This window comes from Mesorhizobium norvegicum (assembly GCF_004919685.1).
Lineage (GTDB): Bacteria > Pseudomonadota > Alphaproteobacteria > Rhizobiales > Rhizobiaceae > Mesorhizobium > Mesorhizobium norvegicum.
The window spans coordinates 111,407-160,144 of the sequence record NZ_SMYZ01000001.1; the positions used below are offsets into that span (position 1 = coordinate 111,407).

At 63.8% G+C, this 48,738-nt stretch carries 55 protein-coding genes and 1 riboswitch (1 of these 56 running past the window's edge); of the genes, 32 read left to right on the forward strand and 23 right to left on the reverse strand.

Translation table 11 applies throughout. The features are described 5' to 3' along the window. Window positions 1-61 carry the end of an RNA degradosome polyphosphate kinase gene (locus FCU66_RS00590; RefSeq protein ID WP_136622705.1) on the forward strand. It extends 2,141 nt beyond the left edge of the window, so 61 of the gene's 2,202 nt are visible here — the last part of the coding sequence; its start codon lies off the left edge, out of view; the stop codon is at window positions 59-61. Beyond that, window positions 61-1,596: an exopolyphosphatase gene (gene ppx, locus FCU66_RS00595; RefSeq protein WP_136622704.1), complete on the forward strand. Its 1,536-nt coding sequence runs from the start codon at window positions 61-63 to the stop codon at window positions 1,594-1,596. The genes FCU66_RS00590 and ppx overlap by 1 nt, the downstream gene beginning before the upstream one ends. 288 nt (window positions 1,597-1,884) lie before the next feature. Here the strand turns inward: ppx and FCU66_RS00600 are convergent, their stop codons facing one another. The 4 genes from FCU66_RS00600 to FCU66_RS00615 form a co-directional block, all read right to left on the reverse strand. Continuing rightward, window positions 1,885-2,289 carry a DoxX family protein gene (locus FCU66_RS00600; protein ID WP_136622703.1) on the reverse strand — a complete coding sequence of 135 codons (405 nt, stop codon included), beginning with the start codon at window positions 2,287-2,289 and terminating at the stop codon, window positions 1,885-1,887. Window positions 2,290-2,434: 145 nt separating this feature from the next. Further along, the gene (locus FCU66_RS00605) at window positions 2,435-2,857 is read right to left on the reverse strand and encodes a DoxX family protein (protein WP_136622702.1); all 423 of its coding nucleotides are present in this window, start codon (window positions 2,855-2,857) and stop codon (window positions 2,435-2,437) included. Between the two features lie 177 nt (window positions 2,858-3,034). After that, the gene (gene fumC / locus FCU66_RS00610) at window positions 3,035-4,432 is read right to left on the reverse strand and encodes a class II fumarate hydratase (RefSeq protein ID WP_136622701.1); all 1,398 of its coding nucleotides are present in this window, start codon (window positions 4,430-4,432) and stop codon (window positions 3,035-3,037) included. Window positions 4,433-4,703: 271 nt separating this feature from the next. After that, window positions 4,704-5,183 carry a cupin domain-containing protein gene (locus FCU66_RS00615; protein ID WP_136620426.1) on the reverse strand — a complete coding sequence of 160 codons (480 nt, stop codon included), beginning with the start codon at window positions 5,181-5,183 and terminating at the stop codon, window positions 4,704-4,706. Between the two features lie 105 nt (window positions 5,184-5,288). Here FCU66_RS00615 and FCU66_RS00620 point away from each other — a divergent pair, with 105 nt between their 5' ends. After that, entirely contained in the window at window positions 5,289-6,254 is a 966-nt protein-coding gene (locus FCU66_RS00620; RefSeq protein WP_136620427.1) for a LysR family transcriptional regulator, read from the forward strand. A gap of 75 nt (window positions 6,255-6,329) precedes the next feature. On the opposite strand, the gene FCU66_RS00625 is transcribed toward FCU66_RS00620, so the two are convergent. Together FCU66_RS00625 and betI are read right to left on the reverse strand one after the other, a co-directional pair. After that, window positions 6,330-7,088, reverse strand: coding sequence for an SDR family NAD(P)-dependent oxidoreductase (locus tag FCU66_RS00625; protein WP_136620428.1), 759 nt, complete (start codon window positions 7,086-7,088; stop codon window positions 6,330-6,332). 125 nt (window positions 7,089-7,213) lie between these two features. Continuing rightward, on the reverse strand, window positions 7,214-7,852 hold the full coding sequence (gene betI / locus FCU66_RS00630; RefSeq protein WP_136620429.1) for a choline-binding transcriptional repressor BetI: 639 nt from the start codon (window positions 7,850-7,852) through the stop codon (window positions 7,214-7,216). Between the two features lie 83 nt (window positions 7,853-7,935). On the opposite strand from betI, the gene choX reads away from it, so the two are divergent. Together choX and FCU66_RS00640 are read left to right on the forward strand one after the other, a co-directional pair. Further along, window positions 7,936-8,874 (forward strand): choline ABC transporter substrate-binding protein, encoded by a 939-nt coding sequence (gene choX / locus FCU66_RS00635; protein WP_136620430.1) that lies wholly within the window; start codon window positions 7,936-7,938, stop codon window positions 8,872-8,874. Window positions 8,875-8,882: 8 nt separating this feature from the next. After that, window positions 8,883-9,695, forward strand: coding sequence for an alpha/beta fold hydrolase (locus FCU66_RS00640; protein WP_136620431.1), 813 nt, complete (start codon window positions 8,883-8,885; stop codon window positions 9,693-9,695). Here the strand turns inward: FCU66_RS00640 and FCU66_RS00645 are convergent. Beyond that, window positions 9,692-10,471 (reverse strand): NIPSNAP family protein, encoded by a 780-nt coding sequence (locus tag FCU66_RS00645; protein WP_136620432.1) that lies wholly within the window; start codon window positions 10,469-10,471, stop codon window positions 9,692-9,694. The genes FCU66_RS00640 and FCU66_RS00645 overlap by 4 nt on opposite strands. Before the next feature lie 243 nt (window positions 10,472-10,714). Here FCU66_RS00645 and FCU66_RS00650 point away from each other — a divergent pair, with 243 nt between their 5' ends. Beyond that, window positions 10,715-11,383, forward strand: coding sequence for a TetR/AcrR family transcriptional regulator (locus FCU66_RS00650; RefSeq protein WP_136620433.1), 669 nt, complete (start codon window positions 10,715-10,717; stop codon window positions 11,381-11,383). Window positions 11,384-11,432: 49 nt separating this feature from the next. On the opposite strand, the gene FCU66_RS00655 is transcribed toward FCU66_RS00650, so the two are convergent. Continuing rightward, window positions 11,433-12,020 carry a hypothetical protein gene (locus FCU66_RS00655; protein WP_136620434.1) on the reverse strand — a complete coding sequence of 196 codons (588 nt, stop codon included), beginning with the start codon at window positions 12,018-12,020 and terminating at the stop codon, window positions 11,433-11,435. Window positions 12,021-12,133: 113 nt separating this feature from the next. On the opposite strand from FCU66_RS00655, the gene FCU66_RS00660 reads away from it, so the two are divergent. After that, window positions 12,134-13,267, forward strand: coding sequence for a metallophosphoesterase (locus FCU66_RS00660; RefSeq protein ID WP_136620435.1), 1,134 nt, complete (start codon window positions 12,134-12,136; stop codon window positions 13,265-13,267). Between the two features lie 56 nt (window positions 13,268-13,323). Here the strand turns inward: FCU66_RS00660 and FCU66_RS00665 are convergent, their stop codons facing one another. Then, window positions 13,324-13,503, reverse strand: a complete 180-nt coding sequence (locus FCU66_RS00665) for a CsbD family protein (RefSeq protein ID WP_136620436.1) — start codon at window positions 13,501-13,503, stop codon at window positions 13,324-13,326. 196 nt (window positions 13,504-13,699) lie between these two features. Here FCU66_RS00665 and FCU66_RS00670 point away from each other — a divergent pair, with 196 nt between their 5' ends. From FCU66_RS00670 to FCU66_RS00705, 9 genes are all read left to right on the forward strand, one after another. Continuing rightward, the gene (locus tag FCU66_RS00670; protein ID WP_168992036.1) at window positions 13,700-14,353 is read left to right on the forward strand and encodes a glutathione S-transferase family protein; all 654 of its coding nucleotides are present in this window, start codon (window positions 13,700-13,702) and stop codon (window positions 14,351-14,353) included. Window positions 14,354-14,445: 92 nt separating this feature from the next. After that, a complete protein-coding gene (locus FCU66_RS00675) occupies window positions 14,446-14,766 on the forward strand; it encodes an ArsR/SmtB family transcription factor (RefSeq protein WP_136620437.1) in 321 nt (106 codons plus the stop codon). Then, the gene (locus FCU66_RS00680; protein ID WP_136620438.1) at window positions 14,766-15,545 is read left to right on the forward strand and encodes an SRPBCC domain-containing protein; all 780 of its coding nucleotides are present in this window, start codon (window positions 14,766-14,768) and stop codon (window positions 15,543-15,545) included. The genes FCU66_RS00675 and FCU66_RS00680 overlap by 1 nt, the downstream gene beginning before the upstream one ends. Window positions 15,546-15,972: 427 nt before the next feature. Beyond that, window positions 15,973-16,182 (forward strand): cold-shock protein, encoded by a 210-nt coding sequence (locus FCU66_RS00685; protein WP_010915421.1) that lies wholly within the window; start codon window positions 15,973-15,975, stop codon window positions 16,180-16,182. 393 nt (window positions 16,183-16,575) lie between these two features. After that, window positions 16,576-16,800: a hypothetical protein gene (locus FCU66_RS00690; RefSeq protein ID WP_136620439.1), complete on the forward strand. Its 225-nt coding sequence runs from the start codon at window positions 16,576-16,578 to the stop codon at window positions 16,798-16,800. Beyond that, complete coding sequence (locus tag FCU66_RS00695) at window positions 16,800-17,207, forward strand: hypothetical protein (protein ID WP_136620440.1); 408 nt, start codon at window positions 16,800-16,802, stop codon at window positions 17,205-17,207. Before FCU66_RS00690 ends, FCU66_RS00695 begins: the two co-directional genes overlap by 1 nt. 1 nt (window position 17,208) lies before the next feature. Continuing rightward, the gene (locus FCU66_RS40970) at window positions 17,209-17,376 is read left to right on the forward strand and encodes a hypothetical protein (protein WP_168992037.1); all 168 of its coding nucleotides are present in this window, start codon (window positions 17,209-17,211) and stop codon (window positions 17,374-17,376) included. 4 nt (window positions 17,377-17,380) lie between these two features. After that, window positions 17,381-17,764 (forward strand): YkgJ family cysteine cluster protein, encoded by a 384-nt coding sequence (locus FCU66_RS00700; protein WP_136620441.1) that lies wholly within the window; start codon window positions 17,381-17,383, stop codon window positions 17,762-17,764. 77 nt (window positions 17,765-17,841) lie between these two features. Continuing rightward, window positions 17,842-18,453: a LysE family translocator gene (locus FCU66_RS00705; protein ID WP_136620442.1), complete on the forward strand. Its 612-nt coding sequence runs from the start codon at window positions 17,842-17,844 to the stop codon at window positions 18,451-18,453. Between the two features lie 113 nt (window positions 18,454-18,566). On the opposite strand, the gene FCU66_RS00710 is transcribed toward FCU66_RS00705, so the two are convergent. The 4 genes from FCU66_RS00710 to FCU66_RS00725 all read right to left on the reverse strand — a co-directional run bounded on the left by FCU66_RS00710 (window position 18,567) and on the right by FCU66_RS00725 (window position 20,958). After that, window positions 18,567-18,842, reverse strand: a complete 276-nt coding sequence (locus FCU66_RS00710; protein WP_136620443.1) for a hypothetical protein — start codon at window positions 18,840-18,842, stop codon at window positions 18,567-18,569. Between the two features lie 222 nt (window positions 18,843-19,064). Then, window positions 19,065-19,451, reverse strand: coding sequence for a nuclear transport factor 2 family protein (locus FCU66_RS00715; protein WP_136620444.1), 387 nt, complete (start codon window positions 19,449-19,451; stop codon window positions 19,065-19,067). Window positions 19,452-19,467: 16 nt separating this feature from the next. Continuing rightward, window positions 19,468-19,914 (reverse strand): OsmC family protein, encoded by a 447-nt coding sequence (locus FCU66_RS00720; RefSeq protein WP_136620445.1) that lies wholly within the window; start codon window positions 19,912-19,914, stop codon window positions 19,468-19,470. Window positions 19,915-19,947: 33 nt separating this feature from the next. Beyond that, window positions 19,948-20,958, reverse strand: a complete 1,011-nt coding sequence (locus FCU66_RS00725; RefSeq protein WP_136620446.1) for a zinc-dependent alcohol dehydrogenase family protein — start codon at window positions 20,956-20,958, stop codon at window positions 19,948-19,950. Window positions 20,959-21,060: 102 nt separating this feature from the next. Here FCU66_RS00725 and FCU66_RS00730 point away from each other — a divergent pair, with 102 nt between their 5' ends. The 6 genes from FCU66_RS00730 (at window position 21,061) to alc (ending at window position 27,818) form a co-directional block, all read left to right on the forward strand. Then, window positions 21,061-21,660 carry a TetR/AcrR family transcriptional regulator gene (locus tag FCU66_RS00730; protein ID WP_136620447.1) on the forward strand — a complete coding sequence of 200 codons (600 nt, stop codon included), beginning with the start codon at window positions 21,061-21,063 and terminating at the stop codon, window positions 21,658-21,660. 56 nt (window positions 21,661-21,716) lie between these two features. Next, window positions 21,717-22,655: a LysR family transcriptional regulator gene (locus FCU66_RS00735; protein WP_136620448.1), complete on the forward strand. Its 939-nt coding sequence runs from the start codon at window positions 21,717-21,719 to the stop codon at window positions 22,653-22,655. 192 nt (window positions 22,656-22,847) lie between these two features. Next, on the forward strand, window positions 22,848-24,302 hold the full coding sequence (locus FCU66_RS00740) for a purine-cytosine permease family protein (protein WP_136620449.1): 1,455 nt from the start codon (window positions 22,848-22,850) through the stop codon (window positions 24,300-24,302). Window positions 24,303-24,419: 117 nt separating this feature from the next. Continuing rightward, window positions 24,420-25,796: an allantoinase AllB gene (allB, locus tag FCU66_RS00745; protein ID WP_136620450.1), complete on the forward strand. Its 1,377-nt coding sequence runs from the start codon at window positions 24,420-24,422 to the stop codon at window positions 25,794-25,796. Between the two features lies 1 nt (window position 25,797). Continuing rightward, window positions 25,798-26,577 (forward strand): aspartate/glutamate racemase family protein, encoded by a 780-nt coding sequence (locus FCU66_RS00750; RefSeq protein WP_136620451.1) that lies wholly within the window; start codon window positions 25,798-25,800, stop codon window positions 26,575-26,577. Beyond that, a complete protein-coding gene (gene alc / locus FCU66_RS00755) occupies window positions 26,574-27,818 on the forward strand; it encodes an allantoicase (RefSeq protein WP_206077168.1) in 1,245 nt (414 codons plus the stop codon). Before FCU66_RS00750 ends, alc begins: the two co-directional genes overlap by 4 nt. Window positions 27,819-27,993: 175 nt before the next feature. On the opposite strand, the gene groL is transcribed toward alc, so the two are convergent. The 3 genes from groL to FCU66_RS00770 form a co-directional block, all read right to left on the reverse strand. Continuing rightward, window positions 27,994-29,649, reverse strand: coding sequence for a chaperonin GroEL (gene groL, locus FCU66_RS00760; RefSeq protein ID WP_136620452.1), 1,656 nt, complete (start codon window positions 29,647-29,649; stop codon window positions 27,994-27,996). Between the two features lie 62 nt (window positions 29,650-29,711). Beyond that, window positions 29,712-30,008 (reverse strand): co-chaperone GroES, encoded by a 297-nt coding sequence (gene groES / locus FCU66_RS00765; protein ID WP_006203049.1) that lies wholly within the window; start codon window positions 30,006-30,008, stop codon window positions 29,712-29,714. Between the two features lie 176 nt (window positions 30,009-30,184). Further along, complete coding sequence (locus FCU66_RS00770) at window positions 30,185-30,811, reverse strand: TetR/AcrR family transcriptional regulator (RefSeq protein WP_168992038.1); 627 nt, start codon at window positions 30,809-30,811, stop codon at window positions 30,185-30,187. A 123-nt stretch (window positions 30,812-30,934) separates the two neighbouring features. Here FCU66_RS00770 and FCU66_RS00775 point away from each other — a divergent pair, with 123 nt between their 5' ends. Genes FCU66_RS00775 through FCU66_RS00785 form a run of 3 tightly spaced genes read left to right on the forward strand, consistent with a single transcriptional unit; the run spans window position 30,935 to window position 34,557 of the window. Beyond that, window positions 30,935-32,122, forward strand: coding sequence for an MFS transporter (locus tag FCU66_RS00775; protein WP_136620453.1), 1,188 nt, complete (start codon window positions 30,935-30,937; stop codon window positions 32,120-32,122). A 12-nt stretch (window positions 32,123-32,134) separates the two neighbouring features. Then, window positions 32,135-33,415 carry a D-arabinono-1,4-lactone oxidase gene (locus tag FCU66_RS00780; protein ID WP_136620454.1) on the forward strand — a complete coding sequence of 427 codons (1,281 nt, stop codon included), beginning with the start codon at window positions 32,135-32,137 and terminating at the stop codon, window positions 33,413-33,415. Next, window positions 33,412-34,557 carry a DSD1 family PLP-dependent enzyme gene (locus FCU66_RS00785; RefSeq protein WP_136620455.1) on the forward strand — a complete coding sequence of 382 codons (1,146 nt, stop codon included), beginning with the start codon at window positions 33,412-33,414 and terminating at the stop codon, window positions 34,555-34,557. The genes FCU66_RS00780 and FCU66_RS00785 overlap by 4 nt, the downstream gene beginning before the upstream one ends. Window positions 34,558-34,561: 4 nt before the next feature. On the opposite strand, the gene FCU66_RS00790 is transcribed toward FCU66_RS00785, so the two are convergent. Beyond that, window positions 34,562-35,395 carry an AraC family transcriptional regulator gene (locus FCU66_RS00790; RefSeq protein ID WP_136620456.1) on the reverse strand — a complete coding sequence of 278 codons (834 nt, stop codon included), beginning with the start codon at window positions 35,393-35,395 and terminating at the stop codon, window positions 34,562-34,564. Between the two features lie 266 nt (window positions 35,396-35,661). Further along, window positions 35,662-35,868: riboswitch (cobalamin riboswitch) on the forward strand. A 120-nt stretch (window positions 35,869-35,988) separates the two neighbouring features. On the opposite strand from FCU66_RS00790, the gene FCU66_RS00795 reads away from it, so the two are divergent. The 4 genes from FCU66_RS00795 to FCU66_RS00810 are packed head-to-tail and all read left to right on the forward strand — an operon-like array spanning window position 35,989 to window position 39,157. Continuing rightward, on the forward strand, window positions 35,989-36,357 hold the full coding sequence (locus tag FCU66_RS00795) for a DUF1636 family protein (RefSeq protein WP_281285488.1): 369 nt from the start codon (window positions 35,989-35,991) through the stop codon (window positions 36,355-36,357). After that, window positions 36,354-37,142, forward strand: a complete 789-nt coding sequence (locus FCU66_RS00800) for an ABC transporter ATP-binding protein (RefSeq protein WP_136620458.1) — start codon at window positions 36,354-36,356, stop codon at window positions 37,140-37,142. The genes FCU66_RS00795 and FCU66_RS00800 overlap by 4 nt, the downstream gene beginning before the upstream one ends. Window positions 37,143-37,193: 51 nt before the next feature. Further along, on the forward strand, window positions 37,194-38,141 hold the full coding sequence (locus FCU66_RS00805) for an ABC transporter substrate-binding protein (protein ID WP_136620459.1): 948 nt from the start codon (window positions 37,194-37,196) through the stop codon (window positions 38,139-38,141). A gap of 29 nt (window positions 38,142-38,170) precedes the next feature. Further along, window positions 38,171-39,157 carry a FecCD family ABC transporter permease gene (locus FCU66_RS00810; protein ID WP_136620471.1) on the forward strand — a complete coding sequence of 329 codons (987 nt, stop codon included), beginning with the start codon at window positions 38,171-38,173 and terminating at the stop codon, window positions 39,155-39,157. Between the two features lie 65 nt (window positions 39,158-39,222). On the opposite strand, the gene FCU66_RS00815 is transcribed toward FCU66_RS00810, so the two are convergent. Genes FCU66_RS00815 through FCU66_RS00840 form a run of 6 tightly spaced genes read right to left on the reverse strand, consistent with a single transcriptional unit; the run spans window position 39,223 to window position 45,012 of the window. Continuing rightward, on the reverse strand, window positions 39,223-40,158 hold the full coding sequence (locus FCU66_RS00815; protein ID WP_126068674.1) for a phosphatidate cytidylyltransferase: 936 nt from the start codon (window positions 40,156-40,158) through the stop codon (window positions 39,223-39,225). Then, the gene (locus FCU66_RS00820) at window positions 40,158-40,820 is read right to left on the reverse strand and encodes a lysophospholipid acyltransferase family protein (protein WP_136620460.1); all 663 of its coding nucleotides are present in this window, start codon (window positions 40,818-40,820) and stop codon (window positions 40,158-40,160) included. The genes FCU66_RS00815 and FCU66_RS00820 overlap by 1 nt, the downstream gene beginning before the upstream one ends. Continuing rightward, window positions 40,817-41,260: a hypothetical protein gene (locus tag FCU66_RS00825; protein ID WP_136620461.1), complete on the reverse strand. Its 444-nt coding sequence runs from the start codon at window positions 41,258-41,260 to the stop codon at window positions 40,817-40,819. Before FCU66_RS00825 ends, FCU66_RS00820 begins: the two co-directional genes overlap by 4 nt. Beyond that, window positions 41,257-42,573 carry a phosphatase PAP2/dual specificity phosphatase family protein gene (locus tag FCU66_RS00830; protein ID WP_136620462.1) on the reverse strand — a complete coding sequence of 439 codons (1,317 nt, stop codon included), beginning with the start codon at window positions 42,571-42,573 and terminating at the stop codon, window positions 41,257-41,259. Before FCU66_RS00830 ends, FCU66_RS00825 begins: the two co-directional genes overlap by 4 nt. A 5-nt stretch (window positions 42,574-42,578) precedes the next feature. Next, on the reverse strand, window positions 42,579-44,363 hold the full coding sequence (locus tag FCU66_RS00835; protein ID WP_168992043.1) for a bifunctional alpha/beta hydrolase/class I SAM-dependent methyltransferase: 1,785 nt from the start codon (window positions 44,361-44,363) through the stop codon (window positions 42,579-42,581). Window positions 44,364-44,403: 40 nt separating this feature from the next. After that, window positions 44,404-45,012 carry a CDP-alcohol phosphatidyltransferase family protein gene (locus FCU66_RS00840; protein ID WP_136620464.1) on the reverse strand — a complete coding sequence of 203 codons (609 nt, stop codon included), beginning with the start codon at window positions 45,010-45,012 and terminating at the stop codon, window positions 44,404-44,406. Between the two features lie 218 nt (window positions 45,013-45,230). Between FCU66_RS00840 and FCU66_RS00845 the strand changes: the two genes are divergently transcribed. The 3 genes from FCU66_RS00845 (at window position 45,231) to FCU66_RS00855 (ending at window position 48,723) form a co-directional block, all read left to right on the forward strand. Beyond that, window positions 45,231-45,710: a MarR family winged helix-turn-helix transcriptional regulator gene (locus FCU66_RS00845; RefSeq protein ID WP_136620465.1), complete on the forward strand. Its 480-nt coding sequence runs from the start codon at window positions 45,231-45,233 to the stop codon at window positions 45,708-45,710. Then, complete coding sequence (locus tag FCU66_RS00850; RefSeq protein ID WP_136620466.1) at window positions 45,707-46,888, forward strand: HlyD family secretion protein; 1,182 nt, start codon at window positions 45,707-45,709, stop codon at window positions 46,886-46,888. The genes FCU66_RS00845 and FCU66_RS00850 overlap by 4 nt, the downstream gene beginning before the upstream one ends. 302 nt (window positions 46,889-47,190) lie before the next feature. Beyond that, window positions 47,191-48,723 carry a DHA2 family efflux MFS transporter permease subunit gene (locus tag FCU66_RS00855; protein WP_136620467.1) on the forward strand — a complete coding sequence of 511 codons (1,533 nt, stop codon included), beginning with the start codon at window positions 47,191-47,193 and terminating at the stop codon, window positions 48,721-48,723. Window positions 48,724-48,738 lie beyond the last annotated feature (15 nt).

The following is a 48,738-nucleotide window of genomic DNA, read 5'->3' on the forward strand; positions in this document are numbered from 1 at the left end:
TGCGCCCAAGCGCATTGCGCAGTTCAAGCGTCGCAAGAAGAACGCCGCAGCGTCCAGCTGATGCTGTCTGATTCCCAGGGCCGGTTGCAGGACCGCCGACCGCTATCCATCATCGACATCGGGTCGAATTCGATCCGTCTCGTCGTCTATGAGGGGCTGGCGCGCTCGCCGACCATGCTGTTCAACGAAAAGATGCTGGCCGGTCTCGGCCGAGGCATCGTTTCGACCGGCAAACTCGACCCCGAGGCGGTGACCCGCTCGATGGAAGAGTTCCGCCGCTTTCGCGCGCTTTCCGACCAGGCCGGCGCCGAGCATATGTATGTGCTGGCGACCGCTGCCGCCCGCGAGGCGGTCAACGGTCCCGATTTCATCCACCGCGCCGAGGATGTGCTCAAGACCGAGATTCGCGTCATCAGCGGCCGCCAGGAAGCCTATTATTCGGCGCTCGGCGTCATTTCGGGCTTCCACCCGGCGAACGGCATCGCCGGCGATCTGGGCGGCGGCAGTCTCGAACTGGTCGACGTCAACGGCGAAGCGATCGGCGACGGCATAACGCTGCCGCTGGGTGGCCTGCGCCTGCAGGACATGGCGAAGAACTCGTTGACCCAGGCGGCAAAGATCGCGCGTGACGAACTGGCGAAGGCGAAGCTGTTGAAGGGCGGGCAGGGCAGGCCCTTCTACGCCGTCGGCGGCACCTGGCGAAATCTCGCCCGGCTGCACATGGAAATGACCAACTATCCGCTCGGCGTCATGCACCACTACGAAATATCAGCCGAAAGCGCGACGAATTTCCTCAAGCAGGTGGCCAAAGCCGAGATCGAGAAGGTCAAGGGGATCGAAGGCGTTTCCAAGAACCGCCGTTCGCTGCTGCCTTATGGCGCCATAGTGCTGCAGGAGATCATGGCGGCGATGCAGCCGTCGAAGATCATCGTTTCGGCGCTCGGCGTGCGCGAAGGCTTTCTCTATTCGCTGCTCGACGAGGCCGAGCAGAAGGCCGATCCGCTGATTTCGGCCTCGGAAGAACTCGCCCGCCTGCGCTCACGCTCCGTCACCCATGCGCATGAACTTGTCGACTGGACCGCCAAGACCTTTGCCGCCTTCGGCATCGACGAGACCGAGGACGAGGCACGCTATCGTCATGCGGCCGCATTACTGGCCGACATCGGCTGGCGCGCGCATCCCGAATATCGCGGCAAGCAATCGCTCAACATCATCGCGCATGCGTCCTTCTTCGGCGTCGACCATCCCGGCCGCGCTTTCCTGGCGCTGGCCAATGCCTATCGTCATGACGGCATCTTCAACGAATCCATCGCCCCCGAGATCAAGGCGCTGGCGACGCCACGCTATCTGGAGCGGGCACGGGTGCTGGCGGCGATGATGCGCGTCGTCTATCTGCTGACGGCGTCGATGCCCGGCATCATGCCCAGGCTGAAATGGGAACAGCGCAGCAACGGCGTGCTGGCGCTGGTCTTGCCGGCATCGCTGGCCGATCTCTATGGCGAACGGCCGGCCGGGCGCCTGGCGCAGCTGGCCAGGATAACCAACCGCCGGCTGGTGCTGGCGGTCGAGGGCGGTCCGAGCGTGTCGGTGAAATGAACACGGCCTACCAGAGCGTGATTTATCGGGCACTTCCCGATATCGGACCAGCTCGCCCGTGCTCACTTATCAGCGGCTTCGCGCTTAAGGACCGGCTTCCCCCAATCCGTCGCTGCTTCGCAGCGCCACCTTTCCACCCTCCGGAGGGAAAGGAAGGGAGCCTCGTTGGAAAAGCGTTGGCGGCAATAGGCTCGCGCCCTTCCTCTACCCCGTCGATCGGGGGAGAGGTGGCTCGGCGAAGCCGAGACGGAGTGGGGGTCGACCAGCTCAGGCGCGTTTAAGCATAGATCAAACCGAGCTGCGCCCGTCGACCGACCATGCGCCGGCGCCGGCCATCGCCAATGCCAGGAAGCCGCCCGATATGGCGATGTCCTTCATCAGCATCTGCTGGTGCAGGAAGGCGAGCATCGCGTCGCCGCCACCCTGGCCGTAATGGCCGATGAAACCGGCGGCGATGCAGAAGGCGGCAAGCAGCAGCGCTGTGATCCGGGTCTGGAAACCGACCAGGATGAGCAGCCCGGCGATCAGTTCGAACAGTCCTGTGCCCCAGGCGGCAAGCGTCGGCAGCGGCAGGCCGAGGCCGGCGAAATAGCCTGTCGTGCCGGCAATATCGCTCAACGCTTGGAAACCGGAGGGCACGAACAGGGCGGCGAACAGCAGCCGGGAAAGCAGGAGCAGCGCGTTGCGGGGCATGGTCACCTCCGTTGTCGGCCGCCGGTGGCCTCGTCCCCGATCCTAGCAGAAATTCCGGCCGGCGGATCGGCGGGCATACACGGACAACGAAAAAGCGGCGCGGAAAATTCCGCGCCGCTTTCATCTCAAGTCCGGGGAGGGAAACTTAGCCGCGCTTGGCGTCGACCGAGTAGGCGCCGGCGCCGAGCACTGCCAAGAGCAGGAAGCCGCCGGTGAGGCCGAGATTCTTCTGCAGCATCAGAAGCTGCATCTGGTCAGCGAAGTTGAGGTGCGCGACAGCCGTGGCGGCCAGCGTGAAGATGGCGAGCGCGATCGCCACAATGCGGGTCTGGAAGCCGACGAGTATGGCGAGGCCGCCGAAGAATTCGAGCAGGCCCGAACCGACCGCGGCGACCGTCGGCAGCGGCAGGCCGATGCTGCCGAACCACTGCGCGGTGGCGGAAATCGCGGTTAGCTTGGCAAAGCCTGACAGGATGAACAGGATCGACAACAGGATGCGGCCGACGAGGATCGCGGTTGATGCGTTGGATGTCGTGCCGGTGCCGGCGACGGAAGTGTTGGTGGACATGGCTGGTCTCCGAATGGGTTGAATGGCCATCAGATAGACGATACCGACTGTTCACCAAAGCCACCGATCCGGCAACACATTGTTCACAGATAATACATTTCCGTGATCGGACAAACTGCGCAAAATTCGCGTCGGGTCAGATCGCGACCGGAGTAAATCTTCCCGTCGCGAAATGTCTTACCCAGGATGCGTCATATCCTCCGGTCGCACCAGCCGGTCATAATCGGCTTCGCTGACCAGCCCGGTGGCGAGCGCTTCCTCGCGCAGCGTGGTGCCCTTCTTGTGTGCGGTCTTGGCGATCTTGGCGGCATTGTCGTAGCCGATGGTCGGCGCCAGCGCGGTCACCAGCATCAGCGAACGGTCGAGCGCCGCCTTGATGTTGTCTTCCCGCGCTTCGATGCCGACGACGCAATTGTCGGTGAAGGAGACCGAGGCGTCGGAGAGCAACTGCACCGACTGCAGGAAGTTGTAAGCCATCAGCGGGTTGTAGACGTTGAGCTCGAAATGGCCCTGGCTGCCGGCGAAGGTGAGGGCAGCATTGTTGCCGAACACCTGCACGCAGACTTGGGTCATCGCCTCGCACTGGGTCGGATTGACCTTGCCCGGCATGATCGACGAGCCCGGCTCGTTTTCCGGCAACGAGAGTTCGCCGAGGCCCGAACGCGGGCCGGAACCGAGGAAGCGGATGTCGTTGGCGATCTTGAACAGTGCGGCGGCCGCCGCGTTGATGGCGCCGTGCGAAAACACCATGGAATCATGAGCTGCCAGCGCCTCGAACTTGTTCGGAGCGGTGACGAAGGCGATGCCGGTGATGGCGGCGATGCGATCCGCCACCCTTTCGGCAAAGCCGACCGGCGCGTTGAGGCCGGTGCCGACGGCGGTGCCGCCCTGCGCCAGCTCCTGCAGGCCGGGCAACGTCAGCTCGATGCGCTTGATCGACGAGGCGACCTGTGCGGCATAGCCCGAAAATTCCTGGCCAAGCGTGAGGGGGGTGGCATCCTGCGTGTGCGTGCGGCCGATCTTGATGATGTGCGCGAAGGCCTTGGTCTTGGCTTCAAGTGCCTTGTGCAGGTGTTTCAGCGCCGGCAAGAGGTCGTGCACGATGCGCTCGGCGCAGGCGATGTGCATGGCCGTCGGATAGGTGTCGTTCGACGACTGGCTCATATTGACGTGGTCGTTGGGATGCACCGGCTTCTTGGAGCCCATGACGCCGCCCATCATCTCGATCGCCCGGTTGGAGATCACCTCATTGGCGTTCATGTTGGACTGCGTGCCCGAGCCGGTCTGCCAGACCACCAGCGGGAAATGCTCGTTGAGCTTGCCGTCGATGACCTCTTGCGCCGCCTCGACAATCGTCTTGCCGATCGCCGGATCAAGCCGCTTCAATTCCATATTGGCTTCGGCCGCCGCGCGCTTGACGATGCCCAGCGCGCGCACGATCGATGCCGGCTGCTTTTCCCAACCGATCTTGAAATTGCCAAGGGAACGCTGCGCCTGCGCACCCCAATAGCGATCGGCGGCAACTTCGATCGGGCCGAACGTGTCGGTTTCGGTTCTGGTCTTTGCAGCGGTCACGGGTCTCTCCCTGTCGAAGTCGGCAACGGCGTATCGCGTTGCACAAACGGCTTCAAGCGGAGATTGCGGGCGGCAAGGATGCAAATCGGTTGAAGGCACTGGTGATCTCCCCCCTCGAGGGGGAGATGTCGCCGAAGGCGACAGAGGGGGTCGGTTCGACCGGGCGCGACCTCCTATCGCCGCCGGAAGAGGCTGGCGCTTCACGCGAGGCGACCCCCTCTGGCCTGCCGGCCATCTCCCCCACGAGGGGGGAGATCGGCAGATCCACCAATCACCCTAGCGGCGGACCGACAATATCGATGCCGTTTTTTGCGCAGAGCTGCACCAGTGCCGCGATGATTTCCGGTGTCGGTTCCATCTGCGGCGGCAGCTCCGGCTGTTCGGCGGGACGGCTCGCCTGACGCAGCATCGTCTCGAAATCCGAACCGCGCGTAATGGTGAGGGTGCGCGCGCCTTCCGGGGATTCGACCCGGTAGGTGTGCGGCAGGCCTTTCGGCGCAATGACGGTCTCGCCGGCGTCCGCAATGCGTTCGTGGCCGTCGATCTGAAAGCGCAATCTCCCTTCCAGGATGTGAAATACTTCGTCTTCCCTGCGATGCACATGCAGCGGCGGAGAGTCGCCATAGGGCATGCGATGCTCGACGACGCAGATGCCGTCCTCTCCTGCCGCCGACGAGACGTGGATCGCGACAAGCGTGTTGTTGAACCAGAAGAGTTCCTTGCCTGTGATCGTGCCGGGGGTCATTGTCATGGCTGTCTGATCCTTCTGTTGCCTGTGCCTGCTGTGCCGATGACGACCTAACCAAGGACATGCCGACAACGGAAATCGAATGATCGTATGGGGCGAATTGATGCGATGAATTTGAATGCGCTCGACCTCAATCTCGTCAGGGTGTTCGACGCCCTTCTGCGGGAGAGAAGCGTTACGCGTGCCGGCGAGCAGATCGGCCTCAGCCAGCCTGCCGTCAGCGCTGCGCTCAATCGCTTGCGGTATCTCCTCAACGACCAGCTGTTCGTGCGGCGGGGCAATGACATGATGCCGACGCCGCGCGCCGAGAGCATGGCCGAGCCGTTGCGCGTGGCGCTTCGCGAGATCGAACGCGTCTTCCATTCGGCCAAGGCGTTCGATCCGGCGGAGCTGGAGCGAACCTTCACGTTCATGGGTGCGGATTTCTTTTCCATGATGCTGATGCCAACCCTGGCGGCACGTATCGCGGGTGCCGCGCCGCGCGCGTCGCTCAGGTTTCTCGACAGCGCCCGTGGCGACGTTTCGCGGCTGCTCCAGGACGATGAAATCGACGTAGCGCTCGAGCGTCCGCTGGAGGTCTCCGACTGGGTCTCAAGCACGCCTCTGTTCCATTCACCATTCGCCATCATCGCCGCGCACGACAACGCTGCGATCAGGCAGGCAGGGATCGTGGAAGGCAAGACTCTGCCGATCGAGCTCTTCTGCGAATTGCCCCATGTTCTTCGTTCTATCGATGGCTCGATGTCGGGCTCCACCGACGAGGCGCTCCGCAAGATCGGACGAACGCGTCGTGTAAGCCTGGCACTGCCGCACTTTCAGGCTGTCGCATTGGCAGTGGCAAATGGAAACCACCTGGCTGCGGTTCCCAGGCAGTTCGCGGTTTGGGCAGCCAAGACCCTGCCGCTCGTCATCTTCGAACCGCCACTTCCCATTGCCGTTCCTGAAATCAGGATGTACTGGCACGCGCGCCACGACGACGAGCCACCCCATCGCTGGGTTCGCGATCAGGTCCTGAAGGCGATAGGCGCACTCGGATTTGTGGAAAGCGGTGCCGCGGAAAATGCCGGCGCCTAACTCTTTGTTTTGACGCAATTCCGGACGGAAAAGCGTTTCACACTTTTCCTGGAATTGCTCTGGCGCCCGGACGGATCAGCCCGCGGTATAGCCACCGTCGACGGAGAAGATGCCGCCGCTGGTCCAGGCGGCCTCTTCGCTGGCCAGATAGACCGCGATACCGGCCAGATCGGCTGGGCGGCCGATTCTGCCAAGCGGATAGCTGCGCTCGACATAGGCCTTCAGCTCCGCTTTTGCCTCGGCCGGCAAATTGTCGACGGTCTTGCGTCGCATGGCGGTGTCGACCGTGCCGGGCGCGATGGCGTTGACGCGGATGCCGCGCGGGCCGAGTTCGAAGGCCAGCGATTTGGTCAGCGAGTTCAACGCGCCCTTCGACAGCGAATAGAGGCTCGACGGCCGCTTCGGGATCATCTTGTTGGCGAAGTAGGACGAGATGTTGATCACCGATGCGCCGGTTGCCAAATGCGGCAGCAGGCCCTGGGTGAGGAAGAACACCGCCGTCACATTGAGCGCGAAGGATTGCTGGAACTGCTCCTGGCTGACACTCTCGAACGGCACCAGGAAGGCCACGCCGGCATTGTTGACGAGGATATCGAGCGACCTGCCGGATTTTTTCACCTGCTCGACGACGGCCGCGATGCCGGCCGATGTGGCAAGATCGGCTGACAGCGTCTCGATAGTGCCGCCGAGGTGCTTGTGGGCGGCGTCGAGCTTTTTGGTGTCGCGGCCGACGATCAGGATGTCCGCGCCCTCGCGCGAAAAGGCCTCGGCGATCGCCAGGCCGATGCCGTCCGACCCGCCAGTGACCAGCGCGCGCTTGTTGTGAAGTCTCATTCGACGCTCCGAGGGATTTCTGCCTCGTCGAGAGCACCGTATAGTGGCGGCCGTGGTCAAGCCGTCGGCCTATCCCCGGGTATGAACTTCGACCGCTGCCGGCCGGCAGGTCAGGCGAGGCCGGTTTACGCGCCGGCGGTCGCAAGCTCCCGCAGCGCCAGCCGGCCCGCGACATAATTCTTGACCTGGCGGACCGCCTGTTCGCGCGAGACGCTGCCCGGCTGCAGGCCGAGCCGCAGCCAAAGCCCGTCGATCAGCGCGGTGACCCCAAGCGCGATGTCGTCGGCATCCGCCGGCGAGGCGAGGCCGCGCAGGCCCGACAACAGGTTCGAGCGCATGCGCGCATGGATCACCCTCTGGATACGGGCCATCTTCTCGTCGCGCGGCACCTCGGCGCAGAGCGAAAGCCAGGCGTGGCACAGAGGCGGCTGGAACAGATGCTCCTCGAAATTGCCCTCGATCACCGCATCCATGCGCTCCATCGGGGTATGCGCCCGGCGAAGCCGCGCGATCACCGCCTGGCACAGGACGGCGTTGGCCTCGCGCATCGCGTGCTCGAACAATTCCTGCTTGTTGCGGAAATAGTGCAGCACGATGCCCTTGGAGGCGCCGGCCTGAGCGGCCACCTTTTCCAGTGTCGCGCCGGCAATGCCTTCGCGTTCCAGCACAGCGAAGGCCGCCTGCCGCAGCTCCTTGCGGCGTATCTCGCTGAGACGCTTGAGTTTCACGGGATCGGTCCATGCATGACGAATCCACGTTGACATTTTCGCCCGCTCAGATCAAGAATTGACCCATGGGACAATAAAAAGACCAATTGGTCAATTTTATGACAATGAGGAGAACCGAAATGTTCCGCATCCTTGCAAATGGCGTCTGTCTTGCCGCCCTCATGTTGGCCTCTCATGCGGCCCAGGCGGCCGAGGCCGAGCAGTGCAGGGCTGTGCGCATGGCTGAACCCGGCTGGAACGACCTTGCTTTCACCACGGGGGTCGCCAACGTCCTGCTGGAGGCGCTCGGCTATCAGCCGCAAAGCCAGGTGCTTGGCATCAACGTCATCTACGAGGGCATGAAGAACAGGGATCTCGACCTGTTCCTGGGCTACTGGGACCCGGCCATGGTCACCTATTACGAACCCTACAAGAAGGACGGCTCGGTCGAGAATGTGCACCTCAATCTCGAAGGCGCCAAATACACCTTCGCCGTGCCGACCTATGTCTGGGCGGCCGGCGTCAAGGACATCTCCGACCTGCACAAGTTCGCCGACAAGTTCGGCAAGAAAATGTACGGCATCGAGCCCGGCTCCAACCAATTGATGATGGACGCCATCGCCGATCCCGCCTTTGGCCTGGACGGCTGGCAGGTGGTCGAGTCCAGCGAAGCCGGCATGCTCTCCGAGGTCGGCTACGAGATCAAGGAGAAGCAGTTCATCGTGTTCCAGGGTTGGGCGCCGCATCCGATGAACACAATGTACGACTTCAAGTACCTGACCGGTGGCGACAAGTTCTTCGGCCCGAACTTCGGCGCCGCGACGGTGACGACGCAGGTGCGCAAGGGCTATCTGCAGCAATGCCCGAACGTCGCGCAGTTCCTCGAGAATCTCGCCTTCGACATCGATTTCGAGAATGTCGGCATGGGCTATCTGATCAATGACGGCATGAAGCCGGAGGACGGGGCGCTGAAGGCAATCACGCTGAACAAGAACCGCCTCGACGTCTGGCTCGCCGGCGTCACCACCTTCGACGGCCAGCCGGGCCTCGCCGCCGTCAAGGAAAAACTCGGCCTGTGAGAGCGGCGGTGTTGAATGCCTGCGCGGACCAGGACGCCTGGGCCGGCCGCAAGCAGTTCGTCACTGTCGGCGATCTCGACATCGCCTATGTCGAGATATCAGGCGCCGAGCCGGCGCTGCTGTTGGTGCACGGCTTCACCGACACCAGCCGCAGCTTTTCGCTTCTGGCGCCGCATCTGGCCGGCCGCCGGCTGATCATGCCGGATTTGCGCGGCCACGGCGCCTCGCAAGCGGGCAAGGACTGCGGCATCGCCGATTTCGCCGACGATATTGCCGGGCTGATCCTGCGCTTGCGGCTCGACCGGCCGGTCGTCGTCGGCCATTCGCTGGGCGCCATGGTGGCTATCGCATTTGCGGGGCGCCACAAGGAGCTGATCGGCGGCCTGGTGGTCCTGGCCGGCACGTTGAAGCCCGATTTCGCGCCGGATCATCCGCTGATCGCCGGCGTCCAGGCCCTGCGCGACCCGATATCGCCGGCCGATCCGTTCTACGCCTGGTGGCATGCCTGCCGGCCCGGTGTGCTCCCAGCCTTTCTCGCCGGCCTGGCGAATGACGCCTCGGCGATGCCGGCGCCGCGCTGGCGCGCGATCCTGGAGGAAATCCGCCGCGCCGATCTGACCGATGCGGCACGAGCCGTACAGGCCCGGACGCTGATCATCGCCGGCGCGTGCGACCCGCTGTTCGGCGAGGCGCACCAGCAAGCGTTGCAGTTCGCTCTGCCCGAAGCCGTCTTCGTCCGCGCCGAGGCCTGTGGCCACAACCCGCATTGGGAAGATCCGGCCCTTGTCGCAAAGGCCATCACCAAGGCATTTGAAGTTTAACGCCCGACCAGCGATTGCAATGTGGGCGACAGCCGCAAAGTCTCCGTTGGTTTGGTCAGGCCGAGCCGCGCGGCCCGCCAAAAGGCCTGCCATGCCGGTGAGGCGGCGAGGGCGGCCTTGTGGCGGGCATGTGCCTCTGCGCTGTCGAAGCCGGTGACGGATAGGAAGACGTTTTCATCAGCCCGTACCGGCAGGCGCGGAAAACTGTTTTCGGCATGCTCCGTAACGAAAGCGGCGAGCAGGCGTGCGTCGGCCGTCATCAGCGCCGCCGTCTCAGTCTCGAAGCGGCTGGCGAAATCAGCCTCTGTGCCGGATTGCACATGATGAATCTGGATGACAACGATGCCAGTCAGCGGCTTATTTTGAAGGGGCTTTTCCTCAGTGTCCAGGCTTGGTCGTTGCGCGCCCGCGAGGTCGAAGCCGGCGCCCGGCCATGCGGGCTTGAGCAGCAGCACGTCGTCGGAATCGATCATTGTCGCATTGGCCGCATCGCGGTGCGCCGCCCAGACCGGCCCGCCATAGAAATCGGTGAGAGCATTTTTCCGCGCGGCCATGCCGTCGAAGCCGCGCATCCAGACGAACATGTCCGGGCGGTCGAGGTCCCGGAACTGGCCGATGATGGTCATGCCGGCGTCCTCCTGGCCCTCGATCAGCCTGCCGTCGAAGATGTCGATGAGCGTGTCGCGCCGGCCGGGCTTCAATGTGTATTGCCGAAGCTCGACGACAGGCGAGGCGCGCACGGCGGGTTTCAGCGCGGCATTCAAGGGCATGTTCATCCGTCTCTCCTCAAAACAGGGTAATCATCCTGTTTTATAAACAGACCGGTTGTCCTGTTTTGTCAATATGCTATCTTCTTTTGCCTTCTCCCCTTGTGGGAGAAGGTGGATTGGCGCGCAGCGCCAAGACGGATGAGGGGTGCTCGACGGTGCGCCGTTGGTGTCAAGCTGGAGCACTCCTCATCCGCCTTCACTTCGTTCAGGCACCTTCTCCTCCCACAAGGGGAGAAGGGGGAGATCCGCATGGCACGCCTTGCACGCAAACGCATCAACGACCCTGAAGGCATGCGCAAGAAAGTGCTCGATGTCGCTGAGGTTGCGTTCCAGGCGCGCGGCTATCATGCCTCCAGCTTCGGCGACCTGATGACGGCGGCGGGTGTCAGCGGCGGCGCGCTGCATCACCATTTCCCGACCAAGAAGGCGCTGGCGCTGGCGGTGATCGACGAGCGTGTCGCCGCAGCGGTCGAAGAGACATGGATCGCGCCGGTGCTGGCGGCCAGCACTGCACGCGAAGGCGTGCGCGCGGTGTTCGAGGCCGTGGCGGCGGAACTGGAGCAGCAGGGTTTCGTGCGCGGCTGCCCGCTCAACAATCTGGCGCACGAGCTGTCGCTCGCCGATCCGGATTTCCGGGTTGCCCTCGCCGGTATTTTTGCCGGGTGGCGGCGGGCGATTTCCGACAAGCTGCGAGCCGACCAGCAGGCGGGCAGGGATGGGGGCACGGATCCCGAGCGCTTTGCCGCACTGGCGGTCGCCGCCTATTCCGGGGCGATGTCGATGGCCAAGACGGCGCAGGATGCAAGCGTGCTGCGGGATTGTCTGGCGGGACTGGAGCTGAGCGCGCTATCGCCCTCTCAGGGCGGATTGGCAGCCAAGCGACGCCGCAGGGTGCTGCTACGACCAAGAACCCTTTGATGTCGGAGCGACAAGTGGATCTCAACGCGGCCACTTTGACTTTGCGGCGCTATTGCGCCAGCGGCTTGATCGTCTCATAGCCGATGACGCTTTCGGACTTTGTACCCTCGTCGTAGCGCCGCGCCAGGGCTGCTCCGAGGTCCGGCGCATAGAGCGCGGTGAACGTGTCCAGCGTCTCGCCAGCCTGGTTCCTGATCGTCTCCTTGACCGCCAGCACATTGTATTTGCAGCTACCCAGGCTGAAAATTTCCTTGCCCTTCACCGCAAGTTCCAGCGTCTTTGTGCCCTTCGGCTGTTTCTTCGGCGACAGCTCGACGAACTGCATCGTGCTCTTCGCGCCCGATTTCAGCGGGAACAGCTTTTTCAGGTCGCCAAGCGGGATCATGGCCAGATGGCCCGTGTCGCTATCGCGAAAAACTTCAATCAGCCCGGCAAACAGGAACTGCGTCTGCGGCGACTCGGACTCATAGGTGTTGGCAACCGAAACCATGCCGCCCGCCGCTGGCCGGAACTCGCTGCGGATGCCCGGCCTTTCCAGCAAGAAGCCGGTCTTGGCGGTTTTCGCGTCGACGCATTCGGCGCCATGCGCGGCGCTCGCCGTGGCGAGCAGGGCCATGCCGATTGTTGCGGCTCTCATTGCGTCGTCCTCTCCCCCCGCGCCGCGTCAAAGACTGCCAGAGCCGAGCGGCGGTGTCGATGCGTGGTGACGGCAACTGGACGGCAGGGGGCCGCCTGTGCTGAATTTCGCGCATGATGACTCGCTTGCCGATCCGCTCGATTTCCCGGCGCAGCCTGCTGAAGCAGGCCGCAGGATTTGCCGCGGCCGGCGCCTTGTCGCGCCCGGCATTCAGCCAGACCGGCCAGCGCGTCCAGTCCATCGACGCCACCTTCCTGTTCATCGCCGATGTCCATGCCTGCCGCTTGGCGAGCGGGTTGAGCCCCAACTGCCTGCAGGAAGGCAAGACCGACGCCGCGCTGCTGCGCAACGTGGCAGTGCTCAACGGTCTCGGCGACAAGGACTGGCCGATCGAGATCAACGGCATCGCCACCGACTTGCGCTCGGCGGGCAGCCGCATCGGCACGCCGCTCGGCCTCGTCGTCGGCGGTGACATGACCGACGATGGCGGCGGCCAGATCACCCAGCCGAGCGAGGGCACCCAACTGCTCCAGTTCAGCCAGCGCTACAGCCAAGGCGTTGGCCCCGATCGCGTGCACATGCCGGTCTATGTCGGGCTCGGCAACCATGATCTCGACCAGAACGGACCGCCGCACCATGTCGACTGGTACCGGCGCGAACTGCGCGACTATGTCGAGGTCAACCATCGCGCCGGCGTGTTCTTCAAGCCGCCGGTGCCGGCCACCGACTATGATGTCGACACCGACTGCTATTCCTGGGACTGGGGCGGCCTGCATCTGGTCCAGACGCATCGTTTCGCCGGCGATACCGGCCACGGCGCCGAGAGCAGCCTGCCATGGCTGAAGCAGGATCTGGCGACCTATGCGGCGGATGGCCGCCCGGTCATTCTGTTCCAGCACTATGGTTGGGACACCTTCTCGATAGAACGCTGGGATGCCGCCAAAAGGCACTACGACGATGACGGCACTGGTCCGCCGCATTGGTGGAGCGAGGCCGACCGGCAGGCGCTGCTGGCGGCGCTCAAGGGCTACAATGTCGTCGCCATCTTCCACGGCCACCAGCACGAAACGCCGATGGTCTATCGCAGGGATGGACTCGACCTGTTCAAGCCGAAGGCCGCCTATATGGGCGGTTTCGCGCTCGCCAGGGTGACCAGCGACGGCATGGACGTGGTGCTGGGCGAGGCGACCGGTGATCATGGCGAGGTCGCCTTCACCAATGCTTTCAGCAAGGGCTGGAGCACATGAAAAAGGCGGCCCTCGCGACCGCCTTTCCCCAATAAAAGAGCGTTCTCGATGTCGGATCAGAGCGCCTTCTTGACCTTGTCCTTCACGTCGCCATAGGCCTTCTGCACCTTGCCGGCGATCTTGTCGGCCGTGCCTTCAGCCTGGGTCTGCCTGTTGCCGGTTGCCTTGCCGGCGGCTTCCTTGACCGAGCCCTTGACCTGCTTGGCCAGGCCCGCGATCTGATCCTTGTTCACCATTTTCGCATCTCCTGGGAGTTTTGAATTCGAGGGAATTCATCCGCGAAAGCAAACGAGCCGGCGTCGTTTAGGTTCCACGCGTTCCCGGTCGACAGATGAGCTCGGGCAGCCGCTTCCTGTGGCAAGGCGGGCAGGCTATAGGCTGGTGACACGCGCCGACCAAAGGATTTGGGTGATCGTGCGTGCGGGGAGACAAATGGCTGAATTCACGCTCTTCATCGGCAACAAGTGCTTTTCCTCATGGTCACTCCGGCCATGGGTGGCGATGAAGCATCTGGAGATCCCGTTCGAGGAAGGTTTCGTGCGGCTGCGCACGCCTGAGACCTTTGCCAATCTGGCGAAAGTGTCGCCGACCGGCCAGGTGCCCGTCTTGAATCACAATGGCAAGATCATCTGGGAAACCCTTGCCATTCTTGAATATCTGGCTGACCTGTTTCCGGACAAAAATCTCTGGCCGGCCGACATCGACGCCCGCGCACTGGCGCGCTCGGCCGCGACCGAGATGCATTCCGGTTTCCGCGAAGTTCGCTATGGCTGGCCGATGAATTTGCGCAGGCCAAAAGGCCACAAGCCGCTCGACGCCGAAGGCGAGGCGCAACGCGAGCGCATCGAGGCGTTGTGGCGCGAGTGCCGGGAAAAATACGGCAAGGGCGGCCCGTTCCTGTTCGGCCATTTCACCGCCGCCGACGCCATGTATGCGCCTGTTGTCACCCGCTTCGACACCTATGGCGGCACGCTTGCGTCAGACACCCGGGCTTATGTCGATGCCGTGCTGGCAACGCCGGCGATGCGGCACTGGTATGCCGAGGCGGGCAAGGAGACGTGGCCGGAACCGGGCCCCGACGAATAGGATCTGTGATCACCCCAAGGGTAACTCCAACTCGTCCCGAAGTTGACGAAAGTCAGGGATCGGCATAATACGTAACCAAGTGGATACGTATTATGCCGCAGGCTGACCTCGACCGTTCCGTTTTCCGCGCCATCGCCGATCCGACGCGCCGCGCCATCCTCGACCGCTTGCGGCAAGGGCCGGCGCCGGTCAACGAACTCGCCGCGGCGTTTTCGCAGAGCCGGCCAGCGATCTCCAAGCATCTCAGGGTTCTGCGCGAGCTGCGCGTCGTCTCCGAACAGAAGCATGGCCGCGAGCGGCTCTACCGGCTGGAGCCGGCGGAATTGAAGAACGTGGCCGACTGGATCTTGCCCTATCGTGATTTTTGGCAGGCGAGCCTCGGCAATCTGAAATCCTACCTGGAGAATGAATGATGGCCAGCAACGATAGACCACGCGCCATCGCTGACGTGTCGGCGGGCACAATTCTCGCCACGGTGACGATCGCGGTGCCGCCCGAGCGGGTGTTTCGAGCGTTGACGGCGGATGACCAGATACCGCTCTGGTGGGGGGCGGACGAACTTTACCGGACGACGAGACACACTGCCGACGTGCGGCCGGGTGGCGCGTGGCGATCGGAAGGCAAGGGCGCCGATGGCCGGGAGTTTCATGTCCAGGGCGAGTATCTCAAGGTCGAGCCGCCACACCTTCTGGTGCTGACATGGAAAGCGCCATGGGATGGCGACAATGTCACCACCGTGACCTATACGCTTGAGGCGGTCGATTCCGGAACGCAGCTGACTTTACGCCATGAAGGGTTCGGCGTTCGCCAGGGCGCCTGCCGCGATCACGGCTTCGGCTGGGAGCGCGTGCTCGGTTGGCTGGCCACCTTCCTCACCGATGAGGCCGGCAACAAGCCACAAGGCGTGTTCCACTGCAGGCTGATCCCGCCTCGGCCCGACTTTGCCTTCACCATGACCGATGCGGAAAAAGCACTGATGAAACAGCACTCGGACTATCTGCGCGGCAAGCTGGGCCAGGGTGGTGTCATCCTGTTCGGGCCGGTCGCCGATCCTGCCGGCCCCTGGGGGCTCGGCATCGTGCGTGCCGACGATGAGGCCGCAGTCAGGGCGCTGACTGATGGCGACCCGACCGTGCGTTCTGGGCTGGGTTTTCGTTATGAAATCCTGCCGATGATGATCGCGGTGATGTGAGACTTGCCAAACGAAAACGCCCCTCGCACCTTTTATCGCGCGGGGGGCGTCTTTGCCATCAACCTTTCTTTCGATTGCTCTCATGAACTGCTGATGACACGGACTAAATGCGCGTTTGCGCAGATGGTTCCCGGATGCCGCGAATTTTTTTTCGAGCTGGCGCAAGCGGCTGTTTGGCGTCCGGTTTGCCGTCATGCCAAGTGTTTTGGCTAGGTGTTTTGGGAGAATTCCGCAGGTGTGGGGGATACAGATTTGACAGCGCGCCAAAAGAAGCCTACAAGCATTTCGTCGATATTTGTTTGACTGACTTTTGTTATCCGCGCTTTCGAGCGCGCCTTTGACGAACTTCCCACATCAAAAATCGGGACAAACGACGTTGTGCATCCGCATGGCGTCGAACGAATATTTGCCATGGAAAGGGTTCGTCATGAGCACCGGCACAGTTAAATGGTTCAACGCCACCAAAGGTTTTGGTTTTATTCAGCCTGACGACGGCTCGGCCGACGTTTTTGTCCACATCTCGGCCGTAGAGCGCGCCGGTATGCGCGACATCGTCGAGGGCCAGAAGCTCGGCTACGAGATGGTCCGCGACAACAAGTCGGGCAAGATGTCCGCCGACCAGTTGAAGGCGGCCTGAAAAAAGAATTCAGCTCTCCCGGTGACCACGGATGTACTGGCACCGGTGAGTGGCGAATTCGGGCGCATGGCCGCGGAGACCTGAGTTTCCACGACATGTCATGCGCATGAGAGGAGCGTGCCTTGTGCATCCATCTGGATGCACGGCGTTCTAACGCAATTCCGGACGGAAAACTGTTTCGCACTTTTCGTGGAATTGCTCTTGGGAAGGTCAGGCGGTGCCTGGCCTTTTTCATTTTGCGCGTCTTGCCGCCGAAAGTGCGCTGCGCGTCGGCCTGGACGTGCTAAGGGACGCTCCAGCAATTTGAATCCGCTGCCGTATTGCTTTGTGCGTGGTCCTGACCGAAGACCCGGTTTCGCCCCATCGGCACAGGCTCCTGACAGGAGAAAGATTTTGACCGCTCATTCGAAGACAGTCGAACAGGCCGCGTCCTTGTTCAGCAAGACGCAAACCCAGTCGATGTCACTCAACCGCATCAATTCCGAACGCGATGCCGTCAGCGAGGCGCGGGAAGCCAAGACCGCGCGCCTGCGCGAACAGCGTCTGGAGAAGGAGGCCGACGAGTTGGCCGCCGCCGCGGCGCTAGCCGCTTTGCCGAAGCGAGCCGGAAGACGCTGATGGCTACCAAGCGCGTGCCTCCGAAACTGATCGCCGCCGACTCGACCATCGCCGACGTGGTCGAAGGCCTCAACAAGCCGGTCGAATATGTGCGCCGGGTGCTGGAAAAACTTGAGCGCTGCAAACGCGCTCATGGCGATGCCCAGGTGCGGCTCGGTGTGCGCGGTCGCGCCGAATGCCCGAACTACCTGATCGAATATGTCCGCGAAGACGCCAAGACCCATGAGCGCGTCACCCATCAGGACGCCGCCTACAGCGGCAGCACGCATCGTGAGCTGGCAGTCCATCATATCGCGGAAATCAGAAACTGGTCGCCCGAGGAAATGAACATCACGGCGGTTTCGGCGCTGATCGGCCGCCTGCGCAATCCGCGCGCACCATCATCGCGCTTCGTCGACGAGGACTGACATGGCCATAAAATTCTCCGCCAAGGACCAGCCGGCAGCCCCGGCCGCCGCCGCAAAGCCGGCCAAGCCGGTTGCCGCGCCGAAAGGCGATGGGCCCGCCGAGACTGCGACCGATCTGTTCAAGTCGCCGGCCGAAGCCTCGTCGCGCAAGACAGGCAAGAAGAAATAGCGCCTTGCCGCAAGACGCCGATCGCAATCCTGCCGCGCCGGGGCTGTCTGCCCTGGTGGCTGCCGCAAGCCTTTTGTCGTCGCAACGCAGCACCGCTGCTCTGTTCGACTGCCAGAGCTGCGGCGCCTGCTGTTCCTATTCGGCCGAGTGGCCACGCTTTTCCACCGAGGATGATGCGCAGCTCGACCGCATCCCGGAAAAATATGTGGCGGCCAATCTGTCCGGCATGCGCTGCGAGGGCGTGCGTTGCTCGGCGCTTACCGGTGAGATCGGCAAGTCGACCGCTTGCGGCATCTATGACGTCCGCCCGGATGTCTGCCGCGCCTGCATGCCTGGTGACGATGATTGCCTGATGGCACGCCGGGCGCACGGATTGCCGACAGCTTAGTAAAGTTTCCGGCGCTTGTGCGCATCCTCCTTGCTGGCTACGCTGCGACAGGGCAGGGCTCGCCGGAGGAAACCATCGTGAGCATCGAATTTCTGTTGACGTCGCTGATTGTCGTGGCTTCACCCGGCACCGGCGTTCTCTACACGCTGAGCGCCGGCCTCTCGCGCGGCGCGCGCGCCAGCGTCATCGCCGCCTTCGGCTGCACGCTCGGCATCATCCCGCATATGGCCGCCGCCATCACCGGCCTTGCGGCGCTGCTGCACACCAGCGCGGTCGCCTTCGAGACGCTGAAATATCTCGGCGTCGCCTATCTGCTCTACATGGCCTGGAACACGCTGAAGGAAAAGGGTGGCCTGAGCGTCGAGCAGGATGTGACGCCGCGCTCGGCCGGCAAGGTGATCGCCACCGGTGTGCTCGTCAACGTACTCAATCCGAAACTGTCGATCTTCTTCTTCGCCTTCCTGCCGCAATTCGTCAGCACCACCGAGCCCAATGCGCTGTCGAAGATGCTGGAGCTCAGCTCCGTCTTCATGCTTTTGACCTTCGTGGTTTTCGTCGGCTACGGCATCTTCGCCGCTTCGATCCGCAGCCATGTCGTGTCGCGGCCAATGGTGCTGACCTGGATGCGCCGGACCTTCGCCGGTGCCTTCGTCATGCTCGGCGCCAAACTGGCGCTGGCGGATCGGTAGAAACCGGTTCGCGGATCCTGTCGTCTCTGCGCAAAATCCCTGCCCAGATAGTCAGAAGGCGAGCCCAGGGCTCGCCTTCATCTGCATTCTTCAACTCCGGGCGAAGGCAATCATTAGTTTGCGCCGCCGAGAGCCTTCAATTTTTCGCAGAACGGCGCGTATGGTTTGCTCATCGCAGCGTCCTGGCATTCCTTCGTCATCATGGCCTGATCGTCCTTGGACATCGCTGCCCAAGCGGCCTTCATTTCATCGTCGGATTTCATCGTCTTCATGCCCGAATCGGTGAAGAACGGTTCCATCATCTTGGGCGAGTCGAGCGCCCCGGCAAGCGCCGTGCCGCTGAAGACAGCCAATGCGAGTGCTCCAAAGCAGGCGGTTCTGATGTTCATCACACGAGTCCTCCCTAATGGTCTTTCTCGATCGTCGAATGGCGGTCGTGCTGAATTCTAGCACAGATTGAATTGTATTAGGAGTAACTCATATGGCTGCAGTCGGGCGTCCACTTGCGTCAATTTGGATTAGCGGAAGGCCCGCCGACCCATGGCGCTGACTTGGTTCGCCGCACCTTCGGCGCCAGGCTGGCACTGGCGGATCGGTAGCGCCGGCCGGCGCTACCCCTTGACGTAGCCCATTGCTTCGACGATCCGCCCGTCGGCCACGCGCATGAGGTTGACGCCACGCAGCGAATTGCCGTCGGCCATGAAATAGCGCCAGCGGATCGTTGCCCGGTCGCCGGCGACGAAGGTCTCCTCGATATCGAAGTGCGTGCCGGCCTGGGTCGCGATCGCCGTCCAAAGCCCGACGCACGCTGCCTTGCCGGCATGGCGTGCCCCGTCCGGCGCCGGCACGGTGTTCTCGATCACGCAATCCTCAGCCACCAGCTCGGCGAGTGCCGAGGGATCGTGGCGTTGGAATACGTCGTTGTAGCGCCGCATGATCTCGGCCGTTTGCCGTGACAGATCGCTCGCGGTTGCGTCCATGACAAGCTCCTGTGTCATCTTCTTTCTCCTGGCTTCATTGGTCTTTGATGGCTTCGACGAGCGTCGCCTTGAGGGTGATCTGAGATACGCCGGCAAGGGCCCGTGAGACGAGGCAGCCTGCCTTGGCGGACTGTGCAAGGCGCTCGAATTCATCTTCGGCGAGTCCCGCGACCTCTACCTCGGTTTCGAGCTCGATGCGGGTGATTGTCGGTCCCGCAGCGGTTGCGCCAAGATGCACCTTGGCGACGGTGCTGATGCTTGTCGGGACATGATTGGCGTTGCCCAGTATGGCGCTCAGCGCCATCGAGAAGCAGCCCGCATGCGCGGCGGCGATCAGTTCCTCCGGATTGGTGCCCGGACCGTTTTCGAAACGCGACGGGAAGGAATAGGCGCCTTCGAACACGCCGCTGCCGAGCCGCAATCGGCCCGAGCCTTCCTTCAGCGTGCCTTGCCACTCGGCCGAGGCTTCACGAATTGTCATTGTCGTTCTCCCTTGGTTTGAGGAATCGATGGGTCAGGCGCCGTCGATGACCACCTTCCCGAAGACATCGCCCTGCTGGAAATAGCGGTAGGCGTCGCCGGCCTCGGTGAAGGCGAAGACCTTGTCGATGACGGGCCGCAGGCGGTGCTGCGAGACGGCGCGCAGCATGGCTTCGAGATTGGTCCGGTTGCCGACGAAGAGGCGGCTGATGGTGGCGAGGCTGCGCTGGTAGAGTGCCGCCGGCAGCTGGATCGATCCGCCTTTGGCATCCTGCAGCGTCAGCAGCACGATGTGCCCGTAAAGCGTGCTGGCGATCAGCGATTGCGCGAAGGTCGCCGGGCCACCGGTCTCGACGACGAGATCGATGCCGCCGGTCTGGTCGCGGACGGTCGCACCCCATTGCGGCATATCCGATGTCGAAATCACAAGGTCGGCGCCCAGCGCCCGCAGCTCGTCGGCTTTCTCGGCGCGCGAGGTGACGGCGACGACACGGCAGCCGAGCAGCTTGGCGAACTGCAGTGCAAAGAGCGAGACGCCGCCCGAGCCGATGACCAGAACCCATTGGCCGGGCTTCGGAATTCCGGCGCCCGTCACCGCATTCCATGCGGTCAAGCCAGCGCAGGTCAGCGTCGCCGCCTCATGCCAGTCGAGATGATCGGGCAGCCGCACCGCCCATTGTTCGTCGAGAACGGCGTATTCGGTCAGCATGCCGTCCAGCGTGCAGCCGAGCTGGTCGATGAGCCCGGCATTGATGCGGCCGTCGATCCAGCGTGCGAAATAGCTGCCGGTCACGCGATCGCCGACGGCAAAGCGGGTGACGGCATCGCCGATGGCGACAATGTCACCAGCCCCGTCGCTCAGCGGAACGACGTCCTGGCGCGGCGGCAGCGGATAGGTGCCGTTGAGGATCATCGTGTCGCGCCGGTTGAGCGAGGTGGCGCGAACGCGCACCACGATCTCGTGCGGCTTCGGCTCCGGCTGCGCCTCATCGCGCACCACCAGGCGTTCGGTCCCGCCGGACCCTTCGAGACGGTAGCTGCGCATGTCGATCTCCTCCAGAAATATATAGACTGATCTACATATTATGTAGACCGATTGTCATATTCTGCGCAAGGCCTATAATGATTGCTGCTGACAGAGGTTGACATGGCCAACGACACCCGCACCCGCATACTCGAGACGACTGGGCTGCTGCTCAGGCAGCGCGGCTATCACGGCACCTCGCTCAACGACATATTGAGCGCCAGCGGCGCGCCGCGAGGCTCGCTCTATTTCCATTTTCCCGGCGGCAAGGACCAATTGGTCATCGAGGTGACGCGCGCCAGCGTTGCCGACGTGACGGAGAGGCTGGGCGAAGCGCTGGCTGCCGAAAAGGATCCGGCGGTGGCCGTCCATCATATCTACCAGTCGGTTGGGCGCATGCTGGAGGACAACCAGTTTTCGCTTGGCTGTCCGATTGCGCCTGTCGTGCTGGACTCGCCGACCGACGTGCCGGAACTGGCGGAGTTGTGCCGCTCGGCCTTCGAACAGTGGATAGGTTTGCTGCGGGACGCCTTCGTCGGGGCAGGGGTGCCCGAGCGCCGTGCGCATGCATTGGCGCTGCTGGTCGAATCGTCGCTGGAAGGGCTGATGGTGATCGCCCGCGCCACCCGCGACCGCGCCCCGCTACAGGCCGTGGCCGACGAGGTCGCGGCGCTGATCGAAGCCGCGGTGCTGGCTAGGCAGGCCGTTGCCGCCGCGCATTGACGTTTTCACGGCATCGTCGCATCGATGACCGCGCGAATATCTCGGGAGGTCGGTCGATGGGGCGCAAGCAAGCTGATGCGACGATACGTGACCTGCAGTTTGCCAGGAACCTCGACTGGAACCTGCTGAAATTCTTCCATGAGATCGCCAACGCCCGCAGCGTCACCAAAGCGGCGCAGGAGCTCAACCGCAAGCAGCCGGCGCTGAGCCTCGCACTGCGGCGGCTGGAGGAGCGGCTGGGCGTGACGCTGTGCCAGCGCGGCCCGACCGGCTTCGAACTGACCGAGGAAGGGCGCATCCTGGCCGAGCGCTGCCGAGACTTCACCGGCGCCATCCGCGAAATCCCGGCGCGTCTGTTCGACTTGAAGGCCGAGATACGCGGGCACCTGCGGGTCATGCTGGTTAGCAATCTCGTCGCGCCGGCGCTCGATGACGCCATCGCGGCGTTCCATGCGAAATATCCCGCCGTCGAACTGATCGTCGAGGTGGCGGCGTGGACCGAGGTGGTCAATTCGCTGATCCAGCACAAGATCGATGTCGGCATCTCGCCGTCGCGGGTCAAGCGGGCCGAGCTTGCCTATCTGCATCTGTTTACCGAGATCCACCGGCCTTATTGCGGGCGCCCGCATCCGCTGTTCGGCAAGGCCGTCACCGAGCCTGCGGACCTTGCCGTGGAAGCCTTCGTGCTGACCGGCGCCGACGAGGGAGACGAGTTGACCCAGTTCCGGCTCGAGCACGGGCTCGGCCGCAACATCGCCGGCATGTCCGATCATCTGGAGGAGGCCAAGCGGCTTGCCGTGCTTGGCGTCGGCCTGTGCTTCCTGCCCGAAGGCTATGCGCAGCCCGATGTCGATGCCGGCCGACTGTGGCCGCTGCTGTCGGGAAGCAACGTGCCGCGCAACAACATGTTCGTGGTGACGGATCCGCAAAGCCCCGGCCATACGGCGCGCGACCTGTTCATTGCCGAGATCGTCGAACCGTCGCGGGCAGGGTAAGCCGGGGCAGGCGCGCAAAAAATGCATTAATCTGGTCAATGCATCGCGTTCGATCTTTGGACGTTGATGGCGAATGGAGGCCCTTTCTATGGTTGAACATGGCGACATTGCATCGGTCTCGTTGATGCTGCCCTAGAGGCAAGGCGAGCAGCGTGTCGACCAGGGGAACAACCTCGCAAAGGGGAATCTGAAATGACCGTGCAAACTCCCATATCACCCAGGCAGGCGCTGCCGAACGAAACGCCGACGGCCATCGCCGACGGTGTCGAGACCATCCTGTCCGTCACCGAGGCGGACATTGCCGATTACACCGAATCCGTCGTGCCGCAATCCAAGCGGCGTTCGAACTTCCGCATGCTGGCGCAATTCCTGTCGATGCAGGCGGTATTCGGCACCGTGCTCGTCGGCTATGGCGCGCGCTTCCAGGGCCTGACCCTGTCAGAACTGACGGTGGCGATGCTGATCGCCGCCGCCGTCATGAGCCTTTACTGCATCGGCTCGGCCAATGCCGGCGCCGTCACCGGCCAGACCCACTCGGTCATGGCGCGCAGCATCTTCGGCACCCTCGGCAGCGGCCTGGTGTCGCTGCTTCTCATCGTCAACGGCATGGCCTTCTACCTGTTCACGGTGAAGTTCATCGTCGACATCGCTGGTGGGCTGATGACCCTGCCGGCGGTCGGCGCCATCACCGCGCTGCTGGCGATCGTCATGATCGTCAACACCTATTTCGGCTTCGAGGGCGTGCAGCGCTTCGCCCAGTTCGTCGCCGTGCCGGTAATCCTTGTGTGGGGCATCTTCGCCACCATCCTGGCCTTCACCACCGTGTCCAGCAGCGTGCTCGCGGCGGTGCCGCATGTCGATAGCAAGACCGGCATGATCATGGTCATCGGCAGCATGGTCGGCCTGTCGACCTGGGGCAACGAGCCGGACTTCTTCCGCTATGCCAAAGCCGGCCGCGCCGCGTGGTGGAACATCCCGACCATCGTCATCTCCTATCTGGTCGGCGCACTGCTGTTCCCGGTCATGGGCTACATGATCGCAGCCCTCTCCAACCAGCCGGATTTCGGCCCGAGCATCAGCTACTTCGTCAACTTCACCATGTTCGGCAGCGCGCTGCTCGGCATCATCGTCATCGTTATCAACCAGTGGGCGGTGCAGGACGGCAATCTCTACATCGCCGTCAACGGCGCGCAGAACGTGCTGTCCGGCATTCGCGGCTGGAAGCGGCAGTACACGGTCGTCGGCCTCGGCCTGATCGCCGCCGTGCTGACCTTCTACTTGCCGAACCTGCAAGACACGTTCAACCTCGTAACCAGCATCGGCTCGACCACCGTGCCGGTCGCCAGCACCATCATGGCGATCGACCTGTTCCTGCTGCCCTGGCTGTTCGGCATCAAGCGCCCGATGTACCGGGTTGCCAACTGGAGCGAGCTCGGCATCGCCAACTGGCCGGGCGTCGTTGCGCTCGCTGCCGGAACGCTGGTCGGCGTTTACACGGCGGGCCTGATCCCGATGCTCAGCAGCGACTATATCGGCTTCCCGGCCCTGCAGGCCTGGCTGACCGGCGCGGTCGTCTACCTGATCGGCGTGACGCTCGTCCGCAAGAGCGCCAATGTGAAGGCTCTGCTCGGCTTCGCCAGCATCTGACGGCCAACCAAGATAACTCCGGGAGCCATCATCGGCTCCCGGGCCCAGTCAAGGCAACTCTGCTTCGTTCAATGCTTCTGTCGCGGCATCGCTGCCGCATGCCCGGGAGGAACCGCTATGACATCTTTCGATCTGCTCATCAGGGCGCCGCGCGCCATTATGCCGGAAGGCGAGCGGGCCGTGTCGATCGGCGTTGCCGGCGGCAGGATCGCCTGGATCGGCGCATTCGATGCACCAGCGAGCACCCGGGAAACCGTCGCGCTCGACAGCGAGGCCGTGCTTCTCCCGGCCCTGGTCGACAGCCACGTCCATATATGTGAACCGGGCAATACCGACTGGGAAGGGTTTTTGACCGCGACTCGCGCAGCCGCGGCCGGTGGTATCACCACGCTGGTCGACATGCCGCTGGACAGCGTGCCGACCACGGTGACGCTGCAGGCGCTCGCCGCCAAGCGCGCTGCCGCCGACGGCCAGTGCCATGTCGATGTCGGCTTCTGGGGCGGCGCCATTCCGTCGAACCTCGCCGAGTTGCCGAAGCTGCACGCGGCCGGCGTGCTCGGCTTCAAGTCGTTCCTGTGCGACACCGGCACCGACGATTTTCCGGGGATTTCGCCCGAACACATGGAAAGCGTGATGCGGGTGGTGGCCGGGCTCGGCTCGACCTTCATCGTCCATGCCGAGAGCGCCGAGGCGTCGGGGCGGATGCCCGCCGTCAGCACGCGGCGCTATGCCGACTATCTGGCGTCGCGGCCCAAGGGCATTGAGAACCTGTCGATAGCCCAGGTGATCGAGGCGGCGCGCGCCACCGGCGCCCGCGCGCATATCCTGCATCTGTCGAGCGCCGACGCGCTGGCGATGATCGCCTCGGCCATCGCCGATGGCGTGCGGCTCGGCGTCGAGACCTGCCCGCATTATCTGACCCTGTCGGCCGACGAGATCGGCGATGGCGAGACAGCCGCCAAGGTTGGCCCGCCGATCCGCGAGGCAGCCAACCGTGAGAGGCTGTGGGCCGGTATCGCCGACGGTACGCTCGCCATGATCGTCTCCGACCATTCACCCTGCACGCCTGACATGAAGGCGCTGGACACTGGCGATTTCGGCGCCGCCTGGGGCGGTATCTCCTCGCTGCAGCTCGGCCTGCCGGTGATGTGGAGCGCAGCGCGGCGGCGCGGCTATTCGCTGGCCGACATCGTGCGCTGGATGGCCGAACGCCCGGCGGCACTGGCTGGCTTGGGGCACAAGGGCAAGCTCGCCGTCGGCGGCGACGCCGACTTCGCGGTCTTTGCCCCCGACGAGGAATTCACCGTCGACCCCGCCCGGCTGCATCACCGTCATCCGGTGACGCCCTATGCCGGCAAGCGGCTTACCGGCGTCGTCAGGGAGACCTTCCTGCGCGGTCGCCGCATCGAACCATTCGGCCGCCCGCGCGGTGCATTGATTGTTCGCGACGGCGTTCCCGCCGGCGAGACCCAAGACTTGAAAAGGAGTGCCTGAGATGAAGATCCTGGTCGTCAACGTCAACACCAGCCAGTCGATGTCGGATGTCATCGACGAGGCTGCAAAACGCGCCGCATCGCCGGGCACGGAGATCGTCACGCTGACGCCGTTCTTCGGCGCCGAAGCGGTGGATTGCAATTTCGAGAGCTATATCTCCGCCGTCGCCGTCATGGACCGCGTGCTTGCTTATGACGAGCCCTTCGATGCGGTGGTGATGGCCGGTTTCGGCGAGCATGGCCGCGACGGCTTGCAGGAACTGATCGAGCAGCCCGTGATCGAGATCTGCGAGGCTTCCGCCCATATGGCGATGATGATCGGCCGCAGCTATTCGGTCGTCACCACGTTGCAGCGCTCGGTGCCGCCGATCGAGGATCGGCTACGGCTCTCCGGCCTGTCGGACCGCTGCGCCTCGGTGCGCGCCAACGGCATGAGCACGCTGGAGGTCGACCAGGATCCGGCCGGCGCCATGCGCTCGATCGTCGAGGAGGCACGCAAGGCGGTCGAGCAGGACCATGCCGAAGTGATCTGCCTTGGCTGCGCCGGCATGGCCGGGCTGGAAGACGCCATCACCTCGGAACTCGGCGTGCCCGTCATTGACGGCGTCGCCGCCGCCGTGCGGTTCGCCGAGGCCGTGGTTGGCTTGGGACTGAAAACCAGCAAGGTCTCTACCTATGCCAGGCCCGACGCCAAGCGCATCATCGGCTGGCCGCTGTCGGAAGCGCTGGGGCTGAGGCCGCGCTCCGTCGGTCCGGCGCTGCGCGTGGGAGGCCGTCGATGAACATGATCGGCAAGACCAGGGCCGGCGATGTGGCGGAGGCCTATGCGATGCCCGGGCTACAGGAGAGTTTCGCTGCCGAGGTCGATCTCGCCTCGCGCTGGCTGGGCGGCAGTGTGCTGGCGGCCAGTGACGAATCCTTCGGCGAGAAGGAAAGCCTGCTGACGCCGACGCCATCAGCCTTCGTGCCCGGCAATTACGGGCCACGCGGCGAGATCGTCGACGGCTGGGAAACCAGGCGCCGGCGCGAGCCCGGCCATGACTGGGCGCTGATCCGGCTAGGGGCGGCGGGCATCATCACCGCTGTCGATGTCGACACCAGCTTCTTCACCGGCAATTTCCCGACCACCTGCCGGATCGAGGCCTGCGGCGTCGAGGGCTATCCAAGCCCGAAGACGCTGCAATCCGGTGACACCGAATGGATCGAGATCGTGCCACGCTCGCCGCTCAAGGGCGATACCCACAATCGTTTCGAGGTCTCCGACCAGCGCCGCTTCACCCACATCCGCCTGTCGGCGTTTCCGGATGGCGGCATCGCGCGGCTGCGCGTCTTCGGCCATGTCGTTGTGGACCCGCGCCTGTTCGACGGGCTGGTCATTGACCTTGCCAGTCAAGATCATGGCGGCCAGGTGGTGACCAGCAGCGATGGCTTCTACACCTCCGCTTCTATGCTCAATCGTCCAGACAAGGCGCGCAACATGGGCGACGGCTGGGAAACGCGACGGCGCCGCGACAACGGCAACGACCATGCCCTGTTCAGGATGGCGCTTCCGGGCAGGCTGCGGCTGGTCGAGATCGACACGGCGCATTTTAAATACAACGCCTCTGCCGAGATCGCGCTTTACGGCGCGATCGGGGAGGGAATGCCGCAAGCGGATTCGGACGCGTGGCGGCCGCTGCTGTCGCGCCGACCGCTCCAGCCGGACACGCGACATGTCTTCCCGCTGCCGGCCGGCGCTTCGGCGATCTCCTTCGTGCGGCTCGACGCCTTTCCCGACGGCGGCATTTCCCGTGTCAGGCTGTGGGGCGCGGTCGACCCCGCCGCGCGGCGCAAAGCAGCTTATCGCTGGTTCAATGTGCTGCCGGCCGGGCAAGCCATACAGATGCTGCTTCAGCAAGGTGTTTCGGCCGATCTGGCCGAGAAGGTGACGGCGGCGCGGCCCCTGACCTTACAAACCGTCGGTTCGTTCGGCGATTCGGCCGTGCTGAAGACGATGCTGGATGGAACGGCAGATGCGGCTTGAGGCGGCACTTTCCCCAATCTGGATCAGGCTGAAGGTGCTCCGGCACCTTGTGTTTGTGGCGATGAGATTTCGTTTTGGATCGTTCGAGGGCAGGCACTAACGGTCACGCCTTCATAGGACAAACAAAAAGGGCGCCTTTCGGCGCCCTTTCCGTAAGCTAGCCAGATTGGCTGGATTAGAAATCCATGCCACCCATGCCGCCCATGCCGCCGCCGCCCATGCCGCCAGGCATGCCGCCGCCAGCCGACTCCTTCTTCGGAGCCTCCGCGATCATGGCTTCGGTGGTGACGAGCAGGCCGGCGACCGAGGCCGCGTCCTGGAGAGCGGTGCGAACGACCTTGACCGGATCGACGATACCCATGGCGATCATGTCGCCATATTCGCCGGTCTGGGCGTTGTAGCCGAAGGTCGCGCCCTTGTTCTCAAGGATCTTGCCGGCAACGATCGATGCTTCCGCACCGGCGTTGGCCGCGATCTGGCGGGCCGGAGCCTGCAGCGCACGACGAACGATGTTGATGCCGGCAGCCTGGTCGGCATTGACGCCGGTGACCTTGATGTTGGCCGAAGCGCGCAGCAGCGCGACGCCGCCGCCTGCAACGATGCCTTCTTCGACGGCCGCGCGGGTCGCGTTGAGGGCGTCATCGACGCGATCCTTCTTTTCCTTGACTTCGACTTCCGTCGCACCGCCGACGCGGATCACCGCAACGCCGCCCGCCAGCTTGGCGAGACGTTCCTGCAGCTTCTCCTTGTCGTAGTCCGAGGTGGTCTCTTCGATCTGCTGCTTGATCTGGGCAACGCGGCCCTGGATCTCGGCCTTCTTGCCGGCGCCGTCGACGATGGTGGTGTTCTCCTTGGAGATCGACACCTTCTTGGCGCGGCCGAGCATGTTGAGGCCGACGTTCTCGAGCTTGATGCCGAGGTCTTCCGAGATGACCTGGCCACCGGTGAGGATGGCGATGTCTTCCAGCATGGCCTTGCGGCGATCACCGAAGCCCGGCGCCTTGACGGCGGCGATCTTCAGGCCGCCACGCAGCTTGTTGACGACCAGCGTGGCCAGAGCCTCGCCTTCGACGTCTTCCGAGATGATGAGCAGCGGCTTCGAGGTCTGCACGACGGCTTCGAGAACCGGCAGCATGGCCTGGAGGTTGGAGAGCTTCTTCTCGTGCAGCAGGATGTAGACGTCCTCGAGCTCGGCAACCATCTTGTCGGCGTTGGTGACGAAGTAGGGCGAGAGGTAGCCGCGGTCGAACTGCATGCCCTCGACGACTTCCAGTTCGGTCTCGGCGGTCTTGGCTTCTTCAACCGTGATGACGCCTTCGTTGCCGACCTTCTGCATCGCTTCCGCGATCATCTTGCCGACCGACTCGTCGCCATTGGCCGAGATCGTGCCGACCTGGGCAACTTCCTCGGAGGTCTTGATCTTCTTGGCAGCCTTGCCGAGCGCTGCGACGACTTCGGTCACGGCCAGATCGATGCCGCGCTTCAGGTCCATCGGGTTCATGCCGGCGGCAACCGCCTTGTGGCCTTCCTGGACGATCGACTGCGCCAGAACGGTCGCGGTCGTGGTGCCGTCGCCGGCGATGTCGTTGGTCTTCGAAGCAACTTCGCGGACCATCTGCGCGCCCATGTTTTCGAACTTGTCCTCAAGCTCGATTTCCTTGGCGACGGTGACGCCGTCCTTGGTGATGCGCGGGGCGCCGAACGACTTGTCGATGACGACGTTGCGGCCCTTGGGGCCGAGCGTGACCTTCACCGCGTCGGCGAGGATGTTGACGCCGCGCAGCATGCGCTCGCGGGCATCACGGGAAAATTTTACGTCTTTGGCAGCCATTTTTAGCTCCTGGCAAGGGCTTGGAGTAAGCCCGGGAATTCAGTTGACGGTGAGGCCGATAATCAGCCGATGATGCCCATGATGTCGGATTCCTTCATGATCAGAAGGTCTTCGCCATTGAGCTTGACTTCGGTGCCCGACCACTTGCCGAACAGGATGCGGTCGCCAGCCTTGACGTCCAGCGGGACCAGCTTGCCAGCTTCGTCACGAGCGCCGGAGCCGACAGCGATGATCTCGCCTTCCTGCGGCTTTTCCTTTGCCGTGTCCGGGATGATGATCCCGCCGGCGGTCTTGGATTCGGATTCGACCCGGCGAACGACCACGCGGTCATGAAGCGGGCGGAACTTCGACTTTGCCATTTTTTCTTCCTCGATGAGAACGGTGAGAAACAGTTCCTCCATCCGGCGGCGCCGGACATGTGGTTAGCACTCACCAATGGAGAGTGCTAACGTGGCGCTGAAATAGGCCGCCGACCCGCCAGAGTCAAGGCGCGCAGCACCGACCGGGAGCGTGAAATTTTTCTACGGATCGAGGCTTACAGAAACAGCCGCAACTGGGTGTGAATGATCGAACGATAATCTTCGATCGTGCGGCGGCTCTCCGCTTCGCCCTCGGCAAGCGCCAGGCGCACCACGCCGCCGGCGAGCTGGAAGATCAGGAGAACCATGCGTTCGAACTGTTCGCGCTTCTCGGGCTCCAGCAGGGCGATGACATGGTCGCAGAACATTTTGGCTTGATGTCGGGTTTCGGCGATGTCGAGATTCTTGAGCGCCTTGTCGGCCTGGATGGCGTTCTGCAGATCCTGGATGGCCGGATCGCCGGCGACACGGCTGCGATAGTCGTCAAGCAGCCGGTCGGCGGCCACGATCACGTCCTTGGCCTCGCGGACATCGGCGATGATCGTCGTCAGCCGTGCGCGGCTGACCTCTGAAAACCGCTCGTAGAGCATTGCCAGGATCGCCGATTTGTTGGGAAAATAATGGTAGACGGTGGCGATCGGCCCGCCTGCCAGCATGCCGACCTCCTTCATGGTGACGGCGTCGATGCCCTTTTCACCGATCAGCCGCATGGTCGTCGACAGGATCGCGTCGATGCGTTCGCGGCTGCGTTCCTGCTTGGGCCTGCGCCTGGGCTCGGTCGCCATTCTCTTCACGTCCGTCATGCACCGATCTTTCGCACGGTTTCCAAATTCCGGTTGACAAAAAATATGATCAAGTATCAGTTTCTCAAATGCTGACAGGTTGTCAGCTTTTTTGCCGCACGGCAAGGACGTTGGGAGGCGCCTTTGACTTCGACAGATACCGGGCACGCAGGCAATGGCGACTGGCTGGTCGGCAATCCGACCGGCTGGCAGCTTGCCGCGGCCCTGTGGATCGGTTCGGTCGGCCTGCTCATTCTAGGCCTGCAGCCTGTGCTGCTCGGGGCGCTTTACACCGAGGGCCATGTCAGCGGCGATGAACTGGCGCTGGTCGCCACCGCCGAGATGATCGCCATTGCCATCGGTTCGGCCGTGGTGGCGATGCTGCTTTCGGCGCACAACATGCGCTGGAAAAGTGCCGTCCTGCTGCTGCTGCTGGCGCTGGCCAATGTGTGGACGGCCTATGCCGCAAGCGCCGGCACGCTGATTGCGGCCCGCGCCCTGGCCGGGCTCGCCGAGGGCGGTCTGGTCGCGGTCGCCACCGAACTGATCGCCCGTTCGCGGCGCGCCGAGCGCATCGGCGGCTATTTCGTCACCATGCAGACGCTGGCCCAATGCGCGCTTGCCCTGTTGCTGGCGCTCTATGTCATCCCGGGCGCCGGGTCGGCGGGCGGCTTCATCGTTCTTGCCGTCGTCTGCGTCGCGTCGACGGCGGTCGCCTTCACCGTACCCGGTGACTATGCCGACCTGCCCAAGGAGGAGAACCTGGCCAATGTGCTGACGGTTCCTTCACTCACCGCGCTGCTGTCGGTCTTCTGCTACTTCATGTTCTTCGGCGCGGTCTGGGCCTTTCTGGAGCCGCTTGGCGCCCAATACGGCATCGATGGCCGCACCGTCGGCCTGATCGTCTCGGCCAGCCTCGCGGTGCAGGTCCTGGGCGCGATGACGGCGACCGTGTTCGAGGCGCGCATCGATTATCGCGCTGCCATCGCCACGATCGGTGTCGTGGCGCTGGTCAGCTCCCTGGTTCTCGCCAGTGGACCTGGCCTCACCACATTCTGGATCGCAGCCCTGGTCATGGGCTTCATCCTCTTGTTCATCGTGCCCTATCAGATCCGGCTGGCGATCACCGCCGACGAGACGCGCACCGCCGTGCTGCTGGTGCCGGCAGCCCAGATGTTCGGCCTGGCGATCGGGCCGATCGCCGCGTCGCTGCTGATCGACGGCAAGGATTTCCGGCCGGTGCCGGAATTCGCCGCCGCCAGCGCCGTTGCCAGCGTCGCGCTGCTCGGTCTGTTCATCCTCGTGTCGCGGCGCCGCCGCGCCGTTGCCTGAGCCGGGGGCGCCATGTCGAACGGCTGGAGCAACTGGTCGGGCTTTGTTCGCGCCGAGCCGAAACTGATCGCCAGCCCCGCCGATGCGGGCGAACTGGGTGATCTCATTCGGACCGCACCTGGCCCGGTGCGCGTTGTCGGCGCCGGTCATTCCTTCACCCCGCTGGTGAAATCCGAGGGCACGATCCTGTCCCTGGAGAGGCTGGAAGGGCTGGTCTCGCATGACGCGCAAAAACATCAGGCGCGGGTGCGGGCAGGGACTCGGCTCGGCCCGCTGATGCACATCCTGCAAGGCATTGGCCAGGGCCTGCCCAATATGGGCGACATCGACCGCCAGGCGATCGGCGGCGCGCTGGGCACCGCCACGCATGGCTCGGGACCGACGCTCGGCGCCTATCACACGCAGCTGGAGACGGTGCAGATCGTCGACGGGCTTGGCAAGGTCCGCGACTTCAAGCGGGCAGGGGATCAGGACATGATCCATGCCATCGGCGTCGCGCTCGGCGCCTTCGGCGTGCTCAGCGAAGTGACGCTGAACAACATTGCGACCTACCGGTTGCGCCGCCGCAAATGGGTGCTGCCGATCGCCGACATGTTGCGCGATTTCGAGACGATGATGGCAGCGCATCGCTCGGCCGAATTCTACTACATTCCGTTTTCCGGCTATGCGCAGTTCATCGCCAGCGACCACAGCGACGCAGCACCGACCCCGCGACCGCCGGAAGCGGATGAGGCCGGGTTAAGGACGCTGCGCCGGCTGCGCACCGGGCTTGCCTGGCTGCCATCGCTGCGCCGTCGATTGATCCTGGGCGCCATCGCCAAATTGCCGGCCGAGGACTATGTGCAGGACTGGCTCAACGTCTATGCCAGCGACCGGCAGACCAAGTTCAACGAGATGGAATATCATCTGCCGTTCGAGGAGGGGCCGAAGGCGCTGGCCGAGATCATCGAACTGACCGAAAAGCGTTTTCCAGAGGTCTATTTCCCGATGGAGGTGCGCACCGTCGCGCCTGACCAATTCTGGCTCTCGCCCTTCTACAACAGGCTCACCTGCTCGATTGCCATCCACCATGACGCGGCGAATGATCCGCTGCCGTTCATGCGGGCGGCCGAGCCGATCTTCCGCAGATATGGCGGCAGGCCGCATTGGGGCAAGATGCACAACCTGAAAGCGGCGGACCTGAAAAAGCTCTACCCGCGCTGGGACGACGCCATGGCGGTGCGCCGCGACATCGATCCGGAAAACCGCTTCGTCTCGCCCTACATTGCCGGCCTGTTCGGCATCGAGAAATGAGCGCCTATTTTTCCACCCTGTCGGATGCGCTGAAGGAAGCCGGCATCTTCCAGCCCTGCCTGCTGCTCGATCGCGACCGGCTGGACAGCAACATTGCCCTGGTAAAGGGAAGACTGGATCCTAGCCTTGCCGTGCGATTGGTCGACAAATCGCTCGCCTGCCTGCCGCTGCTTGCGCATATCGGCAAGGCGCTCGGCACCAATCACGTCATGACCTTCCATCCGCCGATCAGCGAGGCGGTGCTGAAGGCGTTTCCGGATGCCGATCTCCTGTATGGCAAGCCAATGCCGGTCGACGCGGCTAGGGCTGTGCTTTCGAAGGGCGAAGTGGCCTGGTCGCGTGTCTGCTGGTTGATCGATACGCAGGAGAGATTGGCGGAATATGGTGCGCTCGCTGACGAACTCGACATCGAACTGCGCATCGCTTGCGAGATCGATGTCGGGCTGCATCGCGGCGGCTTTGCTGATCCTGAAGCCTTGTCGAAGGCGTTGAGCGCGTTGCCATCCCACAAACGGCTGCATTGCGACGGTGTCATGGCCTACGAGGCGCATGCGCCGCTCATTCCGGGTCTGTTCGGCGGGCCGGCGAAAGCCTTGGCAAAGGCGTCGGCGCAGGCCACGGCGTTCGTCGCTTGTCTCGGCGCCGACCAGCGCCGCATCCTGAACATCGGCGGCAGCAAGACCGCGCTGCTTCATCATGGCGGCGTCGCCAATGAAGTGTCGATGGGCTCGGCTTTCGTGCTGCCCAGCGACTTCGATACATCAGGTCTCGACGGCTTCCAGCCGGCGGCCTTTATCGCGACGCCGATGCTGAAAGTGGTCGAGCCGATGCTCCCCGGGCCGCCGGCCGTCACTCGCCTGCTACAGGCGCTCGGCCGGTTTCCCCGCAAGGGCTGCTACCTCTATGGCGGCAAATGGATGGCCGAGCCGGTGTTCCCCGAAGGCATGAAGACGAACGGCCTGCTCGGCCTGTCCTCCAACCAGCAATTCATGGGCCTGCAGGCCGATGCGACAGCAAGGCCTGGCGACTACGCCTTCCTGCGACCGACGCAGAGCGAGGCCGTGCTGCAGCAGTTCGGGTCGATCGCTGTGTTTTCCGGCGGCAGGATCACCGATCGCTGGCCGGCACTGCCGATGGCGTGATCACCTATCCCTTCACCGGTATCCAGATCTCCAGCCCGCCATTGCCGCTGCGCGGGTCGAATTCGGGGCCGTAGCGTTCGAATTCCGGCGCATCTGAAATCTCGTGGCCGGAGGCCGGCAGCCATTTGTTCCAGATGGTGTTGACCGTGCGGCGGATGGTCGAGATGTGTTCGCGGTGGGCAAAGACCGCATATTTCTGTGCCGGCACGCGCACCCGGCTGAATTCCCTGGGCAGGTCGGAAAAGTCCGACACTTCGACGCCGGCGATGTAGTCGAAATTGCCGGCATCGTCGCCGTTGACGCAGACGCCATAGGCGAAATTGCCGGTCTCGCCCGGAATGTTGCCGATATAGGGGCCAAAGCGCTGCCACTGCATCGGAATGGCGGCGCTGGTTTCGCAGCTGTAGCGTTCGCCGAGGCCGGCGATGAGGAACGGCCGGCTGGTCTCGAAACGCGGCGGTTCAAGGTTGGCAAGAAAGGACTGGTCCATCAGGATCGGCTCCACGAGGTCGAGCTTGTCGAGTGTGCCTTGCGCGCGCACCAGTTCCGGCGTGGTGCCGAACTGATCGCGGAAGGCACGGGTGAACGCCTCATGCGAGTTGTAGCCGGCATCGAGCGCGACGCTGAGGATGTCGGGCGCTCCGCCGGCCAGCTTGCGCGCCGCCTCGGTCAGCCGGCGTGAGCGCATGTAGCCCATCACCGAGCGGCCGGTGGCAGCCCCGAAAGCCCGCGTCACATGAAAACGCGACACGCCGCTGCTTTGGGCGACATCGTCGAGCGAGACCGCTTCCGGCAGATGGCTCTCGACGAACCACAGCGCTTTCTCGGTCGGGTTCATTTTTCTCCTCGCATTGGCCAGATCATGATGCCGTTCCCTGGCGCGGCCAGTTTGATCGAAATTGCGCATCCGGCGCAATCCGCGCCGATCCCGTCGCAGTTTCGCGCACCGATATGGCCCAAGACGTCAAGCGCTTCGCTTGACAGCGCCAGGCGACACCTTCTAGAACGTTATATTATTACAAACTGCGAGCGTGCAATGTCTGCCTCCCTCACGTGGCCTACCCCTCCGTCCGAGAAATCCGTTGCGATGCGATCGGCGCAAAACTACGCTGAGGCGGTGATGGTCCCCGAGTCGAAAGGCGAGGGGTGAAAAGGGAACGCGGTGAGATCCCCAGGGATCGAGGCCGTGGCTGCCCCCGCAACTGTAAGCGGCGAGCAAAATCCGTGAATGCCACTGGCCGGCAAGGCTGGGAAGGCAGGATGGCGCAACGACCCGCGAGCCAGGAGACCTGCCATCAGCATGGGTTGACCGGACGGGGTGTGCCGGGAGGAAACGCGAGTCTCGGTCTTGTCGGCCGGTTCGCCAGCTTCCTTCCGTCGCCAGTTTTGGAAAGTGACGGAAAGTTGGACGGCTCCATCCATCGCATCATCGTGTGCACGCTTTGCCGTGACCTTGTGACCGGGGTCAGGTCCGGGGAAGACCTTTGCACCGATTTGCGCTCCCGACTTTCGGCCGAGCACGAGCCGGCCGTGGCGCAGGGCCTTGCGGTCGAGGGCGTGGCCTGCATGGCAGGCTGCTCGCGGCCGCTGACGGTCGCCTTCCAGGCGCAAGGCAAGACTGCCTATCTCTTCGGCTCCATCGACGCACGAGCCGATGTCGGTGACCTCGTGCGATTCGCCAGACTTTACGCCTCGCTCGCCGATGGCTGGTGCAGTTCCGGTCAGCGTCCGGCGGGATTGGCCGGCAAGACGCTGGCCCGCATCCCCGGTCCGGGCAATCCGGCGGGCAGCAGCAGATGACCGTGGCGCTTCTTGAAGCACGTGACCTCTGCGCCATGGCGAATGGGCGGGATCTGGTCCAGGCGGTCAGCCTGTCGGTGGCCGCCGGCGACCGCCTTGCCATCATTGGTCCCAACGGCGCCGGCAAGACGACGCTGCTGCGCATGCTGTCGGGCATGCTGCGGCCGAGTTCAGGCGAGGTGAAGCTCGCGGGGCGCCGGCTGGACAGGATTTCGGCCGCTGAGCGGGCCCTTTATATCGCCGTCGTCGGCCAGACCGACCAGCCCGATCCGCGGCTGGCGGTGATCGACTATGTCGAGCTTGGCCGGGTCCCGCATGCCGGGCTGCGGCGCAGGAGCGAGGAACGCGATATTGTCGTCGACGCGCTGCGCCGGACCGGCCTGCTGCCGCTGCTTGGCCGCAGCATCGGCTCGCTGTCGGGCGGGGAGCGCCAGCGCGCCCAACTGGCCCGCGCCATCGCCCAGCAGCCACAGATCCTGTTCCTCGACGAGCCGACCAACCATCTCGATCCGCGCGCCCGCGGCGAACTGCTCGAACTCGTGGCCGGCCTTGGCATGACCGTGATCGCGGTGCTGCACGATCTGGCGCTGGTCGCGCCGTTCGCCACCAGGGTGGCGGTGATGAACCATGCCCGTCTGCAAGCGCTCGCCGCGCCGCGCGAAGCGCTGACCCAGCAACTGATCCGCGAGATTTTCGGCATCGATGTGCTGCGTCTGCGCCATCCGACCGAAGACCGCGAACTGACGGTGTTCGAGGTTCCAAACCGCGCCTCGCCGCCATCCTGATTGAAGTCGTTCCGTATTCGACCCAATCCCATCCACAAAGGAGCAACACCTGTGAAACGCCTCGCTTTTTCGCTCGCCTTCTCGCTGCTGGCCTCGACGGCCTTCGCCTTCCCGGTCACAGTCGACAGCTGCGGCAAGCCGCTGACCTTCGACGCGCCGCCGAAGCGCGCCGTCATCCACGATCTCAACATGGCCGAGATGGCTTTCGCGCTGAAACTGCAGCCGTCTATCGTCGGCCTGACCGGCATCACCGGATGGTACAAGGTCGGCCCCGAGTTCAAGGCCGAGCAGGGCTCGATCCCGGAGCTGGCGCCCAAATACCCGACGCTCGAAAACCTCGTCGCGGTCGAGCCCGATTTCTTCTTTGCCGGCTGGTATTACGGTATGAAGCCGGGCGGCGAAGTGACGCCCGACACGCTTGCCCCGCATGGCATCATGACGCTGGTGCTGACGGAAAGCTGCGTCCATCTCGACAAGAGCCGCCCCGCCGCCTCGATGGACCTGCTCTATGGCGACGTCGAAAAGCTGGGCAAGATCTTCGGCAAGGAAGCCGCGGCGGAAAAGCTCGTCTCGGGCTGGAAGACGCAGCTTGCGGACATCACCGCCAAGGTCGGCGAGCGTAAGGGTACGCGGGTGTTCCTCTATGATTCCGGCGAGGACAAGCCGTTTACCGCGGGCAAGTTCGCCATCCCCAGCGCCATGATATCAGCCGCCGGCGGCGACAACATCATGGCCGATATGGACACCAGCTGGGGCAACACGGACTGGGAAACGGTGGCGTCGCGCAACCCGCAATTCCTCATCCTGCTCGATTACCAGGACGGTGGCGGCTACAAGAAGCTGCTCGACTTCCTGAAGGCGCATCCGGCCATGAAGGAGACGGACGCGGTCAAGAACGAGCGCTTCGTCGCCCTTCGCTATGCCGAACTGACGCCCGGACCGGCCAACATCGAGGCGATCGACAAGATCGCCAAGGCCATGCATCCGGAAGCCTTTTGAGCTTGCGCCATCCGGCATTTGCACTGGCCATGTTGGTGGGAGCGGCGGCGATCGCCGCTCTCGCTCTGCTGTCGATCGCCTATGGCTCGACGCTGATCCCGCTGACCGACGTCGTTGCCGCGCTTGGTCGTGCAATCGGCTTCAGCGGGCATGACGTGTCCGGGCCGGTCGGCAAGATCGTCGTCGACCTGCGGCTGCCGCGCACCATCCTGGCCATCTGTGTCGGCGCCGGCCTGGGCGTCGTCGGTGCGCTGCTGCAGACGGTGACCCGCAACGATCTCGCCGATCCGTTCCTGTTCGGCCTGTCGTCGGGAGCCGCCGCCGGCGCTGTTTCCGTCATCACCGTCTTCGGCGACAGTTTTGGCATCTGGACGCTGCCCGTCGCGGCCTTCACCGGCGGCATACTGGCTGCCGGGGTTGTCCTGCTGCTGGTCGCGCGGGTGAGGGGGCAAGGCCCGGAGCGGCTGATCCTTGCCGGCCTTGCCGTGTCGTTCATGTTCACCGCCTTGACCAACTATCTGGTCTTTGCCGGCGACCAGCGCGCCGCCCACTCGGTGCTGTTCTGGACGATGGGCGGCCTTGGCCTGGCACGCTGGGACAATATCTGGCTCGGGGCACTGGGGGCGGGCACCATTCTGGCTTACGCGCTGTGGAACCACCGCCGGCTCGATGCCTTCCTGGCCGGCGAAAATGCCGCCGAAAGCCTTGGCGTGCCGGTGGCGCGCATGCGCAGGACGACGTTTCTCGTCGCCGCCTTCTCGACGGCGATCCTTGTCTCTGTCGCCGGCGTGCTCGGCTTCGTCGGCCTAATGATCCCGCATCTGTCGCGGCCGCTGGCGGGGCCCTTGCATCTGCGCCTGGTTGCCAGCTGTGCCGTCTTCGGCGCGGTGCTGTTGCTGGCCAGCGATCTTCTGGCACGAACGCTGCTGCCGCCGCAGGAACTGCCGATCGGCATCATCACCAGCTCGGTCGGCGCGTTTTTCGTCGTCACCATGCTCATCCGCAACCGGCTCTGACTACGGTGGGGAAGCGCAGAAAACGCCATCAGATAGCCGCCGGAGTGGAGTTTCCAAACAGGCTCTCAGACCGTCCAGAAATAGCGCACGATGTGAAAGAAGACCGGCGCGGCGAAGACCAGGCTGTCGGTGCGGTCCATCATGCCGCCATGGCCTTCGATCAGATGGCCCCAGTCCTTGACGCCCTGGTCGCGCTTGATGGCCGAGGCGACCAGCCCGCCGAGAAATCCCATCGAGCAGGCGACGAATGCCACGGCCGCCGCCTGCAGCGGCGAGAAGGGCGTGACGAACGACAGCAGCGCGCCGAGCAGGCTCGCCGACACCAGTCCGCCGATCAGGCCTTCCCAGGTCTTCGATGGCGAGACGTTCGGCGAAAAACGGTGTTTCCCAAACAGCTTGCCGAAGATGTATTGCAGCACGTCGCTGCCCTGCACGACGATGATCAGGAAGGCGATCAGCAACAGGGTACGGCCTTCGAAGCCCGGCACGTTGAGTGTCAGCAGCGCCGGGACATGGCTGACGCAATAGACCGAGATCATCACCGCCCATTGCTGCGCGGCGATGCGCTCGAGGAAGCGTTCGGTGTCGCCATGCAGCGCGGTGATGGCCGGCATCAACAGGAAGCAGTAGACCGGAATGAAGATGACGAAGAGCCCGTACCAGGCGGTCCACACCAGCCAGTATTGAAACGGTATGATGATGCCGAACATGCCAAGCAGCACCCAATGGTCGCTGCGGCGCGTATGCGTCAGCGTCACGAATTCGCGCAGCGCGGCGAAGGAGATCAGCGCAAACAGGATGGTCATGCCGTAGCGGCCGAAGAAGAAGGCGACCGTCATCAGCGCCACCATCACCCACCAGGCGTTGATGCGCTGCGTGAGATTGACCAGCGTCGAGCTGAGTGGCTTCGGCGCCCGCGCCGAAAGGATGGCGGCGACGATGCTGGCGGTGGTCAAAACCGCCAGCAGGCCGATGATCAGAATGGAGATCTCGTGGCGCATCAATCGTCTCGCTCGGGACGCGGGTTGAGCGCCAGAAGCGTGGCGTGGGCGCGCTCGAGAAAGGCGCGGCGTTCTTCGCCCGGGCCAACCGCCACCGGTGCACCGAAGACGACGCGGCACAGCAGCGGCACCGGCAGGAACTGGCCCTTGGGCAGCACGCGCGACATGTTCTCGATCCAGCACGGGATCAGCTCGACCTCAGGCCGCGCCATCGACAGATTGTAGAGCCCGGAGCGGAATGCCAGCAGCGGCTCGTCGGTCATGTTGCGGGTGCCCTCTGGAAACAGGATCAGCGAGTGGCCCTGATCGAGAACCGACAGCATGATCTCGATCGGGTTTTCCTCAGGCTTCGTCCATTGCCGGTTGATGAGCACGGACGACAGCATGTCCTCGGCGATGAAGCGGCGCAGCCGCGACTTTCCCCAATATTCGCCGGCGGCAACCGCGTGGGTGATCGCACGCTCCTTTTCGCTGAGGCACGCCGACAGCAGGATAAAGTCGCCATGGCTGGTGTGATTGGCGAAATAGATGCGCTGGCGGTCGGACGGCAGGCTGCCATTCCAGATCGGACGCACCCCGGTCACCATCCAGGCCAGCGCCGAGAGGCCGACGGAGGTTACCGTCTGCAGCAAGGTAAAGGTCTTGAGCGAAAGCTTGTTCATCGCGGCGCCCAAAACCCCGCCACCAGAAGGGCTGCGGCAAACAGCGCCAGGGCCGTGCGTTGCTTGAACAGCAAACGGCTTGTGCCGGCCATGCGCTCTTCGAGCGAGCGTGTCGCGGACGGGGCCGGTTTCAGGCGCATGCGCACCAGCATGTCGTCCACCGCGGCACCACCGGAAGCCTCGTCTTCATGGCCAGCCATCACCCTGAACAGCAGTGCGTCGAATGCTAGAAGCGCTGACAGAGCCAACACGGCAGCCGCGCCTGCGGCCGAGACCGACAATGCCGTGGTTGCACGCAAGGTCTCGAAGGCGCCGCGTCCAGAAGCAGCCACCGGCGCTAGAACGGTGGCGGCCACCACGAGTGCAGCTGGCCACGCGGCCTGCCGCATCAGCATGCGGGCGAAGCGATCGGTGCGGTCCTGGTAGGCATTGCCGGTCATGACGCCGCCCGCTCCGTGGCCCCGGCAAGATGCACCGGCCGACCGGCTGCCTTCAGCATCTCGCGGGCAAGCGCCGGCGTACTGGCTCTGCCGGTTGCCACCAGCCATTCGGCGACGACGCCGGCGCTGCGTTGGAAGCCGAGCGCGCAGCATACCAGCACGGGGCCGTCGCGGCGCGCATTCTCCAGCGCGCCGGCTGCCTGTTCAAGTATCGCCACCGGCGGCGGCAACAGGTCGATCATCGGAAAGCTGATCCAGCGGCAATCGGCTCGCGCCGGCTTTCCAAGTTCGGCGGCGAGGTCGATGACCGTGCCGAAATTGTTGGCCTCGCGTGCTGTGGGAAAGCGCCCGAGAAAGACGCCGTCGGCAATCGCCACCTGAGGAGCAAGACTACGCGTCCAGGCCCATATGTTTACCCGAGCGCCGAGGCGGTAAGGCAAGAGCAGGATACGGCTTGCAAGCGTGATGCTGCCATCGGCGGATTTCTGGAACACTTTTGCGCCGGCCTTGGCATAGGCGAGGGCGACGATGGCCAACGCCAGCGCCGGCCAAAGCAGGAAGAGCGCTGTGGCGGCGCCGAGCGCGGCGCCCGCCAGCACAAGGGCGGCGCCCAGCGCATAGAACAGCGCCAGCCGCCGCGCTTTCGCATCGCTGGTCAGTTTGGCGCCTGAAAACGGCAACGCGCCGCTGTGCGGAAACAGCCACAGCGCAAAGAAACCGAGCAGCGCGCCGGTCGGGATGTCGATGAAATGATGCTGCCAGGTCGTCAGCACCGAGGCGCCGATCACAAGGCACCAGCCATGCCAGAGCGGCAGGAGAAAGCCGCCGAGCCGGTGGCGCCAATGATCCCAGATGATCACCAGCAGCGCGATGTGCAGCGACGGCGCCTGGTTGAACGGCTTGTCGAAACCGCCGAGCACGGCAAACAGGAAGCCGGGCAGGCCGGTGGTTGCCGGCCGCACGAAGGTCGCGGTCAGCGGGAACAGGATGAAGCAGGCAACGGCGACGATCTGCGCGGTGAGATAACGCCCGGCCAGGCGGTCGACCCCTTGCCTGTTGTTGTTAAGCAGCAGCGACAGGCCGTAGAACAGGTTGATCGACCAGTAGGGCACGATGGTCCAGGCGACGAACGGGATGCTGTGTTCCCAGGAGAACACGATGCTGCCGACGTCGTCGCGCCGCGATGCCAGCCAGTTGGCGAAGCCGTAGCTGAGGTAGAAGAACGGCGCCAGGAAAGCCAGCCAGAGGGCTGCCCTGACGACCACCCGTCCATAGGGCTCAGTGCGCGCGGTGGATGCAAGCGATGACACCATGCTGCTCAGCGGCGCCGCGCGACCGAAACGGTGAAGATGCCCCATTGGTCGATGCGCTGCTCGAGCTTGTCGAACCCAGCGGCTTCGACGAGCTGGTCCATCTCGCCTTGCGTGCGCCTGCGCATGACCCAGGCTTCGCCGCCGCGATGCGAGGTCAGGCTGCGGGCAATCATCTCGAGCTGCGGGTGCCAGGGTTGGTTGGTGTAGAGCAACAGGCTGCCCGGCTGCATGGCGCTAGCCAATCCACCGAGCGAGCGGGCGATCATCGCATTGTCGGAGAACAGTTCGTAGAGGCCGGAAACGATGGCGAGGTCGGGCGCCGGATCGATCGAGGCGAGCATGTCGGCGTCGAAGGCGTCCGCGCGCTGGAACGAGACATCAGCCGGCAATTGCCGTTCAGCGATCAGCTTGCGGCCAAGCTGGACGTTGAGGTCGGAATAATCCTGCAGGCGCACGCTCGCCGGCTGGTCGGGGCTCTTCACGATGGCATCGAGAACATAGCGGCCGTGGCCGGCGGCGATGTCGAGAATGTGCGCCGGCCGCCCAGCGGCCTTGAGCGTCGCCAGGCAAGCGCCGATGAGTTCTTCGAGATGCAGCTTGCGCTGGCGGATGCCGCGCCAGCCTATGGCTTCCAGGAAGATGCGGTCGACGACGCGGCCAACAGGGGTAAGACCCCGTGCGTCGTTCTCGTAGACGTAATCCAGCGTCGAGCCGGAATCGAAGCCGGTGGCGATACCGGTCTTCATACCCTTCGAGACCCAGGCGCCCATGCGGATGGAGGCACGGCTGAAGGCCCAATAGAGGCCTTTGGGCGAGATGAGATCGAGCGGTGAGGCAAGCCTGTCGGCCTCGTCGCGGGTGTAGCCGGCGATGTCCGCCTGTTTCAGGTCGACCGGCGCGTCCGGTGCCGCGAACTGCCTGGCCAGGAACGGCCGGATCAGGTCGAGGGCCTGCGCGCGGTCGCGCTCGCCCAGCGTGTCATGGAAGAAGCCCGGCAACACATGGCGTTCCTTGGTGCGGCTGCCGAGATTGACGAAGAACGCGTGCTGCGGGCCGTGGCGCACCACCCAGTCGCTGCCCGAGTGCAGAAGCTGCGTCGGCACGGTGATGGCGCGGGCGTCAGCGACGATCCGCGCCGCGTGCTGATAGAGTTCGACCAGGATGTTGGAGGCGATCGGCCGCGTGATCAGCGGATCGCTCTCGAAAGAGGCGATGCGCACCGGATCATGGGTCAGGAATTTCGCCTTGACGTAGGAATTGACGAAGAAGCGGCCCTTGATCTTCTGCCAGAACGCGATGCCTTCCTTGGCGAAGGGCACGTAGAGTTTTACCGAAAAGGCGGGTGAGGCCAGCACCATGGCGCGCAGCTTCGGCGCATAGTCATGCGCCCAGGCGGCGGCGAGCACGGCGCCGAAGGATTGCGCGATCAGCGCGATATCCTGCGTGGCGAAGCCATCCCTTTCGGCAATCTCGCGCATGAAGCAGTCGATGTCGCGCACCAGGGCCGAGAAGGAAGGGGCATAGCCGCGCTCGCCGGACGAACGGCCATTGCCGCGGGCATCCCAGGCATAGAAGGCGTGGTCGGGCATCTGCAATTCGCCGACGAGATGGGCCATGCGGCCGCCATGCTCGTGGCCGCGATGGAAGAGCACCACCGCGCCCTTGGCATCGGCGGAAGCTGCCGGCCAGAAGCGGTAGAAGATCTCCGTCCCGTCATGGCTGCGGAAGACCCGCTCCTGCGCTTGCCGCTCAAGGCTTTCCGTGGCCGCGGCGGCGATCGGTTCGTGCATCATGGTCTTTCTCTTTGACGGCATGGCGAGCCCTCGATGCTCAACTGGCGCTGCCAATAAGGCCGGCGCGTATCCGGTTTATGGCGGTCAGCAGCGAAAGCGTTGCCATGGCCGGAAACACAAATGGCGCGATGGATGCCGGCCAGAGCCCGGTGGCGCACAGCACGGCGACAACGCCGAGCGCCAGCGCCCTGTCGCTCTTGCCGAACGGCCCGGCATAGTTACGCCCGATCTTGGCGGCGATGCCGAGTACGCCGGCGAACTCGGTCAGCACGGCCGATATCGCGAAGGCGACGACGCCCCATGGGGCAAATTCCGGAAAGACGGCAAAAGGGAGAATCAGCGCGAGGTCCGAAACGACGTCGCAAAGTTCGTTCAGATACATGCCGAGCGTCGAGGCCTGCCCGTGTTCCCGCGCCAGCATGCCATCCACGGTATTCAGCGCCATGCGCACGAACATCACCGCGGGGATCAACAGCAGCAGCCAGCGCCATTCATGCAGGATCGCGATCGCCGTCCCGGCCGCGATCGACATCAGCGCCGCCAGGATGGTTATGCTGTTTGCGGTCACGCCAATTGCCGCCAGCCGATTGACCAGCGGCCGCAATCGTCCCTGGAAAGCCGGCTTGAGAGCGTAAAGCGTCGGCATTTTCATTGATCCCCCGATCCTGATCAGCGGCTGTACATCAATATCTCAGACGCGACCAGCGTCTCCAAAGGGGACGGGGCGCGATCCGACTGACCGGCCACCCGGCGGTCGCAAATTGCTAACCATGATTTGCCCGGCATGGCTGCCATGCACATTTGCCGGCTTCTGGCGGAATACGGCATCTTGAATAGTAAGCACGCTTATTATATATCCCGCTCATGGTTTCCGATGGCATCGACAGATTGGGCTTCTTGATCCACGACGTGCAGCGCCTGATGCGCAAGCGCTTCGAGGCGAGGGCCAGTGGCTTGGGGCTTTCTTCGGCGCAATGGCGGCTTCTGGTCCGCGTTGCCAAGGAAGACGGTGTCGCGCAGGCGCGGCTGGCCGAACTTCTCGAAATCGAGCCGATCAGCGTTTCGCGCCTGGTCGACCGCATGGAAGAGGGCGGCTGGATCGAGCGTCGTCCCGACGCCACCGATCGCCGCGTCCGCATGATCTTCCTGACGCCCAAGGCGAGCGACGCCTACGCCGTGATCAAGAGCATTGCCGGGGAAGTCTATGAGGAATCACTGGTCGGCGTGAAGCCGGAAGCCCGTCGCGTCCTCGTCGAGGGACTTGAGGCGATGGTTCGCAACCTGACCGACGACGAGACGCCGTCCATTGAAAAAGCAAAGAATACAGAGGGCGCAGCAGCATGAACGCGGTAGCCAAGATAGACGAGAAAGTGACCGAACTGGAGATGGAAGCGCCGGCGCAGCCGGCCGCGGCACCGGTGGCGGTTGCTCCTCCGGTGCAGCCAACCCCGGCGCCCGTGAAGAAAAAGCGCCGGCTGGGCGGTCTTCTGCTGATGGTCGCGCTGCCCGCGGCACTGGCTGCCGGCGGCGGCTATGTCTGGGTCACCGGCGGCCGCTACCAGGAGACGGAGAACGCCAATCTGCAGCAGGCCAAGGTGTCGATCGCTTCGGATACGGCAGGCCGCATCGTTAAGGTCGACATCGCCGACAACCAGCTGGTCAAGCAGGGTGACGTGCTGTTTGCCATCGACCCCGAGCCCTACCGGATCGCCCTGGCCCAGGCCGACGCGGCGGTTGCGGTCGCACGGGTCGGTATCGAGCAGTTGCGCGCCGCCTACAGCCAGGCGATGGCGCAGGAAAAATCCGCCACCAGCGAAGTCGATTATGCGCAGTCGCAATACGACCGCGCCGCCGACCTCGCCCAGAAGGGCATCAACACCAAGTCGGCGCTCGATCAGGCCAAGAACGATCTCGACAAGGCCAAGCAGCAATTGGCGGTTGCCCAGCAAGGCATCATCAGCGCCAAGGCGGCACTTGCCGGCAATCCCGACATCGAGACCGACAAGCATCCGACCGTGATGGCCGCGCTCGCCGCACGCGCCAAGGCGGCCTACGATCTGGCGCAGACCACGGTCAAGGCGCCGGCCGACGGCGTCATCAGCCAGGCTTCCTCATTCAAGGTCGGCCAGTATGTCGGTTCCGGCACGCCGCTGTTCTCGCTGGTCGAGACCGGCGACACCTGGATCGCCGCCAATTTCAAGGAAACGCAGCTCACCCACATGAAGCCCGGGCAGAAAGCTGATATCGTGGTCGACACCTATCCGGGGCGCACCTTCGAGGCGACGGTCAAGGCGATCGGCGCCGGCACCGGAGCCGAATTCTCGCTGCTGCCGGCCCAGAATGCCACCGGCAACTGGGTCAAGGTCACGCAGCGCATTCCGGTGCGTCTCGAACTGACCGATGCCGACGCCAAGATGGCGTTGCGCACCGGCATGAGCGCCACCGTTACCGTCGACACCGGCGTGGCGCGTGGCCTGCCGTCGATCTTCGGTCACGCCACGGCCGGCGAGGCCGCGCAGTAAAAGTCAACAGAATCCCGAGGCGGGTGGAGGTGAATGGCAGGATTGGTCTGATGGGAGGAGCTGGAAGGATCAGCGTTTGGGCAAAGCCGCGCCGCGGCTCGACCGAAATCTGAAATCTTCGACGCAGACCCGTCGGTCCTCATGTTTCCGGGCGGCAGGCATCCGCTCATCAGAGACTTTCAGTCGATGTAACCCCCACATCGATAATCGCGTCCCACCGCGATGAGGGTCTCTCAACGGAAGGCTTTGCCGCCCGGAAACCCGTTGTACACGTTTTTGTTACCTGCTGGAAGTTCCACGTCATGAGCACACCCGAACCCTTCAAAGAAGTGCCGCATCGCGGCCTGATCACGGTCGCGCTCATGCTGGCGACGATCATGCAGGCGCTCGACACGACGATCGCCAACGTCGCGCTGCCGACCATGACGGGCGATCTCGGCGCCTCGCCGGACAACATCAACTGGGTGCTGACCTCCTACATCGTTGCCGCCGCCATCATGACGCCGGTCACCGGCTGGCTGGCCGACCGCTTTGGCCGCAAGGAACTGTTCCTGACGGCAGTGGTCGGCTTCACCATGTTCTCGATGCTGTGCGGCATCGCCTGGAGCCTGGAGACCATGGTGTTCTTCCGGCTCATGCAAGGCGTGTTCGGCGCCGCGATCGTGCCTCTGTCGCAAACCTTCCTGCTCGACATCAATCCCAGGGAACGCCATGGCCAGGCGATGGCCATCTGGGGCGCCGGCATCATGCTGGGGCCGATTCTGGGCCCGACGCTTGGTGGCTGGCTGACCGAGAATTTCAACTGGCGCTGGGTGTTCTTCATCAACCTGCCGGTCGGCATCGTCGCCTTTCTCGGTATGGCCGCCTACTTGCCGGCCGTTGCCCGGCGCGTGCGCGGCTTCGATTTCTTCGGCTTCGCCATGATATCGCTCGGCGTCGGCGCGCTTCAGCTGCTGCTCGACCGCGGCGGCGAGGTCGACTGGTTTTCATCGGTCGAGATCTGGATCGAGCTTGGTCTTTCCCTCACCGGCTTCTGGGTGTTCATCATTCACACGATGACGGCCGAACACCCCTTCATCGATCCCAAGATCTTCCTCGACCGCAATTTCGTGACCGGGCTGGCGTTCATCTTCGTCATGGGTGTGCTCATCCTGGCGAGCATGTCGCTGCTGCCGCCGATGCTGTCGACCATCTTCGGCTATCCGACCGTCACCATCGGCGTGGTCATGGGGCCTCGCGGTGTCGGCACCATGATTTCGATGCTCGTCGTCGGGCGGCTCATGAGCAAGATCGACGCCCGGATCCTCGTCGTCATCGGCTTCCTGCTGACCGCGCAGTCGCTCTACACCATGTCCAGCTTCACGCCGCAGATGGACAACTGGCTGATCATCAGCTCCGGCGTCATCCAGGGCCTGGGCATGGGAATGGTGTTCGTGCCGCTGTCGACCGTCGCCTTCGCCACGCTTGACGTGCGCTTCCGCACCGATGCCACGGCCTTGTTCAGCCTGGTGCGTAATCTTGGCTCGTCCATCGGCGTGTCGGTCGTGACGGTCCTGATGGTGCGCAACACGCAGATCAATCACACCGAGCTTTCGGCCTTCATCAATCCTTTCAACCCCAATCTGTGGGCGGTCTCTCCGGCGGCCGCAAGCGGCGATCCAATGGCGCTTTCGCAGGTCGATCGCATGGTCAATCTCCAGGCGATGATGATCTCCTACGTCAATGACTTCAAAATACTCATGGTGATGACTCTGCTTGCCATCCCGTTTGTTTTCCTGCTGCGCAAGCCAAAGCAGGCGCCTGCCGGCGGCGCACCGGCCGCGCACATGGACTAAGGCTTGTTGAGATTC

Coding starts and splice junctions, on each gene's coding strand:
- ppx (WP_136622704.1), top strand. CDS start 61: ATGCTGTCTGATTCCCAGGGCCGGTTGCAGGACCGCCGACCGCTATCC.
- FCU66_RS00600 (WP_136622703.1), bottom strand. CDS start 2,289: ATGCCCCGCAACGCGCTGCTCCTGCTTTCCCGGCTGCTGTTCGCCGCC.
- FCU66_RS00605 (WP_136622702.1), bottom strand. CDS start 2,857: ATGTCCACCAACACTTCCGTCGCCGGCACCGGCACGACATCCAACGCA.
- FCU66_RS00615 (WP_136620426.1), bottom strand. CDS start 5,183: ATGACAATGACCCCCGGCACGATCACAGGCAAGGAACTCTTCTGGTTC.
- FCU66_RS00620 (WP_136620427.1), top strand. CDS start 5,289: ATGAATTTGAATGCGCTCGACCTCAATCTCGTCAGGGTGTTCGACGCC.
- FCU66_RS00625 (WP_136620428.1), bottom strand. CDS start 7,088: ATGAGACTTCACAACAAGCGCGCGCTGGTCACTGGCGGGTCGGACGGC.
- betI (WP_136620429.1), bottom strand. CDS start 7,852: ATGTCAACGTGGATTCGTCATGCATGGACCGATCCCGTGAAACTCAAG.
- choX (WP_136620430.1), top strand. CDS start 7,936: ATGTTCCGCATCCTTGCAAATGGCGTCTGTCTTGCCGCCCTCATGTTG.
- FCU66_RS00645 (WP_136620432.1), bottom strand. CDS start 10,471: ATGAACATGCCCTTGAATGCCGCGCTGAAACCCGCCGTGCGCGCCTCG.
- FCU66_RS00650 (WP_136620433.1), top strand. CDS start 10,715: ATGGCACGCCTTGCACGCAAACGCATCAACGACCCTGAAGGCATGCGC.
- FCU66_RS00655 (WP_136620434.1), bottom strand. CDS start 12,020: ATGAGAGCCGCAACAATCGGCATGGCCCTGCTCGCCACGGCGAGCGCC.
- FCU66_RS00660 (WP_136620435.1), top strand. CDS start 12,134: ATGATGACTCGCTTGCCGATCCGCTCGATTTCCCGGCGCAGCCTGCTG.
- FCU66_RS00665 (WP_136620436.1), bottom strand. CDS start 13,503: ATGGTGAACAAGGATCAGATCGCGGGCCTGGCCAAGCAGGTCAAGGGC.
- FCU66_RS00670 (WP_168992036.1), top strand. CDS start 13,700: ATGGCTGAATTCACGCTCTTCATCGGCAACAAGTGCTTTTCCTCATGG.
- FCU66_RS00675 (WP_136620437.1), top strand. CDS start 14,446: ATGCCGCAGGCTGACCTCGACCGTTCCGTTTTCCGCGCCATCGCCGAT.
- FCU66_RS00680 (WP_136620438.1), top strand. CDS start 14,766: ATGGCCAGCAACGATAGACCACGCGCCATCGCTGACGTGTCGGCGGGC.
- FCU66_RS00685 (WP_010915421.1), top strand. CDS start 15,973: ATGAGCACCGGCACAGTTAAATGGTTCAACGCCACCAAAGGTTTTGGT.
- FCU66_RS00695 (WP_136620440.1), top strand. CDS start 16,800: ATGGCTACCAAGCGCGTGCCTCCGAAACTGATCGCCGCCGACTCGACC.
- FCU66_RS40970 (WP_168992037.1), top strand. CDS start 17,209: ATGGCCATAAAATTCTCCGCCAAGGACCAGCCGGCAGCCCCGGCCGCC.
- FCU66_RS00710 (WP_136620443.1), bottom strand. CDS start 18,842: ATGAACATCAGAACCGCCTGCTTTGGAGCACTCGCATTGGCTGTCTTC.
- FCU66_RS00715 (WP_136620444.1), bottom strand. CDS start 19,451: ATGACACAGGAGCTTGTCATGGACGCAACCGCGAGCGATCTGTCACGG.
- FCU66_RS00720 (WP_136620445.1), bottom strand. CDS start 19,914: ATGACAATTCGTGAAGCCTCGGCCGAGTGGCAAGGCACGCTGAAGGAA.
- FCU66_RS00725 (WP_136620446.1), bottom strand. CDS start 20,958: ATGCGCAGCTACCGTCTCGAAGGGTCCGGCGGGACCGAACGCCTGGTG.
- FCU66_RS00730 (WP_136620447.1), top strand. CDS start 21,061: ATGGCCAACGACACCCGCACCCGCATACTCGAGACGACTGGGCTGCTG.
- FCU66_RS00735 (WP_136620448.1), top strand. CDS start 21,717: ATGGGGCGCAAGCAAGCTGATGCGACGATACGTGACCTGCAGTTTGCC.
- FCU66_RS00740 (WP_136620449.1), top strand. CDS start 22,848: ATGACCGTGCAAACTCCCATATCACCCAGGCAGGCGCTGCCGAACGAA.
- allB (WP_136620450.1), top strand. CDS start 24,420: ATGACATCTTTCGATCTGCTCATCAGGGCGCCGCGCGCCATTATGCCG.
- FCU66_RS00750 (WP_136620451.1), top strand. CDS start 25,798: ATGAAGATCCTGGTCGTCAACGTCAACACCAGCCAGTCGATGTCGGAT.
- alc (WP_206077168.1), top strand. CDS start 26,574: ATGAACATGATCGGCAAGACCAGGGCCGGCGATGTGGCGGAGGCCTAT.
- groL (WP_136620452.1), bottom strand. CDS start 29,649: ATGGCTGCCAAAGACGTAAAATTTTCCCGTGATGCCCGCGAGCGCATG.
- groES (WP_006203049.1), bottom strand. CDS start 30,008: ATGGCAAAGTCGAAGTTCCGCCCGCTTCATGACCGCGTGGTCGTTCGC.
- FCU66_RS00770 (WP_168992038.1), bottom strand. CDS start 30,811: ATGACGGACGTGAAGAGAATGGCGACCGAGCCCAGGCGCAGGCCCAAG.
- FCU66_RS00780 (WP_136620454.1), top strand. CDS start 32,135: ATGTCGAACGGCTGGAGCAACTGGTCGGGCTTTGTTCGCGCCGAGCCG.
- FCU66_RS00785 (WP_136620455.1), top strand. CDS start 33,412: ATGAGCGCCTATTTTTCCACCCTGTCGGATGCGCTGAAGGAAGCCGGC.
- FCU66_RS00790 (WP_136620456.1), bottom strand. CDS start 35,395: ATGAACCCGACCGAGAAAGCGCTGTGGTTCGTCGAGAGCCATCTGCCG.
- FCU66_RS00800 (WP_136620458.1), top strand. CDS start 36,354: ATGACCGTGGCGCTTCTTGAAGCACGTGACCTCTGCGCCATGGCGAAT.
- FCU66_RS00810 (WP_136620471.1), top strand. CDS start 38,171: ATGTTGGTGGGAGCGGCGGCGATCGCCGCTCTCGCTCTGCTGTCGATC.
- FCU66_RS00815 (WP_126068674.1), bottom strand. CDS start 40,158: ATGCGCCACGAGATCTCCATTCTGATCATCGGCCTGCTGGCGGTTTTG.
- FCU66_RS00820 (WP_136620460.1), bottom strand. CDS start 40,820: ATGAACAAGCTTTCGCTCAAGACCTTTACCTTGCTGCAGACGGTAACC.
- FCU66_RS00825 (WP_136620461.1), bottom strand. CDS start 41,260: ATGACCGGCAATGCCTACCAGGACCGCACCGATCGCTTCGCCCGCATG.
- FCU66_RS00830 (WP_136620462.1), bottom strand. CDS start 42,573: ATGGTGTCATCGCTTGCATCCACCGCGCGCACTGAGCCCTATGGACGG.
- FCU66_RS00835 (WP_168992043.1), bottom strand. CDS start 44,363: ATGCACGAACCGATCGCCGCCGCGGCCACGGAAAGCCTTGAGCGGCAA.
- FCU66_RS00840 (WP_136620464.1), bottom strand. CDS start 45,012: ATGCCGACGCTTTACGCTCTCAAGCCGGCTTTCCAGGGACGATTGCGG.
- FCU66_RS00845 (WP_136620465.1), top strand. CDS start 45,231: ATGGTTTCCGATGGCATCGACAGATTGGGCTTCTTGATCCACGACGTG.
- FCU66_RS00850 (WP_136620466.1), top strand. CDS start 45,707: ATGAACGCGGTAGCCAAGATAGACGAGAAAGTGACCGAACTGGAGATG.
- FCU66_RS00855 (WP_136620467.1), top strand. CDS start 47,191: ATGAGCACACCCGAACCCTTCAAAGAAGTGCCGCATCGCGGCCTGATC.